The sequence below is a fragment of the Pseudomonas sp. PDM18 genome (genome assembly GCF_014852585.1).
In the GTDB taxonomy this organism is placed as follows: domain Bacteria; phylum Pseudomonadota; class Gammaproteobacteria; order Pseudomonadales; family Pseudomonadaceae; genus Pseudomonas.
The window spans coordinates 113666-170385 of sequence record NZ_JACVBX010000011.1 but is presented as its reverse complement, the minus strand read 5'-3'; the positions used below and the strand labels follow the sequence as shown (position 1 = coordinate 170385).

Here is a 56720-nt window from a genome sequence, read left to right as displayed (position 1 = left end):
CGGTCGGGCCGCCGATACCGGCCAGCGGATTGATGATCAGCCCTATGCGAATCCTGTCCATACTCAACCTCGAGGGAAACTTCTTCGAACCACCGGCGCAACGCCGGGTCGGACCAGGGAAGCGGCAACTCCACTGACTATAACGACAAGCAAACGACCGGGGACCTCGCGATTGGCACGCAATCTGCGAGCGATCGGGTCGTCTGTCTTCGGTGACGATTTTCAGGCGCTGCCCTTGGCCGCCTCTGTCACCGGGGTTTCATCTGATCTGCCTAGACTGCAATGCACTGATGTAGAGGAGATTGGCCATGAGCCTGCAAACCCACCGTGAATCCGCCCCCCGCCCCACTCCGCGCCAGCCGCAACAGCCGGTCGGCGGCTCGATCATCGATGCCCAGGGCCGTGAAGTGCCGATTACCGAAGACATGATCCAGCGCGCCTGCCAGGAACTGGACAAGACCTGCGAGCCGCCACGCCGCCAAGCGGAATAACAGCGCGGCAGCACGTACGCCCTACTCCCCGACCCGGTTGGCCCCCAGCGCGGTCAGCAGGCTTTCCAGGCGCGGCGAATCGCCCTGGATGTCTACCCACAGCCCGGTGATTTCCCGGCGCGGCGGGTAGTGCTTGCGCAGCGCGTCGAAAGCCGCCCGCCGGGTCTGGGTGTCTCCGATCAGACTGCGACGGAAATCGGCGTCATCGCTGCGCGGGTCGTACACCGCGCGGCAGAGCATCGCCAGCGCCCAGTCCGGGTCGCATTCCTCTTTCAGACTCAGTTCGGCCAGCCATTGCGCCGGCAGCAGGTCGTCGAGATCGACGGCCGGCTCGCAACGCTGCCAGGCGCAGAACGCCTCGTAGATCTGCGCCGTGCCGCGCAACTTGCCATCCAGGCTGTAGCCGGCGATGTGCGGGGTGGCGATACGGCAGTGATGGGCCAGTTGCACGTTCACTTCCGGCTCGCCTTCCCAGACGTCCAGCGCCACGTCGATATGCGCGCCGGACTCCAGGTGGATGCGCAGCGCCGTGTTGTCGACCACCCCGCCTCGGCTGGCATTGATCAGCCAGGTGCCGGGGCGCAGCGCCTTGAGGCGCTGCGCGTCGATCAGGTGGCGCGTCGGGTTGTCGCCGTCGCGGGTCAACGGTGTGTGCAGGCTGATCACGTCGCACTCGCGCAGCACTTCTTCCAGGCTGCGGAAATCACCCCCTTCGGCAGCGGCGCGCGGCGGGTCGCAGACGCGCACGTCCCAGCCCAATCCGCGCAGCACATCCACCAGGCGACCACCCACCTGCCCGGCACCGATCACGCCATAGCGGCGTTCGGAGAGCTTGGCGCCGTGTACGTCGGCCAGCGCCAGCAGGCTGCCCAGCACCCAGTCCACCACACCGCGGGCGTTGCAACCCGGCGCGCTGGACCAGGCGATGCCGGCCTCGGCGAAGTAGTCCAGGTCCAAGTGATCGGTGCCGATGGTGCAGGTGCCGACGAACTTCACCTGGCTGCCCTGGAGCAGCTCACGGCTGACGTCCGTCACCGAGCGCACCAGTAATACTTCGGCATCACCCAGGGCGGCGCGGTCGATCCCGCGTCCGGGCAGGCGACGGATGTCGCCATGGGCGCCGAAGAAGGCTTCGACCAGGGGAATATTTTCATCGGCAAGGATACGCATGGACTGACTCCAGAAATCGTCACCGGCTACTTTACCAGCGCCGTTGCGCGCGGTCCCGCGCCACACACGCCAGGCTTTGCTGCCCGGGCGGACAGCCCTTAAACTGGCCGGCTTCCCGTTCATTTCTTCTGCCAAGGAAAGCCGTGACCAGCCTCACCCAGCCCGTCTCCCGCGGACGGCGCACCGCCACCGAACTCAAGGAACTGCTGACCCTCGCAGCGCCCATCATGATCGCCCAGCTGGCAACCACCGCCATGGGCTTCGTCGATGCGGTGATGGCCGGCAGCGTGGGCCCGCGCGATCTGGCCGCGGTGGCACTGGGCAACTCGATCTGGATTCCGATCTTCCTGCTGATGACCGGCACCCTGCTCGCCACCACCGCCAAGGTGGCCCAGCGCTACGGCGCCGGCGACCAGGCCGGCACCGGCCCGCTGGTGCGCCAGGCGCTGTGGCTGGCGCTGCTGGTCGGCCCGCTGGCGGGGGCGACGCTGTGGCTGCTCTCCGAGCCGGTGCTGCGGGCGATGAAGGTCGAGGAAGCGCTGATCGAGCCGAGCTGCTTCTACCTGCGCGGCATCGCCTGCGGCCTGCCGGCGGTGGCGCTGTATCATGTGCTGCGCTGCTTCAGCGATGGCCTGGGGCGCACCCGGCCAAGCATGGTGCTGGGCATCTGCGGACTGATGCTGAACATCCCGATCAACTATGTGCTGATCTACGGCCACCTCGGCTTCCCGGCGCTGGGCGGCCCCGGCTGCGGCTGGGCCACCGGCTCGGTGATGTGGTTCATGCTGCTGGGCATGCTGGTCTGGGTGAACTGGGCGAAGGTCTACAAGCCGAGCCAGCTGTTCAGCCACTGGGAGCTGCCGAAGCCGCAGGTGATCGGCAGCCTCGTAGGGGTCGGCCTGCCCATCGGCATCGCGGTGTTCGCCGAGTCCAGCATCTTCTCGGTGATCGCCCTGCTGATCGGCGAACTCGGCGAGAAAGTGGTGGCGGGCCACCAGGTGGCGCTGAACTTCAGCGCACTGGTGTTCATGATCCCCTACTCGCTGGCCATGGCCGTGACCGTCCGCGTGGGGCAGTCGCTCGGTGCCGGTGCGCCGCGCGATGCTCGTTTCGCTGCCGGCGTGGGCATGGGCGCGGCACTGGCGTACGCCTGCGTTTCCGCCAGCGGCATGCTGCTGATGCGTGAGCATATCGCCGGGCTCTATACGCAGGACCCGGACGTGCTGGCGCTGGCCGCCACGCTGCTGGTGTTCTCGGCGCTGTTCCAGTTCTCCGACGCCGTACAGGTCACTGCCGCCGGCGCCCTGCGCGGCTACCAGGACACCCGCGCGACCATGATCATGACCCTGTTCGCCTACTGGGGCATCGGCCTGCCGGTGGGCTACAGCCTCGGCCTCACCCACTGGCTGCAGGAGCCCACCGGCCCGCGCGGCCTGTGGGAGGGCCTGATCGTCGGTCTGACCTGCGCCGCGGTGATGCTGTGCATCCGCCTGTCGCGCAGCGCCAGGCGGCAGATCGTGCTGAACGAGATGCGCACGGCGGGCTGATCGCCCACAACGCAGAAAGCCGCCCGAGGGCGGCTTTTTTATTTGGGAGTCGTGCAGGAAAAACACTGCGCTCCACCCATCCTACAAAAGCAAAAAGCCGCCCAAGGGCGGCTTCTTCGTAGCGCAGGGAGGATCAGTCGGTAACCAGCGCCGGCTTCGGCCGGCTGCTCAGCGTCGTGCCCACCGAGGCGACGATTATCGCGCCGATGGCGATCCACTGATGCGAAGTCAGCTGCTCGCCCAGGAACACCAGGCCGGACAGCGCGCCGAAGGCCGGCTCGATACTCATCAGGGTGCCGAAAGTCCGCGCCGGCAGGCGAGTCAGCGCCACCATTTCCAGGGTGTAGGGCAAGGCGCTGGAGAGGATCGCCACGCCCAGCAACGCCGGGAACAGGCTGATGTCGAACAGCGCCATGCCGCTGTGCGCAAGGCCGATGGGCGCCACGCAGATCGCCGCGATGCTGATACCCAGCGCAGCGCCCTGTGCGCCCAGGTCGTTACCGGCGCGCTGGCCGAAGATGATGTAGAGCCCCCAGCAGACGCCCGCCCCCAGCGCCAGCGCGGCGCCCTTGGGATCGATGCCGTGGCCGAAGTCGGCTATCGGCAGCAGCAGGCCCAGGCCGACCACCGCAATGGCGATCCACAGGAAGTCGATGGGCTTGCGCGAATAGAACAGCGCAACCGCCAACGGCCCGGTGAACTCCAGCGCCACGGCAACACCCAGCGGAATGGTCTGCAGCGCCATGTAGAAGGTCAGGTTCATCAGGCCCAGGGTTACGCCATAGATGAACAGCGGCCTGAGCGGCTTGCCACGCAGCGAGGTGCGCCACGGGCGGAGGATCGCCAGCAGGAGGATGGCCGCGAAGATCAGGCGCATGGAGGTCACGCCTTCGGCGCCGAGCACCGGGAACAGGCTCTTGGCGACCGATGCTCCGGTCTGGATCGAGGCCATGGACACGATCAGGATGAGAATGGGGAAGGCAGTGGACATAAATCGAGAGCGAGGCATGATGCGGACCTGAACAGGCGTTGCAACGGTTGGGATTTCTTGGTTGACTGTTATGCGCAACATAATGCGCAAAAAGGCCAGAATGAGCAATATACTGCCCACTCCTTCCGAACGCCCGAGCGTGCTGGTGCACGTCGCCGATAACGTGAAGACGCACCGCCGCAACGCCGGCTTCAGTCAGGACGCGCTGGCCAAGGCCTCGGGCGTCAGCCGGCGGATGCTGGTCGGCATCGAGAGCGGCGACACCAACGTCAGCCTCGCCACTCTCGACCGCATAGCCGCCGCCCTGAAAGTCACCTTCGCCGACCTGGTGCGCCCGCCGTCCACCGGCGGCCTGTCCCGCGTCGATGCCGTGGCCTGGGGCGGCCAGCAGGCCGACAGCCGCGGCACCCTCCTCGCCAGCACCCCTGCTTCGCGCCAGGCCGAGCTCTGGTACTGGACGCTCGCCCCCGGCGACACCTACAACGCCGAGCCCGACGGTGAGGGCTGGTACGACATGGCCTATGTCATCGAAGGCCGGCTGACCATCGTGTTGGCCGAGGAAACGGTGGAAGTCGACGCCGGGGGCTTCCATGTTTTCCAGAGCAACCAGCCGTTTTCCTATCAGAACCACGGGGATGTGCTGTTGCGGTTCGTACGGAACGTGGTGAACTGATTGGCTCTGACAGGTTGACCCCGCAGAACGGCGAACCCATCGCGGACAGAGTCTGCTCTTACGCAGGATGACAGTGCCAGGACTAGGCGTCCTCCTCGGTCCTACGAAGAGCACCTCCTTCGCGGCTGTAGCCTGGCTCTCGAGTTTTCCAGAGAAACATCCGCGCGCGCCGAATGCCCCGTTCAGGAGGCCTCGTTGAAGCGGAGTTTCAGGGGTTGAGCGACATGGATGTCGCGAGAGCCGCGATGGGCCAGGGATGGCCCTTCGTGGGGGGACGCCTAGTTCGGGCCCCTGAAACTTCGCTTCAACGAGGGAATTTTTCGCCTAAGCGAAAAACCGGATGTCCGGGGCAAGGTCTTTTGGTTCCTTTTGGGAGGGCGGCTATCCGACGTTTGCCAAAAGGGACTCGCCCGAGGGGGCGAAACCAGAAGCCCGCGCGTACGCCGAAGCGACGTAGACACACTCAACCCCAAGCAAGAGCACGAGCAAGAGCAGCTCCGCTCCTACCCCGAGCTTCTGCGCTCGGGTCTGCCCTCACCCTACCCCTCTCCCAGAGGGAGAGGGGACCGTTCGGCGCAGGATGAAACCACGGCATCAGCCGGCACGATCTGCTCCCTCTCCCTCAGGAACGGGGCACGCAGCCAGGGCTGGGGTGAGGGGAACGCGCAAACACAGCCCTATTCGGGGTAAGACATTTGCTCCTGCAGAGAGCCCACCTACCCCACCAACAACGAGAAAGGCCCGCACCAAGCGGGCCTTTCTTGTGAACATCCAGCGTCAGCTACCCTGCGGCATCTCCCCCCGCGCCAGGCGCGCATTGATATCGGCAATCACCGCCGGCAAATCGGCAATGGTGTCGATCAGGTAATGCGGCCGAGAGCCCTCGAACATCTGCCCAATGCGCCGACGCTCCTGCTCCAGCTTCTGGGCCGGCAGCGCCTTGTACTGCTCATAGGTCAGGCCGAGCGCGTTGCCCGAGCAGGTCAGCGCCACCGTCCACATGCCGGCGCTGCGACCTTCGAGGATACCCGGCCAGGTATCATCGACCTTCACGCAGGCCGCCACGTCGCTAATGCCCAGGGCAATCACGTTGGCCAGCGCCTGGGCCGGGTGCGGCCGGCCGTTGGGCACTTCATCGGTAGCGACAACATGGTCGGCGACGTAGCCGTTGGTCTTCGCCAGGGCCACGACCTTTTCCATCACCACCGCCGGGTAGCCGGAGCAGGAGCCGATCTTCAGGCCGTCTTTGCGCAGGGTGGCGATAGCTTCCAGCGCGCCGGGAATCAGCGCCGAGTGCTCGGCGATCTTCTCGATCTGCAGCGGCATGAAGCGTTCGTAGATGGCAGTGACGTCATCGTCGCTCGGCACGCGGCCGAACTTGGCCTTGTAGCGCTCGGCGATGGCCGGGATGTCGCACAGGGTGCGGATGTGGTCCCACTTGCCCATGCCCATCGGGCCACGGGCTTCTTCCAGGCTGACCTGCACGCCGAACTCGGCGAAGGCCTCGACGAAGATCTGGGTCGGAGCGAAGGAACCGAAGTCGACGACGGTGCCGGCCCAGTCGAGGATGACAGCTTGCAGTTGCTGGGGTTGCTGGTAATTCATGGCGTTCAATCCTGTGAGAATTCGGGCGGGCGTCAGATTTCGAAGACTTCCATTTCCTTCAGCGTCTCGGCGATGGCCGCGACGGCGTCGCGCATGCCGCTGGCGTCGACCTGGCCGATGCAACCAACACGGAAGGTTTCCACCTGGGTCAGCTTGCCGGGGTAGAGGATGAAACCCTTCTCGCGCACCCGGTTGTAGAACTCGGTGAAGGTGTAGCGGGCGTCACTGGGGGCATGGAAGGTGACGATGATCGGCGCCTGGATCTCGGCCGGCAGGAAGCTGCGGAACCCGAGTTCGGCCATCTCCGTGAGCAGAGTCTGGCAATTGTTTGCGTAACGCTGATGACGCGCCGCGAGACCGCCCTCTTCCTCGTACTGGCTCAGCGCTTCGTGCAGCGCGGCCACCACGTGGGTCGGCGGGGTGAAGCGCCACTGGCCGGTCTTGGCCATGTAGGCGTGCTGGTCCTGCAGGTCCATGGACAGCGAGTGGCAGTTGCCGGCGCTGGCATTCAGGGCGGTACTGCGGGCGAAGACGAAGCCCATGCCCGGTACACCTTCCAGGCATTTGCCGGAAGCGGCGATCAGCGCGTCGAAGGGAATCTGGCGAGCGTCGATGTCCAGCGCGCCGAAGGAGCTCATGGCATCGATGATCAGGCGCTTGCCATGGGATTCGATGACCTTTGCGATTTCGGCCAGCGGGTTGAGGATGCCGGTGCTGGTTTCGCAGTGGATCAGGGCAACGTGGGTGACGCTCGGGTCTTCAGTGAGCAGACGGTCGACGTCGGCGGCGGTAGTCGGTACATCTTCTTCGGTTTCAAAGGTGCTGAACCCGCGGCCGATCACCTGGCAGATCTTCGCCAGGCGCTTGCCGTAGGCGCCATTGATCAGCACCAGCACCTTGCCGTCACGCGGTACCAGGGTGCCGATAGCGGCTTCGACGGAGAAGGTGCCGCTGCCCTGCAGGGGCACGCAGGTGTGGGTCGCCTCGCCGTGGATGATCGCCAGCAGGCGCTTGCAGACGTCGGCGGTCAGGTCATTGAAGTCGCGGTCCCACGAACCCCAGTCGACCATCATGGCGCGACGGGTGCGGGGGGACGTGGTCAGCGGACCGGGAGTCAGCAGGATGGGGGCTCGCTCGGCAGTGCTCATGCTCGATTCCTCTTTCTTGGGAACGTCGTCAGGGCTGAATTCGGTTGGGCCGAGGCGGGATCGCGGCGGCCTGGGCATAACTTGCCGGCCGGGCAGATATCGTTCAAATTGTTTATCACGATGCACTGCATAAGCTGGACATATACCTTATGAACCTCTTCCAGCTCCGCGCCTTCGACGCCGTCGCCCGCGAACGCAGCTTCACCCGCGCCGCCGAGCGCTTGTTCATCAGCCAGCCGGCGGTGACCGGGCACGTGAAGGCGCTGGAGGAGCACTACCAGGTCAACCTGTTCCGCCGTACCGCGCGCGGGGTGGAACTGACAGAGGATGGCGTACGACTGTCCGCGATCAGTCGCACGCTGTTCGCCCTGGAGGAGGAAGCCGAGGCCATGCTCGACGCCAGCCGCGAGCTGGTGACCGGGCGTATCGAAGTGGCCGCCGACGGCCCGCACCTGGTGATGCCGATGCTCGCCCGGCTGCGCGCGCGCTACCCCGGCATCACCGTCAACCTGCGTCTGGGCAACGCACAGGAAGCGCTCGCCGCGCTGATGGACGAGCACGTCGATATCGCCGTGCTGACCGAGGTGGAGCCGCGCGCCGGGCTGTTCCTGCGCGAGCTGGTGGAGTCGCGCATTTGCGCCCTGGTGCCGGCCAGCCATGCCTGGAGCGAGCGTCTTGGCGAGCTGCCGCTGGGCGAGCTGGACGAGCAGATCATGGTGCTGCGCGAGCCCGACTCGATCACCCGGCGCACCTTCGATGCGGCCTGCTCGGCGGCCTCGGTCGAGCCCCGCGTGCTGCTGGAGCTGGACAGTCGAGAGGCCGTGACCGAAGCGGTGGCAGCGGAGCTGGGGATCGGCATCGTGTCGTCGCTGGAAGTCAGCCCGGACCCACGGGTGAAGGCGATTCCGCTGGGCGGCGATGGACTGCTCAACCGCCACGCCATCGGCTGCCTGGAGCGGCGTCGGGGGTTGCGGGTGGTGAGCGCGTTTCTGGAGTTGGCGCAGGGCTGAACTCTAGGAACGCGCCATTCGCGCGATCACGGGTATGGCCGTTCCTACAACAGCGCGCGCAGATATCCCCTGTAGGGCGCATAACACCTACGGCGTTATGCGACGTCCTGGCGAATAACCCGTTCTGGGTTTATTCGCCCTACGGGTGCTGACGGAACGTTCGGAAGGATGCGAACAACCGCCCTACTCCGCTGGCAAATCTTCCTTCACCAGATCGAGAAAAGTCGCCACGATCCGCCGGGTGCTTTGCTCACGCAGACACACCAGCGTCTCGCTCATACGCCAGTGGCAGTCGAGGATCGGCAGCGCATGCACACGCGCATCGGCCCCCAGTTCGGCAGCCGACACCACGCCGACGCCAATCCCCACCGCCACCGCTTCCAGCGATGCCTCACGGCCTTCCACTTCGATGGCTGGGCGGATGCGCAAGCCGGCACGGGCCATTTCCGCCTCGAGCATCTGCCGGGTCACCGAGCCCTGCTCGCGCAACACCAGCGGCGTGTCGTCGAGGTCGGCCAGTTCGATGGACTCGCGCCCGGCCCAGGGATGGCTGCGACCGACGAAGGCGACGATGGGGTCGCTGCGCAGGGTGAAGGTCAGCAGGCGCTCGTCCTGCACCTCGCGGCCGAGCAGCGCCAGGTCCGCCTGGTAGTCGAACAGGCGCTGCAAGGATTCGTCGGTATTGCCCGTTTCCAGCTTCACGCGGATGCCCGGATGACGCTGGCAGAAGCGCGCGATCTGCGGCAACACGTGCACCGGCGCGTCCACCGCCAGGGTCAGGCTGCCGGTCTGCAATGCGCTGGATTCCTGCAGCAGCTCCTGCGCCTCCGCCTCGATCACGAACAGCCGCTGGGTCACCGCCAGCAGACGTTCACCCAGCTCAGTCAGGCGCACCGAGCGCTTGTTGCGGTGGAACAGCAGCACGCCGTAGCGCTCCTCCAGCTTGCGCACCTGGTCGGAAACCGCCGGCTGGGTGAGGAAAAGGCGCTCGGCGGCGCGGGTGAAGCTGCCGTGCACGGCAACGGCATGGAAGGCCTTGAGCTGAGCGTGGGAAACGGACATGGTCGCGCCTCTGCGGGAAGGTTGTGACCCTCTTTTCGCCAGAAGACGAAAAGCGACTACAAGGTCATTCGCGCAGAACACTAGCGTCATGGCGCTCTGTCATACAAGCCCAGCTTATTTTTGAAATCTGATAAATCGATTTCAGTTATTTATTCGAAATTGTTTCCATCCCTCCACCGCCGCCGAACCTGATCGGTTCAGTAAGGCGGTACAGAACAGCTGCAGCGCTTCTGACCCGCACCGCGAAGACGGTGCGACGTGCTCCGAAAACAACAATAAAAAAGGCGTTACCCACTGACTGCCGGCACAGCACAACAACAAAGAGGTCAGACCATGCTCAACCCTCACGGCACCGCTTCGCCGCGCGCTTCGCTGGCGCGCTGGAAATGGCAGATATTCGCCATCACCTGGCTGGCCTACGCAGCCTTCTACTTCACCCGCAAAGCCTTTTCGGTGGCCAAGCTCGGCATCGCCGAAGACCCCAGCTTCCATCTCGACAAGATCGCGATGGCCAACCTCGACGCTATCTACCTCGCCGCCTACGCGGTGGGCCAGTTCACCTGGGGCGTCTTCGCCGACCGCTACGGCCCGCGGGTGGTGGTGTTCGGCGGCCTGCTGATCTCCGCTGTCGCCGCGCTGGTGATGGGCAGCTTCGCTACCCTGCCGATCTTCGCCACCTGCATGGTGGTCCAGGGGCTGGCGCAATCCACCGGCTGGTCCGGGCTGTGCAAGAACATCGGCAGCTTCTTCGTCACCCATGAGCGCGGCCGCGTGCTCGGGCTGTGGAGCACCTGCTACGCCTTCGGCGGGCTGGTCGCCTCGCCCTTCGCCGGCTGGTGGGCCTATGAAGTGTTCGGCACTTGGCATGCAGCGTTCTACTCCACCGCCGCGGTGGTCGGTGCGGTCGCTATCCTGTTCCTGCTGCTGCAACGCAACCGCCCGCAGGACGTCGGCCTGCCGCCGGTGGAAGCCGATGTGCAGCAACCCGAGGCGGTGAACTACGCCGGCTTCAAGCACGAGGGCGAGAACGGCAAGTCCCTGCGCATCCTCGGCAAGGTGCTGCGCAACCGCACCGTGCTGACCCTGGGGCTGGCGTACTTCCTGCTCAAGCCGGCGCGCTATGCGATTCTGCTGTGGGGCCCGGTGATCGTCTACGAACGCATGCCGGGGCTGGGTAAGGTCGGCGCGGCGATCCTGCCGTCGGCCTTCGAGGTTGCCGGGCTGCTCGGGCCGATCCTGATCGGCTATGCCTCGGACCGCATCTTCGGCGCGCGGCGCATGCCCGCCTGCGTGATCAGCCTGCTCGGCCTGACCGTCTGCCTGGCGCTGTTCGTCCCGGCCATGCAGACCGGCAGCAGCCTGCTGGTTCTGGCCCTGCTGTTCATGATGGGCCTGACCCTCTATGGACCGGACTCCATGATCAGCGGCTCCGCCGCCGTAGACTTCGGCACCGGCGAAGCGGCCGGCACCGCGGCGGGCTTCGTCAATGGCTGCGGCTCCGTCGGCGCGATCCTCGGTGGCCTGCTGCCAGGCTACTTCGACACCTACACCGTGTTCATCGGCTTCACCGTCACCGCGCTGATCGCCGCGGGCATCCTCATCCCGCACTGGAACAGCCGCCCGGAAGCCGCCAGCCAGGCGCAACCGGGCAACGACGCACCCCGCCTGAACGCACGCCCCGTGCGCTCCTGAGTCCCGCTTACCCCTCACCGGCCGGCTGAGGGAATGGGCGAGGCGCCCCGCGCGCCTCGCCCTTTTTTCGTTGGCGCCTACACATCCGGAACCACGGATGGGCTTGTGCCATCAGGCGCAGCTTAATAATATTTATTATCATTTGAAAATTATTCCTGCTGGACGCCCTTGTGAGCACTTCCAACCTCGACGCGGTCTTCCTGGCCCAGCGCCTACCTTTGTTGCGCACGCTCGTCCGGATGGTGAAGAACCCGAGCATCGCCGAAGACCTGGTGCAGGAAACCTACCTGCGCGTCGCCCGCACCCTACTGGAAAGGCGCATCGATCACCTGGAACCGTTCCTCTTCCAGACCGGCCGCAACCTCGCCCTGGACCACCTGCGCCACCTGCGCATGCAGTCACGGACCCTGCTCGAGGACGTGCCTTTCGATGTGGTGCAGGCGGTACCGGCGCCGGGCTCCAGCGCCGAGGACCAGTTGCACGCGGAAAAGCTGCTCGAACGCCTGGGCGCCGCCCTCAAAGAGCTCAGCGAGCGCCAGCAGCGCATCTTCATCCTCAGCCGCCTGCACGGCTGCGGCTACGCGGAGATCGCCGAGCAGCTCGACATCTCGCCCAGCACCGTGCAGAAGGAACTGAAACTGATCATGGCGATCTGTGTCGGACTGGTCAGCCGCCTTGAGGAATCGGTATGACGGACTACCGCTCGCCGGCCGATTCGACAACAATGCGCGGCTCACCACCCCAGCACCGCCCCGAGGATCGCCCCTTGCCCCACGCCGCGCCGCCCGACGACCAGCAGAAGGCCGAAGCCCTCGACTGGCTGATCCTCGAGGGCAACATGGACGCCGCCACCCGCGCGCGCTTCGATGCCTGGCTCGCCGTCAGCGAAGGCAACGCGCGCGCTTACCAGCGCGTGCGTGATGCTTGGCAGTCACCGTTGCTGCCGGTCGCCGCTGCGCGCCTGGAACACAAACGTGCACAGGAAAAAGTCCGGCCTCTGCGTCGCGCGCGGCGCTTCTGGAAACCCGTCGCCACAGCTGCAGCGCTGGTACTCGCCATCGGTGTCGTGGTGCAGGGCGACCTGCTGACGCGCCTGCGCGCAGACCATCTCACCGCGGTCGGCGAACGCCAGAAAGTCCAGCTGGCCGACGGCTCGAACGTGCTGCTCAACACCGACACCGCATTCTCCAGCAAGGTCGACGACCAGCAGCGCGTCGCCCGTCTCTACCGCGGCGAAGTCTTCTTCGACGTCGCCCATGACCGCAGCCGACCCTTCGAGGTGGAGGCCGGGCCGGTACAGGTCACGGTGCGCGGCACCGCGTTCGCCGTGCGCTACCTCGGCAATGAAGCGGAAGTCAGCGTGCAGCGTGGCCAAGTGGACCTGCGCACGCGGCTGGACGACGCGCGCGTCAGCCTCGGTGCCGGCGACAGCATCCGCGTCGGCCCGCAGGGCTTCGGCAAGCGCCAGCACGGCGCCGAGGCCGAATCCCAGCTGGCCTGGGTGAAAGGCCGCATGGTGTTCGAGAACTGCCCGCTCAGCCAGGTGCTGGCCGAATTGCGCCGCTACTACCCCGGCTGGATCGTGAATACCAACGAGCGCCTGGAGAACGTCAGCGTTACCGGCAACTGGCGACTGGACGACCCGCTGGGCGTGGCCCGCTCGCTGGCGCAGATCACCTCCGCCGAGCTGCACGAATACCCGAAACTGCTGATCCTCAACTGAGCCCCCGCTACACGGCAGAAAGTTTTTTTACGCGATCCGAAAGGCTCGTTCGTTTAGTCAGAAGCCAATGCAATAGATTCGCATTTACGAATGCGAACAAAGACTGACTAAGAGAGCCCTTCGATGACCATTGCTTCTTCGCGTGCCCCTCTGCGCCGGCTGTCCGCGCCGGCCAGCATCTCGCTGCTCGCCCTGTCCATCGGCATCGCCAGCCTGCCGGTCACTTCCGCTCTCGCGGCGGAAGCGAGCCAGACCCAGGCCGGCTACAGCTTCGACATCGCCCGCCAACCACTGCCCCAGGCACTCAACGCTTTCAGCGCGGTGACCGGTTGGCAGGTTGGCGTGGCCGGTGACCTGGCTGACGGCGTGGTCTCTCCGGGCGTCAGCGGCCGCCTGCCGGCGGAGCGCGCGCTGAAGACCCTGCTCGGCGGCACCGGCCTGAGCGTGCGCCAGCTCGGCCCGCGCAATGTGGTGCTGGAGCGCAATCTCTCCTCCGTCGCCGAGATGCAGCCGCTCACCGTCACCGCGACCCGCCAGGCGCAGAGCGTCACCTCGGTTCCGTCCACGGTGAACGTCGTCGGCCGCGAGGAACTGGACCGCAAGAACGTCAACAGCATCAAGGAGCTGGTGCGCGACATGCCCGGCGTCTCCGTCGGCGGCACCGGCAACCGTGCCGGCATCACCGGCTACAACATCCGCGGCATCGACGGCGACCGCGTGCTGACGCAGATCGACGGCGTCGAGATCCCCAACAGCTTCTTCAACGGCCCCTATGCGCAGACCGAGCGCAACTATGTCGACCCGGAAATCATCAAGCGCGTGGAAGTGCTGCGCGGCCCGGCCTCTGCCCTTTACGGCAGCAACGCGATCGGCGGCGCGGTGAGCTACTTCACCCTCGACCCGGACGACATCATCAAGGACGGTCAGGACGTCGGCGCGCGCCTGAAGACCGGCTACAGCTCCGCCGATGACAGCTGGCTGACCTCCGCCACCGTCGCCGGCCGCCACGACGACTTCGACGGCCTGCTGCACCTGAGCCAGCGCAACGGCCACGAGACCGAGTCCTACGGCAGCACCGGCGGCACCGGCCTGTCGCGCACCGAAGCCAACCCCGAAGACGTGCGCACCACCAACGTGCTGGCGAAACTGGGCTGGAACTATGCAGAAGGCAGCCGCTTCGGCCTGGTCTACGAGAAGTACAAGGACGACGTCGACACCGACCAGAAGAGCGCCTACGGCGGCCCGTACTTCAACGGCGCACCGACCATCCCCGACAGCATGCTGCCCGGCGGCATGTACCAGTGGCGCACCGGAAACGACACCATCACCCGCGAACGCTACGGCCTGGAACACCAGATGCTGCTGGACAGCGTGGTGGCCGACCACCTGAAGTGGACCTTCAATTACCAGATCGCCAAGACCGACCAGAGCACCGATGAGTTCTACTACCCGATCACCCGCCAGGTGCTGCGGACCCGCGAGACCCAGTACAAGGAGCGCCAGTGGGTGCTCGACCTGCAGATGGACAAGGCCTTCGCCCTGGGCGACACCGACCACCTGCTGACCTACGGCACCACCCTCAAGCGCCAGAAGGTCACCGGCTACCGCGAAGGCGACGCCACCTGCCTGGCCGTCAGCCGCACCTGCACCACCATCGGCGGCCCGAGCTCGGTGGCATCCGACCGCCTGGCCCGCAGCAGCGACTTCCCGGACCCGACCATCGACACCTACGCTCTCTTCGCCCAGGACGAGATCCGCTGGAACGACTGGACCTTCCTGCCCGGCCTGCGCTACGACCACACCCGCCTGAAACCGCACGTCACCGACGAGTTCCTGCGCACGGTCGACCAGAGCGGCGAAGGCGACGTCAGCAGCGAAAGCAAGAGCTGGCACCAGCTCTCGCCCAAGCTCGGCGTGACCTACGCGTTCAACGACAACTATCTGTGGTACGGCCAGTACGCCCAGGGCTTCCGCACCCCGACCGCCAAGGCGCTCTACGGCCGCTTCGACAACCCCACCACCGGCTACCGCGTGGAGCCCAACCCGGACCTCGACCCGGAACGCAGCCAGAGCTACGAGACCGGCCTGCGCGGCAACTTCGAGGAAGGCTCGTTCGACGTGGCGGTCTTCTATAACAAGTACCGCGACTTCATCAATGAAGACGCCATCACCCCCGGCTACGACGAGCCGACCTTCACCAGCAACAACATCAAGAACGCCATCATCAAGGGCGTGGAGCTGAAGGGCCGCCTGGAACTGGGCGCCTTCGGTGCGCCGCAGGGCCTCTACACCATGGGCTCGGTGGCCTATGCCTACGGCCGCAACAAGGACACCGGCGAGCCGATCAACAGCGTCAACCCGCTCACCGGCGTATTCGGCCTGGGCTACGACGAACAGGCCGGCCGCTACGGCGCCCTGCTCGACTGGACCCTGGTCAAGCGCAAGACCCGCGTCGACGACAGCCAGTTCAACGCCCCCGACGGCACCAGCAGCCAGTTCAAGACGCCGGGTTTCGGCATCCTCGATCTGACCGGCTACTACAAGCTGACCGACGACCTGACCCTCAACGCCGGCCTCTACAACCTCACCGACAAGAAGTACTGGCTGTGGGATGACGTGCGCGGCTACGACGGCGTCGGCGAGGCGGCGGTACTGGCCCCGGCCAACCTCGACCGCCTGACCCAGCCGGGCCGCAACTTCGCGATCAACCTGGTGTGGGATATCTGATGCTCACGCGCCCTCGCTGAGCGTAGGGCGCATGACCTGGAACAGGTTATCCGCCGCCTGGCGCGGCGGATAACACTGGCGCGTTATGCACCCTACAAAAGCGGGCCCGCACAGTGAACGCCGACAATCTTTACGCTTTCCCCGAACTCGTTCGTCTCGTCTGTAAAGACCTGTAATTTCAAGGAATTGGACATGACCACCCTGGAACTCCCCGCCCTGCGCTCGCAGCGCCTGAACGCGCTGACCCACGCCCCCCACGAGCGTCTCGACCACGCCGTGAAGGCCCGCGAGCCCTTCTCCAGCCGCGAGCGTTTCGCCCGCTTCGTGGTCGCCCAGTACCTGTTCCAGTCCGAGCTGCAGGCCCTGTACCAGGACGCCGAGCTGGGCAGGATCTTCCCCGACCTGCCGCAGCGCTGCCGCGCCGAACAGGCCCGCCTGGACCTGGCCGACCTCGACACCGAAGTGCCCGCCCCGGTTGCCGGCGCCATCAGCAACCCGAGCCAGGCCCACGCCCTGGGCTGGCTGTTCGTCTCCGAAGGCTCCAAGCTCGGCGCGGCCTTCCTGATCAAGCGCGTCGCCGCGCTGGGCCTGGACGAGAACACCGGCGCCCGTCACCTGGGCGAGCCCGAAGGCGGCCGTGCCGAAGGTTGGAAGCGCTTCACCCGCACCCTCGACGGCCTGGAACTGAGCGAAGCCGAGGAACGCGAGGCGGAAGCCGGCGCCGTGGCCGCCTTCGAGCGCTTTGCCCACCTGCTGCAACACAGCTACGACAGTGCCCCCGCCACCGTCTGAGGCCCTCGAGCGCGCGCCTGCCGATGCGGCGCGCGCCAAGCCGTTCGGCCCCGCCCGCTCGCGGCTGGCGCGCCTGGCCTTTGCAGTGCTGGCTTACACCAGCCTCGGCGTGGGCATGGTGGGGCTGGTGGTGCCGGGGTTGCCGACCACCGAGTTCGTCCTGCTCGCCGCCTGGGCCGCCTCGAAGAGTTCGCCGCGCCTGTCGGCCTGGCTGGAGAACCACCGGCTGTTCGGTCCCATCCTGGACAACTGGCGCAATGGCCGCGCCGTCGCGCGCCGCGCCAAGATCAGCGCCAGCCTCGCGATGCTCGTGGCGCTTGCGATCATGCTGATCACCCTGCCCCACGGGCTCTGGCTGTATGCGGTGATCCTGGGCATGGCGGTTGGCAATCTGTGGATCTGGTCGCGACCGGACACGCCCAGGCCATAGCCAGCGCGGGGCAGCGGACTTATGCTGGAAGTCCGATTCCACACTCTCTTCTGCGAGCCATGAACCAGCCCACCAGCAAAGTCAACGCCGTCCTCGCCGAGGCCCAGCGCCGCCGCGAAACCAGCTACCGCGAAAAAGCCCTGAAGATGTACCCCTGGATCTGCGGCCGCTGCGCCCGCGAGTTCAGCGGCGTGCGCCTGCGCGAGCTGACCGTCCACCACCGCGACCACAACCACGACAACAACCCCGAGGATGGCTCCAACTGGGAGCTGCTGTGCCTGTTCTGCCACGACAACGAGCACCAGCGGCAGGTGGACCTGCACTACCAGAACAGCAACGACGCGGGCGCGAAAGGGCCGAAGGTCACCCACAAGGGACTGGCCGGGTTGGCGGATCTGCTGAAGAAGAAGGACGACGGCGAGGCGTGAGGCCTCCCTTATTTGCTGCCGCGGGTTTCTGCCGATGCAGTGCGTAGGGCACATAACGCGTCAGCGTTATCTGTCGCGAGGCCATCGGCGGATAACCCGTTCCGGGTTATCCGCCCTACAGTCCACCCACGCCTAAACTTTGGCCTGAACCTGCAGGAGCGAGCTTGCTCGCGAACCAGGCCCCGCTGCAAAGCCATTCGCAAGCAAGGGCCAGACACGCCCTCAGTCCTGCGAAGAACCTCGATCAGCGCAGGCCGGTGACAATCTCCAGCGAGCGCAGGCGCAGTTCGTGGTCGTAGATGTCGCTGGTGAAGATGATCTCGTCCACGCCGGTCTGCTCCAGCAGGATTTCCAGGCGGCTGCGCACCTTCTCCGGGCCGCCGATTACCGCCAGGCCGAAGAAATTACCCACCGCTTCCTGCTCGTGGGGGAGCCACAACCCGGCCATGCTTTTCACCGGCGGTTTCTGCTTCAGGCTGTCGCCACGAATCAGCGCCAATACACGCTGGAAGGCAGTGGTCGCCAGGTATTCGGCTTCCTCGTCGGTCGGCGCGGCCACCAGCGGCACGCCGATCATGGCGTAGGGCTTGTCGAGCACCGCCGAGGGCTGGAAGTTCTCGCGATAGATGCGCAACGCGTCATGCAGGTAGCGCGGGGCGAAGTGTGAGGCGAAGGCGTAGGGCAGGCCTTTCTGCGCGGCCAGGTGGGCGCTGAACAGGCTGGAGCCCAGCAACCAGATCGGCACGTTGGTTCCCTCACCCGGAATTGCCAGCAGCGACTGCTGCGAACGGCGCGGGCCAAGGAGCATTTCCAGTTCGGCAACCTGCTCGGGGAAGTCCGCGCCATCGCCCAGGCGATCGCGGCGCAGCGCGCGCATGGTCGCCTGGTCGGCGCCGGGCGCGCGACCCAACCCCAGGTCGATGCGGCCGGGATAGAGGGTTTCCAGGGTGCCAAAGTTCTCCGCCACCACCAGCGGCGGATGGTTGGGCAGCATTACCCCGCCGGAGCCGACGCGGATGCGCTCGGTCTTGCCAGCTATGTGGCCGATCAGCACGGCGGTGGCCGAGCTGGCGATGCCGTCCATGTTGTGATGCTCCGCCAGCCAATAGCGGGTAAAGCCCAGGCGCTCGACGTGCCGGGCAACCTCAACGGCGTTGTTCAGCGCCTCGGCAGCGCTGCCCTGGTCGCGCACGGGCACCAGGTCGAGCATGGAGAAGGCGATTTCTGACAGGGACTTCATAGGCACTCCGGTTCGGGTCACGCAGACGCTTAAAAACAACGCCGCGGACATGACTTTGACCGTGACTCTATCGACGCACCCTGCGCCTGGCCACTTGTCGGGATTGATAGTGCTCATGCCGGCGAGTGATACAGCAGTGACAGCGCATTGCCATGGCGCGTTCACAAGATGGTCACCACTCTGTCATGCCGGGCAGCCAGAATGCCCTTGCGCTGAAGGACCAGCGCCCCATCTCTACGGGAATCCGCCGAAAATCCTCCCCAGGCAACGGCGAAATCCTGTGGCCTACGAAGCAAAAAGCCCGCATCCGTGCGGGCTTTTTGCTTTGTCATCGCCGGAAGCTTCAGTCGCGGTTCTTCACCATTTCGAAGAGCTTCAGGCGATCGCTGATTTCCTGCAGGGTGTGGCGGAACGGGTCGTGCTGTTCGCTGTGGGCCGGATCGGCGAAGTTCCACACGATCACTTCGCTGGAGGTCGGCAGTTCGTCGCCCTCGTCGGTGGACTTGTCGCACAGGTCGATCAGGTAATCGAAGTGCTGGCCGCGGAATTCGTCGATGGACTTGCTGCGCAGGCCTTCGGCGGAGATACCGGCGTGCTCCAGCACGTTGCGCGCGCGGGGGTCGATGGCGGTCGGGTGGATGCCCGCGCTGAACGCTTCGAAATGCTCGCCATCGGCGTGCCGCAGCAGTGCTTCGGCCATCGGCGAGCGGGCGTCGTTGGCGATGCAGACGAACAGGACTCGGCGTTTCTCGGTCATCTTTACCTCGGCACGGGGGGTCGGCTATGCGCCCCTTATACGTCAGGTTTTATGACAGGGCCGTGTCAGCGCCATGAAGGCTCACAGCACGATGTAGTCACTGCGCTGCACGATGCCACGGCTCTCGCCTTCCACCAGGTGCACGTAGCGCCCGCCGACCTGGTCGATAGCGATGCAGTCATCGACGTCGATCACCGCGTCGGTGTGCGCCTTGTCCCAGCTGCGCGGCATGCGCCGCTTGGCGCGAACCTTGGCATCGGCAGCGTCGCGCGCGGCGACCAGTACATACTGGTGGGCCTCGCCGAAGCTGCCCAGCTCGTAACCGCCCAGGTTAACGAAGAACAGCCGTTGCTCGCCCGGCGCCGGCATCGCCGCACTGAACTCGACGCGGTAGGCCTCGACGCCGTCCACCTCCAGCCAGGAGTCGATGTGCAGGCCGTCCGGTCTGCCGAACCAAGCTTCGCGCAACTGCGGATAGGTGGATTTCAGGTTGTCGCCAATGACGAAGGCCACGTCATGGACCTCGATCCGCGCGCGCGGATGGCGTCCCCCCAGCATGACTACGAACAGCATTTCAGACCCTTCCCAGGTTTCAGATTTGGTCTGACAGATGCGTCATACGACAGGTTCAATCTAGTGGCGGATAAATGGCTATCCGCCAGCGCGGCCGGCGGGCCAGCCCCCTTTGTAGCGCCCGGCGGCGCGTGCACTACGCTGAAAATGTCCGCACGACCTCGCGCCGTGCCTGTATTCGTCTGGGAGACGCCATGAAATCGCTACTGATCGCCGCATCGCTGATCGTCGTGCAGCCCGTCTTTGCCGCCATTCCCATGCTCAACTACGACTGCCCGAACGATATCCAGATCCACACCGACGAGAACGGGCCGGTCTACATCAACGGCCAGGAAGCCAAGGTCACGCAGAACACCGACAGCACCGTGGTCGCCAAGGGTGAAGGCGTGACCGTGCAGATCAGCACCAACGACGACGGCACCGTCAGCGTCTCCTACACCGGCCCGAACGGCGACAGCGGTGTCTGCGATCCCGCCGAGGGCGACTGATCAAGCACTACGGCGCTCGCCCAAGGCAGCGCTGATAGCGCTCGTCGACGCGCTGGGCGAACCAGGCAGTGGTGAGCTGGCGGGTGATCTTCGGGCTGTGCAGCGTGATGCCCGGCAGCATCGCCCGCGGCATCGACTTGCCAGCGGCGCGCTCGGCCAGCGCGAAGACCTTGGTGTAGAGCTCCGACTTCGTGAACTCCGGCTTGTCGCCCAGCTCCAGGTCACGGCGAATTTCCCGCTCGCTCATGCCCAGCTTCGGTCCCAGGGTACGCACCGCCTTCTCAGTGCTGCCGGCGTCGTAGCTGCCGTAGAGGATCACGTCGCCATCCAGGGCCAGGGGAATACCGGTGAGGTCCGCCACCACGCGCTGGAACGCCGCGTTGCGGCTGGCGTACCAGCCGGCGTTGAAGTCGGCGAAGCGGTAGAGCTGACGCGGGTAGTTCACCGGGTAGCCGAGCAGGTGGGCGATGCCGAAGTACATGCCGCCGCGACGGCTGAACACCTCACGGCGGATGCTGCCGTCCACCGGGTATGGATAGCCTTCGGCATGGGCCTGGGCGAACTCGATGCTGACTTGCATCGGCCCGCCGGTATGCACCGGGTTGAAACGGCCGAACAGTTGCTGGCCCAGCGGCACACCGCCGATGAAGTCATCGAAGATCGCGCTCAGTTCCCTCTCCGTTTTCGCACTCGCCAGCCGTTGGCTGTGAGTGCGGCCGTTCGGCGACTTCAGCGCCAGCGCGGTATCGATGAGGAAACCCGGCACGTGCACCTTGCTCGCGCGCCGGTCGATCTCGGCGCGAGCGATCTTGCCCAGCCCCGGCACGGGCGGGTCGGCCTTGAAGTTGGACTCCTGCTCGGTGATCGCCACTACCGAACAGAGGTTCTCGGTGGTGGCCGGAATGCGCTGGGTGGTAAAGGCGACCTGGATGTCCTTCGCCCAGCCCTGGCGGTCGGACGCACCAGCGGGGATCAGCTTGGCCAGCTTGCCGCGCACCTCTTCCGGAGTCGGCTCCGGCACGCTGGGCGCGCGGGTGCCGCAGCCGGTCAGGGCCAGCAGCGCGGCCAGGCCCAGCAGGTGAATGTATCGTGAAGAAGGCCTTTTCAGGCTGAGTGAATCTGCCGTCAGGGCAGCCGCAGTCATAGTCCGTTCCTTGCTTGATTTCTGCCGCCTACAGGACCTGCGCCCGGCGGCCCAGGTTCCCCGGCATTGTCAGGCAAGCACGGATTTCAGCGCCAGGCCAGGCGCCGCAGGTTCAGGCTCCAGCCGCGTTGCATGCCGGCGGCGGCCAGCAGGATGGCAACCACGCCCAGCCATTGCAACGGCGTCAGGCGGTGGCCGAAGGCGAACCAGTCGACGAAGATCGCGGCAATCGGATAGATGAACGACAGCGCGCCGGTCAGCGCCGTGGGCAGCTTCTGGATCGCGCCATAGAGCAGCACGTACATGATGCCGGTGTGCACGATACCCAGGGTTGCCAGGCTGGCCCAGGCGCTGGTTGCCTGCGGCAACGGAGAGAGGTTCGCCCAGGGCGCCAGCAGCAGGATGCCGGTCACCGCCTGGATCAGCGCAATCAGGTGCGGCGGCACGCCGGTCAGGCGCTTGATGATCAGCGCCGCCACTGCATACAGGCCCGCCGCGCCGAGGGCCAGGGCGATGCCACCCAGATAGTCGCTGCCCACCTGCCCCGCTTCACCGTGCGCGCTGACAATAGCCAGCATGCCGACGAAGGAAACGCCGAGCCAGGCGAGTTTCTGCGCGGTCACCTTCTCGCCGAGGAACAGCGCGCCCAGCAGCACCAGCAGGAACGGCTGCACGTTGTAGACCGCCGTGCCGATGGCGATGGACGCCCGCGAGTAGGAGCCGAACAGCAGCACCCAGTTGCCGACGATGGCTGCGCCGCTGAGCAGCGCCAGGCCGAAGGTGGCGCGGGTGAGAATACCGGGGCGCAGGAAGCCCATGGCCGCGCAGATCACCAGGAGCGTCGCAGCGCCGAATGCGCAGCGCCAGAACACAACGTCCAGCACCGGCTGACCGGATACCACCACCAGCCAGCCGATGGTGCCGCAGATCAGCATGGCGCTGATCATTTCCAGGGTGCCGCGTCTGATTGAATCGTTCATGGATCACCTCCGCTTGTTGGTGACCAGTATGAACAGGGGGATTCGGGCACTCCATCGCCTGACGCAGGCAAATCCCATCGATCACCTTTATTATCAAGGCAACTCTTCGACTTCACCTTTCGAGGCCACGATGACCGACGACATCGACCAATTGCTGATTTCCGCGCTGATGGAAGACTCGCGCCTTTCCCTCAAGGCCCTGGCCCAGGTCAGCGGCCTGAGCTCGCCCAGCGTCGCCGAGCGTTTGCGCAAGCTGGAGGAGCGTCAGGTGATCACCGGCTACACGGTGAACGTCGACCCGCGCGCCTTTGGCTACCAGTTGCAGGCCATCGTCCGGGTACGCCCGCTGCCGGGGAAATTGCAGGACGTGGAGAAGCAGATCCTGGCGATCCCCGAATTCACCGAGTGCGACAAGGTCACCGGCGAGGACTGCTTCTATGCGCGGATGTGCGTGCGCTCCATGGAGCAGCTGGACGAGATTCTCGATCACCTCAATGGTTTCGCCGAGACCAACACCGCCATCGTCAAGAAGAGCCCGGTGAAGCGGCGGTTGCCGCCGATGGCTTGAGGTCCTGCTCCTACAGGAGGGTCGGCGCTGGGCGGTTCGCGAGCAAGGACTAGGCGTCCCCCTCGGTCCTACGAAGAGCACCACCTCTCCGGCTACGGCTCCGACTCCGGCTCTAAAGGCTTCCATAGAAACATCCGCGCGCGCCGAATGCCCCGTTCAGGAGGCCTCGTTGAAGCGGAGTTTCAGGGGTTGAGCGACATGGATGTCGCGAGAGTCGCGATGGGCCAGGGATGGCCCTTCGCGACGTGCCCCTGAAACTTCGCTTCAACGAGGGTATTTTTCGCCCCAAGCGAAAAACCGGATGTCCGGGGCAAGCCTTCTTGGTTACTTCTTCGGCGTTTGGAAGAAGTGACTCGACCGAGGGGGCGAAACGAGAAGTCCGCGCACACGCCAAAGCGGCGCAGATACACCCAAGCCAACGCAGCAAACCTGCAACACCAGGGCCAAAGAAATTGCCGGCCCTGCAGGCTGATCGCGGGCATGGCCCGTTCCTGCACGAACCGCATCACTTGCAAAACAAAAAAGGCCCCTTGCGGGGCCTTCATCGTTCGCAGACTCAGCGCGATGCCTTACGGCGCAACGCCGACGGGCTGAAGTTGGCTTCATCCGGCGACGGCTGGCTGAAGTCGGCAGTACCCGGCTCCTCGTTATCCAGCCACTGGATGCTGTAGCGGTGCGCCTGGAGGTCATGGAAGGTATCCAGCGCAGTCCACACCATCGGCTGCTCGTAGAAGCTCTTCAGGTACGCCAGCGACACCCGCCACAGCTCACCGCGACCGTCGTACTGGTCCACCACGGCGGCGCCCCAGCTGTCCTCGTCGAGGTACAGGGTGCGGCGCGAGTAGATGTGCCGCGCGCCGGGCTTGAGCTTGCCGTCCACCACCCACACGCGGTGCAGCTCGTAGCGGGTGTACTTGGGATTGACGTGGCCGGGGGTGAGCAGGTCCTTGTACTTAACCTCCGGGCTGGTGATCTGATAGTTGTTGTAGGGGATGTAGATTTCCTTCTTGCCCACCAGGGTCCAGTCGTAACGGTCCGGCGCGCCGTTGTACATGTCGGTGTCGTCGGCGGTGCGCAGGCCATCGGAGTCTTCGATGGGCGTGTCGTAGGCCAGCGTCGGGGCGCGGCGCACGCGGCGCTGGCCGGGGTTGTAGCCCCAGGCCTGGCGCGGTTCCTTGACCTGGTCGAGGGTCTCCTGCACCAGCGCGCCGTTACCGGCCAGACGGGCCGGGGCGGTGGTGAAGGTCATGTAGTAGAACATGGTGTTGCCGAGCTTCTCGAAACTGCCCTTGGGGTCGTAGAAGCGGAACAGTGCCTCGTCCTGCGAGGTCACCAGCGCGTAAGCACCGTTGCGCTGCACACCGGCCTGGGAAGAACGCCGCACGATGTAGGTGCCGCGGTAGCGGGCGATGTGGTTCCACACCGCTTCCACGCCGCTCTGCGGGATCGGGAACGGCACGCCGCCGTAGGCATCGGAGAAGCCGTTACCGCCTTCCACCAGCTTGGCGCTGGTGGCGTTCTTGTAGATGTTGTCGTAGACCCACTGCGGCGCCGAGCCGGTGCGGTGAGTCTCGTAGACCGGCATCTGGTAGCTGTCCGGGTAGGCGTTGAACAGCGCGATCTGGCCCGGAGTGAGGTTGGCCTTGTACTGGTCGAGGTTGGCCTTGGTGATGACGAACTTGGGCTTCTCGCCGGGGAACGGGTCGACGTGGTGCGCACCCGGCCCCTTGTAGCCGGCGGGAGCCGACGTCAGTCCGCCGCTCCAGGCGGGAATGCTGCCGGCGGCGTTGCCGGCCTTTTCCGCGCCCATCGGCGTCAGGCTGCTCTTCAGCTGGGCGGCCTGGTCGGCCGAGACGGCAGCACGCGCATCGGTGACAGCCAGGGCCGTCAGCGTGGCAAGGACGATCAGGGAACTCTTCTTGTACATGGTTCTCTCCGGATCAGAACGAGTATTTCGCGGTGATCGAGACGTTGTCGCGGTCGCGCATGGAGTTGCTGGAACCGGCGCCGTAGTAGTTGGTGTACTGGGTGCCGACCTCGAAGGTGTTCAGGTAGCTGGCGTCGATACCGAGGGTATAGGCCTTGCGGCCTTCGATGAAGTTGCCGGTGCGGTCGGAGTTGCCGCTGAAGTCCTCCTGGTAGACGGCGTAGGGCGAAAGCTTCACCCCAGCGTAGACGTCGTTCCAGCTGCCGGTGAGCAGCAGGGTGTAGCCGTAGCTGTCGCGGCTGATCTGCACATCGTCGTCGTTACCGCCAACGTAGGCCTTGTCCTGGGCGCCGACGAACTTGCGTTCGCTGCCGTCCCAGGCGGTGTACTTCAGGCTGCTGCCGCGGATGTGTTCGGAAGCCAGCTCGGCCACGCCGGTCATGGAGTCGAAGGACAGGTGCGGGCCGAAGTTGTAGATGGTCGACAGCGAGATGTTGTAGGTCTCGGCGCGCTCGTAGTTCTCGAACAGCTCGCCGCGGCACAGCTGCTTGCCGGCCACCGGCGCGCAGGCCTGGCTTGCCGGTGTGTTGGCATCGAACAGGTTGGTCTGGCCAAGCACGCCCTGGGTCAGCAGGTCGCCGAGCAGGTCGTCGGTGGCGGAAATGCTGATCGGCATGTTCGGCCGGTAGGCGATCTCGCCGGACACCGAGGCATCGCCCAGGGTGGTGTTGAAGCTGAAGCCGTACATGCGGATGTCTTCGACGTAGTCGCGGCGCGCCTCGGCGTTGCTGGCCATGTCCAGCGTGGCCAGTCCCGGCACCGCCTCGCCCAGGCCCAGCGGGCCGAGCAGCGCGTTGAGCGCATCGACATCGACGCCCTGGTAGCCGCGCAGGTCGACAGCGATCTGCGGCTCCTTGGCGTGGTAGTTGACGAAGTAGAAGCCGAATTCGGTGGAGTTGAGCTCCTCGGCGATGTAGCGGAAGGCCACGCCGAACTGGCCGCTGTCGCGGGCGTCGATGTCCTTGCCGACGTTAGCCACCTTGAAGGTGCCGGTCTCCGGGTTCAGGTAGGCGTTCGGGCCGTGCGGGCCGTTGCCGACCAGACCGAGGGAGGACACCAGCGGGTAGCCGCCCAGCAGCTCCTTGATCAGCGGGTTGTCCTCGGTGGTGTAGGCGGTGTTGCCGCCGTCGCTGAACAGGTCGGTGTCGGAGAAGTAGGTGCCCACCGAGTCGAGGCGGGTCTCCTTCCACTTCCACTGGTAGAAGGTCTCCATGGACAGGTCGTCGGTCAGGCCGAAGTTCAGGCTCAGGGCTTCGGTCGGCACCAGCACTTCCTTGAGCTCGGAGCCTGGCAGGTGGAAGCGCGCGGCGTCCACCGGGTTGATGGTGTTGATGCCGCCCCGGTAGAACACACCCTCGCCCCAGTTCAGCACCTGGCGGCCGACGCGGCCGGTCAGCGGGCGCTCGGCGACGTCCCAGCTGCCGGACAGATAGGCGTCCAGCAGTTCGGCCTTGCGCCCGGCGATGTGGCGGGTGTCATCGGTGAAATGATCGTCCTGGGGGAACGACTGGCTGGGACGCTCCACGCCGTTGGTGGTGTCGTAGTAGTCGTTGCGCTTGTCCATGATCTGCGTGTCGTAGTAGGCGGTGCCACGCATGAACAGGCCGTAGTTCTGGTACTTGGCCGAGAGGTCGGAGGTGAGCTTGAAGACCTGGGAGACCAGGCCGGTATCGAAGTTGCGGTTACCGTCGTCGGCGTTGATGTCGCTGATGTTGCTCTTGTCGCGGCCCTGCACGCGCCACATGGCGCCGTAGGACAGCGTGCTGTCCAGCGAGCCGGTGATCTCGTTGTCGGCCAGCTTGAATTCCAGGGCCTGGGCCGACCCCGCCACCAGCAGCGGCAAGAGTCCCATCACCGCCCCCGCCCGCCGCGGCGCCCAGAAAATGGACGAGCGCGCACCCAATCGACTGTTCATAGACAGCATTACCTCCATGGCCAAGATTTATCGCCCCGGTCATTGCGGCCGGCGCTGTTCTTATTCGTTTCTCGGCTGCCGGTCGCCTCGTACAAAAAGCCGGGCCACCGTGCAGTAACACTCCTGCCAGAGCGCTTGCGGGCGCTTTGGCCCCCTCTCCTCTTCTGCTTGCACGCCGGGAGTTGGGACTATCGTGCAGGCAAAGTAACAAACTGTTTCTCCCCTGCCAATGGAAAGGATGTAATCCGTGTCTTTCAGCAGGCAAAGAAAAGCCCGGCATATGGCCGGGCTCTTTCATACAACGAGACTTATTCGACAGTGAAAGTCTTCTCCGCCAGCAGGCGGTCACCCTGGAACACCATGAAGCGCCACTGGCCCTGCACCACCTCGTGGTTCTCGGTGAACTGGTACGCCATCACATCGGTGGGCGCGCCCACGACCAGCTTCTGCACGACCTCGAGCTTGTCGTGGCGCTGGCCGTCCGGGGTCACCACGCCGGGGGTGAAGTACAGCAGGGTCAGCGGAGTGTCGCCTTCCTGCTTGCCGCTGAGCTGGTAGCGCATACCGAACTTGGTACCGAGCTTTGCCGGAACGCGGGTCGTGGACTCGAGCTGCTCCTTGCTGCTGCTCAGCACGCGCTCACCGGGCTGGTAATCCTTGTAGTTGCTGACGAAGACGCCGTACTCCACCGGGCCGTTGACGCGTACTTCGGCGAACGCCGAGGAAGCGAAGGCACAAGTCAGGGAGAGAGCCAGGACTGCTGGCAGGCGGGAAATGGACATGTCGCGCTCCTTGTTGGGGTCCGCGCGAGGCTATGACATCGCCGTGACAGCCTGATGACAGCTTGACGCCGTACGGGGCGGCGCGGCGCCAAGCGTCTATCATGCGTGGATCGGACCACTGGACACCATCATGAGCGACAGCCTGCTAGCCATCCGCCCGCGCGCCGAAGACGTCGAGGGCGTGCCCATCCTGCGCCCCCTGCCCTCGGCCCAGCGCCGCAGCGTCGGCCCCTTCGTGTTCTTCGACCACATGCTCGAAAGCAGCTTCGCGCCGGAGCACGGCATGGACATCCGCCAGCACCCGCACATCGGCCTGTCCACCCTTACCTACCTGTTCGAAGGCCAGGTACAGCACAAGGACAGCCTCGGCTCGGACCAGCTCGTGCTGCCCGGCGACGTCAGCTGGATGACAGCCGGGCGCGGCGTCGCCCACGTCGAGCGGACCCCGGCCGACCTGTTGCGCAGCGGCTCGCGCCTGCACGGCCTGCAAGTCTGGCTGGCCCTGCCGCGTGAACTGGAAGACTGCGAACCCAGCTACAGCCACCACGCCAGCGCCAGCCTGCCGGAGAGCGACAGCCTGGGCGTGCGCATCCGCATGATCGCCGGCGCCGGCTTCTGCCTGGAGTCGCCGGTGCCGGTTCGTTCGAAGACGCTTTACGCCGACCTGCAGCTCAGCGCGGGCGCAACCCTGGCGATCCCGAACGAACATCCCGAGCGCGCGCTATACCTGATCGAAGGCGAAGCGCTGCTGGACGACGAATCGCTACCGCTGCACCAGTTGGTGGTACTGCCCGAAGGTGTGGACTTCACTCTATCCGCCTGCGGCGACTGCCACGCGGTGATCATCGGCGGTGACCCGCTGGACGGGCCGCGGCGGATGAACTGGAACTTCGTCGCCAGCGACCCCCAACTGATCGACAGCGCCCGCGCCCGCTGGGCCGCCCGTGACTGGCCGACGGTGCCGGGCGAGCAAGGGCGCATCGAACTGCCGCGCTAGCCGTACAGAGACACCGATCAGAAATCGCCGCCCCGCTGTCGAAATCGGCGAATGACTGAGGATTCGCGCGGCGGCTTGCCGCAACATCGCGCGCCCCGAACCCTTGCCGATGGCAAGCCCGATACTTCTGGCCCAAGGAGTCCGCGATGGACCAGTCGACCACCAACCGCCACACCAGCGCCCTCACGGTGCTGACCCTGCTGTTCTTCATGTGGGGCCTGATCACCTCGCTCAACGACATTCTCGTGCCGCACCTCAAGGCGGTCTTCACCCTGTCCTACGTCGAGGCCTCGCTGGTGCAGTTCTGCTTCTTCGGCGCCTACTTCATCATGTCCTTCCCTTCCGGGCGGCTGGTGGAGAAGGTCGGTTACAAGAGCGGCATCATCGTTGGCCTGGCCACTGCCGGCGTCGGCTGCCTGCTCTTCTACCCCGCGGCCGGCGCGCAGTCCTACCCGTTCTTCCTCGCCGCACTGTTCATCCTCGCCTCCGGCATTACCCTGCTGCAGGTCGCGGCCAACCCCTACGTGAACGTGCTCGGGCCGGCGGCCACCGCTGCCAGCCGGCTGAACCTGACCCAGGCCTTCAACTCCCTGGGCACCACGGTCGGCCCACTGGTCGGCTCGGTGACCATCCTCGCCATCGGCGCCGGTGCCGCCTCGCAGATCGGCAGCTCCGCCGCCAGCGAAGCGGACTCGGTGAAGACGCCCTACCTGGTGCTGGCCGGCCTGCTGTTCGCCATTGCGGTGCTGATCGCCCTGTTCCGCCTGCCTAAGATCCACCACGGCGAGCCCACCGACGGCGTGGCTGGGCGTCAGTCGATCCTTGCCCACCGCCACCTGGTGTTCGGGGTCATCGCGATCTTCTGCTATGTCGGTGCCGAGGTGTCCATCGGCAGCTACCTGGTCAGCCTGATGGGCCAGCCGGACATCGCCGGGCTGCCCGCCGACCAAGCCGGCAAGTACCTGTCGTTCTACTGGGGCGGCGCCATGGTCGGCCGCTTCATCGGCAGTGCGCTGATGCGTTCCATTGCGCCGAACCGCCTGCTGGCCTTCAACGCCGTGGCGATCGCGGTGCTGATCGGCATCGCGCTGAGTGTCGGCGGGCATGTGGCGATGTGGGCGCTGATCCTGATCGGCCTGTTCAACTCGATCATGTTCCCGACCATCTTCTCCCTTGCCCTGGAAGGCCTGGGTAACCTCACCAGCAAAGGCTCCGGCCTGCTCTGCATGGCCATCGTCGGCGGCGCCGTGATGCCGCTGGTGCAGGCCTTCTTTGCCGACCGCATAGGCCTGCTGCCCTCCTTCGCCGTGCCGCTGGTGTGCTACCTGTACATCGTCTGGTTCGGCGCACGCGGATACCGCGCAGACCACCCCTCCACGGCTCCCGCTGGCAACGCCTGACGCCGTGTCTTGACGGGGCGCGGTACCTGCGCCCCTATCACCTGATTCCTACAGCACTTTCGGCCTGCTCGCCCTAGCTGGCGTCAGGCTGCTCCCGAAGACTTCCTTCCTTTTCCCTGCATCCGGCCATGGCCAGGGTGTCGGGCATCACTCTCCCAGGAAGGAGCCCACCCCATGGCTTATCCCCTCTCGCTGTTCGTCAACGGCCAGACCCGGCAGCTCACCGTGGCAGCCGATACGCCCTTGCTGTACGTCCTGCGCAATGACCTGCAACTCAACGGCCCCAAGTTCGGCTGCGGCCTGGGCGAGTGCGGCGCCTGCACTGTCCACCTCGATGGCATCGCCACCCGAGCCTGCATCACGCCGGTCTCCGCGGCCCAGGGGCGCCAGGTCACTACACTGGAAGGCCTCGGCACGCTGGATGCCCTGCACCCGGTGCAACAGGCCTTCATCGACGAGCAGGCCGCGCAGTGCGGGTACTGCACCAACGGCATGGTGATGACCAGCGCGGCCCTGCTCACCCGCAATCCCACCCCGAGCGATGACGAGATTCGCCGGGAGCTGGCCTACAACCTGTGCCGCTGCGGTGCGCATGTGCAGATCCTGGCTGCGGTGCGGCGGGCGGCCGGCAGGAGCGATCAGCGCGGCAACGGCGACCAGGAGACCCCGGCATGAGCCTGCTCGGCCGCCGCCACTTCCTCAAGGCCAGCGCCGCGCTGCTGGTCAGCGTGCAATTGCCGCGTCCGTTGATGGCGCTGGGCGCCGATAGCGCCCTGCACCTCGATCAGGTCGACAGCTTCATCGCCATCGCCGGCAACGGCACCATCACCGCCGCCTGTGGCCACGTCGACCTCGGCACCGGTATCCGCACCGCGCTGACGCAGATAGTCGCCGAGGAACTGAACGTCGACCTCAAGCAGATCACCCTGTTGCTCGGCGACACCCGCTTCACCCCCGACCAGGGCCCAACCATCGCCAGCTCCAGCATCCAGGTCAGCGCCATTCCGCTGCGCCGTGCCGCGGCCGAGGCGCGGGAGTTTCTGATGCGGCGCGCCGCGCAACATCTCCGCAGCAACATCCGTCAACTCGACTGCGCAGACGGGGAAATCTTCGTCAAAGGCAAGCCGGCCCGCCGCATCGGCTACGGCGAACTGCTGCGTGGCGAACGCTTCGAACTGAAGATCGATGCTGGCGCGCCGCTCAAACCGCACAGTGAGTACCGGGTGGTCGGCCACTCGGTGCCGCGCCTCGACATCCCGGCCAAGGTCACCGGCGGGCTGACCTACGTACACGACATGCGCCTGCCGGGAATGCTCCACGGCCGCGTGGTGCGTCCGCCCTACACCGGCGCCGACGTCAACGCGCCCCTGGGCCGGAGTCGGCTGGAAGTCGACGAATCATCGGTATCCCAGCTGCCCGGCTTTGTCCGTCTGGTGGTGATCGGTGATTTCATCGGCGTGGTGGCCGAACGCGAGGAGCAGGCGATCCGCATCGCTCGGGCGCTGAAGGTGCGCTGGAAGAGCTGGAGCGACCTGCCGCCGCTGGGCCTCGACGACCTGGAAGCAACCCTGCGCGCCCACCCCAAGCAACCGCGCATGCTGCAGGACGACCAGCAGATGGACGCCGTACTCCGGCAGATCGACCGTCCGCTGCAGCGCACCTACGTCTGGCCCTACCAGCAGCATGCTTCCATCGGCCCGTCCTGTGCGTTGGCGAACCTCGAGGACGGCGTGATGAAGGTCTGGTCCGGCAGCCAGAATCCCCACGACCTGCGCGCCGACCTGATAACGCTGCTGGGCATGCAACCCGAGCAGGTCGAAGTCATCAGGATGGAAGCCTCCGGCTGCTACGGGCGCAACTGCGCCGATGACGTGTCCGCCGACGCCGCCCTGCTCGCCCTGGCTGTCGGCCGCCCGGTGCGTGTGCAATTGATGCGCGAACAGGAACACGGCTGGGAACCCAAGGGCTCGGCGCAGCTGATCGAAGTCCGTGGCGGGCTGGACAAGGACGGCAACGTGGCCGCCTACGACTTCGCCACCTGCTACCCCTCCAACAACGGCATCAACCTCGCGCTGCTGCTCACCTCGAAGGTGGATGCCAAGCCCCAGGTGACGCGGATGGGCGACCGCACCGCCGTGCCGCAGTACGCCTACCCGCACATGCGCGTGGTCTGCAACGACGCCGCGCCCATTGTCCGGGCGTCGTGGATGCGCGGGGTGTCGGCATTGCCCAACGTCTTCGCTCACGAGTCCTACATCGACGAACTGGCGCAAATGGCCGGCGCCGACCCCATCGAGTTCCGCCTACGCTACCTGCACGACGAGCGCGCGGTTGCGCTGATCAACGCACTGGCCAGCTCCGCCCACTGGCAGCCACGTCCCGCCCCCAACCCTCAAGCTCGCCAGGGCAACCTGCTGGTCGGCCGCGGCTTCGCCTATGCGCGCTATTTCCATAGCGACTTCCCGGGGTTCGGTTCGGCCTGGGCCGCCTGGATAGTCGATGTCGAGGTCGAGCCGCACACCGGCGCCGTCCGTGTAACCGATGTCCACGTAGCGCAGGATTGCGGGCAGATGGTCAACCCCGACGGCGTGCGCCATCAGGTCCACGGCAACGTGATCCACGCCACCAGCCGAGCCCTGATGGAGTACTCGACCTTCGACCGCAGTGGTGTCACCAGTCTTGAATGGGGCGGATATCCGATCCTCGGGTTCCTGCAAGTGCCGAAAATCACCGCGCTGCTGCTCGACCGTCCCGGCACCCCGCCGCTGGGGGCCGGCGAGTCCACTTCGGTGCCCAGCGCCGCCGCTATCGCCAATGCCCTGTACGACGCCACCGGCGTGCGCCTCACTCGTCCACCGTTCACGCCCGAGCGGGTTCGCGCCGCGCTGCAGGAGAAGCGACCGTCATGAAAAAGACTTCACTGGTCGCCATCGGCGCGCTGGCTGCACTTGCCGTGGTGGGAATGATCGCCACCGGGCAATCGAGTATCGCGCCGATCGACCCGCCAGCCCCCGAAAGTTTCAGCGCCGAAGCCATCGCCCGTGGCCAGCAGCTGGCCGCGCTGGGCGACTGCGCGGTGTGCCACACCCGCGACGGCGGCGCACCCCTGACGGGTGGCCGCGCCATGGTCACGCCATTCGGCACACTCTACACCTCCAACCTCACACCCGACCGCGATACCGGCATCGGCGCCTGGTCTTTCGAAGCCTTCAAGCGGGCCATGCGCGCGGGTATCTCCCGAGAGGGCGACTACCTCTACCCGGCCTTCCCCTATACAGCGTTCACCCGCATCGCAGACGAAGACCTGCGCGACCTGTACGCCTACCTGATGAGCCGTCCGGCCGTGAAGGCAGATAGGCCGAACAATCGCCTACCCTTCCCCTTTAACCAGCGCCGGATCATGGCGGGCTGGAACTTCCTGTTCTTCGACAAGGGCATCTTCCAGCCGCAAGCGCAGCGCGATGCCGCGTGGAATCGTGGCGCCTATCTGGTGGAAGGGTTGGGTCATTGCAGCGCCTGTCACACGCCACGCAACGCGCTGGGCGCCGAGCGCACGGGTAAGGATCGCTTCGCCGGCGCCACGGTGGACGGCTGGCAGGCTCCTGCGCTCAACGCCAGCAACAAGCCACCCATCCCCTGGAACCAGGCGCTGCTGTACGACTATTTCCGCAACGGCTTCTCGCGCTACCACGGCGCCGCCGCCGGCCCGATGGCGCCGGTTTCGGCGGGGCTGACGCAGCAGTCGGATACGGACCTGCGGGCAATGGCGCGCTACCTCGCGACCTTCCTCCCGGAGCAAGCCGGCAACCTCTCGCCGGAGCAGCGGGCCGTCGAACTGGAGCAGCGGACCTACGGCACGCTGCAGCCCGTCAGTGGCCGCGGTGGACGGATATTCAATGGTGCCTGCATGGCCTGCCACCATGACGGCGACAGCCCGAAGCTCAATGGTGTGCGGCTATCGCTGGCGGTGAGCAACAACCTGCATGCGGCCACGCCGGACAACCTGCTGCAGGTGATCCTGCATGGCATCGGCGATCCCGCACGACCAGAGCTGGGCTACATGCCGGCCTTCGGCAACAGCCTGAGCGATGGGCAGGTAGTCGCACTGACGCGGTACCTGCGCGAGGACTTCGCCGGCCTGCCAGCCTGGCCGGACCTGGAGTTCAAGGTGGCCAAGCTGCGTTGAATCCGGCGCGGGGGAGCGGCGCGACGCCCTCCCCCGATCCGGTCAGGCGCCGAAGCGCTCGACCAACAGGTCGAACATCGCAGCGAAGGCGCGACGCGCGATCTTGGCGTCGTACTGCATCTTGCCCGGGATCTGCGCATGCGGATCGGTAAAGGAATGCGCAGCGCCGCCGTAGCTGGTCAGGGCCCAGTCGACCTGGGCATCGATCATTTCCTTGGCGAACGCGGTCAGTTGCTCACGCGGGACGAACGGGTCGATCGCGCCGTCGAGAACCAGCACCGCCCCCTTGATGTTCTTCGCATCGGCCGGGTTAGGCGTATCCAGGGTGCCGTGGAAGGACACGGCAGCCTCCAGCGGCGCACCGTCGCGGGCCAGCTCCAGCGCGCAGCAGCCGCCGAAGCAAAAGCCGAAGGTCGCCAGCCGGCTGGTATCCAGCGGCGCGTGGCCGGCCTGCTCCAACAGGGTGGCGAGGGAAAGCTGCATGCGCTTGCGCAGCAGCGCACGGTCATTCTTGAGCGGCATCATGGCGGCCGCCGCCTGTTCCGTACCATTTGGGCGGACGTCCTTGCCATAAAGGTCCGCCACCAGCACGACGTAGCCGCGCTCGGCGACCTTGCGGGCGATATCCACGGCGCCCTGGCTGACGCCCATCCAGTTCGGCGCCATCAGCAGGCCGGGACGCGGCGCGTTGCTGGCAGCATCGAATACCAACTGGCCCTCGAAGGACACGCCATCCTGGCTGTAGGCGACTGGTTGCACGCGGATCTGGCTCATTGGGTAATCCCCTTTTCGCTTGTCGGTTGGGTGGAGCGGATAAAGAAAGCACAAAGCCCGCCGAAGCGGGCTTTGTTTTTCAGGCGGCGACTCAGGCAGACAGCTCCACCAGCAGCTTGTTCAGGCGGCGCACGTAGGCGGCCGGGTCCTTCAGGCTGTCCCCCGCGGCCAGGGCGGCCTGGTCGAAGAGGATGTGGGTCAGCTCGCCGAAGCGGTCCTCGTCGGCTTCCGCGTCGAGTTTCTCGATCAGCGGGTGGGACGGGTTGAACTCGAAGATCGGCTTGGCTTCCGGCACCTTCTGCCCGCTGGCCTCGAGGATCTGGCGCATCTGCAGGCCCAGGTCCTGCTCGCCGATGGCGAGGATCGCCGGCGAGTCGGTCAGGCGGTGGGACACGCGCACCTCGGCGACTTCATCGCCCAGCGCGGCTTTCAGGCGCTCGGCCAGGCCTTCCTTCGCCTTGGCGATCTCTTCCTGGGCCTTCTTGTCCTCTTCGGAGTCCAGGCTGCCCAGGTCCAGGTCGCCACGGGCAACGTCGACCAGCTGCTTGCCGTCGAACTCCGGCAGATAGCTCATCAGCCACTCGTCGATGCGGTCGGTGAGCAGCAGCACTTCGATACCTTTCTTGCGGAAGACTTCCAGGTGCGGGCTGTTCTTCACCTGGGCGAAGCTTTCGCCGGTGAGGTAGTAGATCTTGTCCTGGCCTTCCTTCAGGCGACCGATGTAGTCGGCCAGGGACACGCTCTGCTCGCCGCTCTCGTCGCTGGTGGAGGAGAAGCGCAGCAGGCCGGCGATCTTGTCCTTGTTGGCGAAGTCCTCGGCCGGGCCTTCCTTCAGCACCTGGCCGAAGTTCTTCCAGAAGCCCTTGTAGGCCTCGGCGTCGTTGCTCGCCAGCTTCTCCAGCATGTCCAGGGAACGCTTGGTCAGCGCAGACTTCATCGAGTCGACGATGGGGCCGGACTGGAGGATCTCGCGGGAGACGTTCAGCGACAGGTCGTTGGAGTCCACCACGCCCTTGATGAAGCGCAGGTACAGCGGCAGGAACTGGTCGGCCTGGTCCATGATGAACACGCGCTGCACGTACAGTTTCAGGCCGCGCGGAGCCTCGCGGTGGTACAGGTCGAACGGCGCGCGGGCCGGGACGTAGAGCAGCGAGGTGTACTCGAGCTTGCCCTCGACCTTGTTGTGGCTCCAGGTCAGCGGGTTCTCGAAGTCATGGGCGATGTGCTTGTAGAACTCCTGGTATTCCTCGTCCTTCACCTCGGTGCGCGGACGGGTCCAGAGGGCGCTGGCACGGTTGACCACTTCCCACTCGGTCTCGGCCGGGGCTTCTTCGCCGGTCGATTCCTTCGGCAGCTCAATGGGCAGCGCGATATGGTCGGAGTATTTCTTGACGATGTTGCGCAGGCGCCAGCCGTCGGCGAACTCTTCTTCGCCGTCTTTCAGGTGCAGGACGATACGGGTGCCGCGTTCAGCCTTGTCGATGCTCGCCACATCGAACTCGCCCTCGCCTTTCGACGACCAGTGCACGCCCTCGCTGACCGGAGCGCCGGCGCGACGGGTGAATACGTCCACTTTATCGGCGACGATGAAGGCGCTGTAGAAGCCCACGCCGAACTGGCCGATCAGGTGGGAGTCCTTCTTCTGGTCACCCGAGAGATTCTTCAGGAAGTCGGCGGTGCCGGACTTGGCGATGGTGCCCAGGTGCGCGATCACTTCCTCGCGGCTCATACCGATGCCGTTGTCTTCGAGGGTGACGGTCTTGGCGTCCTTGTCGAAGCTCACACGGATTTTCAGCTCGGCGCCGCCTTCGAGCAGCTCCGGCTTGGCCAGGGCCTCGAACCGCAGCTTGTCGGCGGCGTCGGAGGCGTTGGAAATCAGTTCGCGAAGGAAGATTTCCTTGTTCGAATACAGGGAATGAATCATCAGGTGAAGCAGCTGCTTCACTTCGGTCTGGAAGCCCAGTGTTTCTTTTTGAGTCTCCGCGCTCATTGTTTCTCGCTCCGAGGATGACAAATGCCGCGTCATGCGGCCACTGTCAGCGAGATGGGGGCTTCCCGAACCAATTCAAGGGGTTGGCGAAAAATCACCGCCACATCGTCGGCCAAGGCGGTGGCAGAGCGCCGGCGGGTGGTCAGTGCGCCGGCAGCTCGATATCGGTGATTTCGCTGGGGCGCAGCGTGTAGCTGGCCTCGCCCGGACCCTCGATGACCCGACGAATGACGACACGACCATCGGCATTCAGTCCGACGAAGACACCCTCGGCCGTACGCCCGCGCTCGGTGGTCACGCGCATGCTGCGGTTGACGTAGCGCTGGGGAGCGGCCAGCAGGCGCTCCACGGACAGGCGGCCGCTTTCCGTCGCCGCCGGTGCCGAGGTGCTGACCGTGGCAGCAGCAGGAGCCTGTACTGGGGCGGTGGAGACGCTTGCCGCCTTCAATCGCGGATAGTGGTCGCCGCTCACACCCCAGCCGCGCGTCGGGTTCTTCTCCAGCTTAACCTGCAGGTCCTGCGTCTCGCCGTCCGTCTCTACGGTCAACTGGACCTCCTGCGACGCCCGCTGGGTATCCAGGGTCGGCAGGCGGGTAATGGCGACGTCACGTCGAGAGAAGCGGCGCTGCAGGTAGTCCTGCAGCACAAAACGCAGGGTGTCGCGGGAGTCGAAGTGGGTATCCACCTCGCCCTCGCGGTAACGCAGTCGGTCGGTGAAGACTTCGATACTGCCCGACAACGTGGTCTGCATCTCCGCTGGCAGCACCAGGTGGAAAACGCCTTCCATGCGGTTGGGAGCCTTGGGCGTCAGGTCCAGGTGCAGGCTGTAGCCACGCTGCAGGCGCACCGCCTCGGGCAGGTCCTGGCCTGGCGCGAGCCAACTGACTTCGATTTCCGGCAGGCGGCCCTTGTCGTCGGGCAACACGTCGAGCCGGACCGGGCCGTTGACCGGCGCGACCAGGCGCACCTGGACCTCTCGATGCGCATAGAAATCCTGCCCTTCACGCAGGCTGAGCACGCCATCGATGAACTCGGCCTGCTCGGGCACGAACGGCTTGCCGTTCAGTTCGCCACGCAGGTCGATGGCCAGTTCAGGCTGTACGACCGGTTCGGGCTTGAGCCATTCGAAGCGAAGAATGGCTTCCAGACGCGCGCTGTCCTGGCTGGCCAGCAGGGTCAGGCCGACCACCAGCGGAATGCAGCCCAGCCCACCGAGGGAGACGGCATTGCGCGCGTGGCGCCAGTGAATCAGGACGAACAGCAGCGCCAGCGGCGGCAGCAGGCTGGCGACGCCCCAGAACAGACTGCGCTCGAAGGCGCGGGCGATGAGCCAGACGTACCCGGCGAGGATCAGCAGCAGGCCGAGCAGGATCAGCAGGGTGCCCATTCAGGCGCCGTCGACCTTGAAGTGCGCGCGCGCAGTGGCGATGGGCTCGGTGCGGGTGGTCTGCCAGGCGGTGATGGCGACGTTGGCCACGCGCCGGCCCTGGCGCCAGACCTGGCATTGCGCGTAGGTGTCGCGGAAATGCCCGGCGCGCAAGTAGTCGATGGAAAAGTCGATGATCTTGGGCATGTGCGGGATGCCCATGAACATCAGCAGGTGCAGCAGGGCCGATTGTTCCATGAAGCCGGCGATCACGCCGCCATGCAGGGCCGGCAGCGTCGGGTTGCCGATGTTGTCCGGGTTGGCCGGCAGGTGGAAGATCGCGTCGTCGCCCAGGCGCAGGCAGCGGATGCCCAGCAGCCGGGCGTAGGGAATCATGTCCAGCAGCGGGTCGTAGTTCTTGCTCTCGTGCGCCGCGCGCACCATCGCCTCGATATTCACCGTGCTCATCCCTGGCCTCCCTCGACATCACGCTTCACGGCGCCGGCGGAAACCGACTTGCCCATGCGCATGAAGGTGCCGACCACGTGGGCGATGGGCTCGGAAGGGTCGTCCTGGTAGGCGTAGCCCCGAGTGAAGATGATATTCGGGGTGACCCGGTAGCACTCGGCAAATCCGTAGACGTCCTTGTGCGGCTGCGCGGGGTGCATGTAGTCGATGCGCAGGTCCAGGGTCGGGCATATCTCGAACTGCGGCAGCACGCAGACGGTGGAGATGCCGCAGGTGGTGTCCATCAGCGTGGTGATGGCGCCGCCGTGGATCACGCCGGTTTCCGGGTTGCCGACGATGGCCTCGCTGTAGGGAAGCCGCAGGGTCAGGCCGGAAGCATCTGCCGCGTGTGCGCTGATGCCCAGCAACTGGCAGTGGCGCAGCGCCGACAGGAAGCGCTGGGCGCGCTCAAGAAGTGGGTTTTCGGACATGGGAGGGGTGACCGATTGACTGCACGGGGCCGCATGATACCCCGTGCGTTGGCACTCCTGCAGTGATGGATTACAGGGCCTTCGGAATATTCGTTGAACTAATTCACACAACCCCTGCTCAAAGGGCTAACACCAGGAAAGCCGCACATGGAGGCTCCGCATGAAAAAAACCCTTCCCTTCGCTCTGCTGATCGTTGCCGGTCTCGGCCTTGCCGCCTGCGACAAGAAAGAAGAGCCGAAAGCGCCTGCCGCGCCCGCCGCCACCGAGCAGCCGGCCACTCCGGCGCCGACCACCCCGCCGGCACCCGAAGCCGCCCCGGCTACTCCGGCTGCCCCGGCCACCGCGCCGCAGGAACCCGCTGGCGAGCAGAAGCAGCAGTAACAGCGCCTCTACCGCACAGAACAAGGCCCGCATATTGCGGGCCTTGTCGTTTCTGTCGTTTGCCGGTCAACCGCTGGGGGGAATGTCGTTGTCCCGCGGCGCGTCGCCCTGCAGCGTCGGCGTATAGACCATCACGTGGAGCACGCTGGAGTGGAATTCGCGCTGGTACAGCACGCCCACCACCCCAGCCGTCACCAGCATGAATATCCACGGGTTGATGAACCAGGCGAGCATGGCCAGGGCGAAATAATAGGTCCGCAGGCCCTGGTTGAACTGGTGAGCCGCTAGCGACACCACGCGCGCTGCGCGCTCGGCAAAGGACTTGCGCTCCAGCTCGCCGACGTTGCGTTCCCCCACCATGGGCGCGGAGCCGATCAGCACCGCCGCGAAGTTGTATTGGCGCATGCACCAGCTGAAGGTGAAGAAGGCATAGACGAAGACCACCGCCAGGCACAGCAGCTTGAGCTCCGACAGCCCACGGGTCGGCGCCGTGACGAAAGGCAGGTCGGCCAGCACGGAGATCGTGCGCTCGGCGGAGCCCAGCAGGGTGAGGATGCCGGCCAGGATGATCAGGGTGCTGGATGCGAAGAACGAGGCGTTGCGCTCCAGGTTGCCGATCACGCTGGCGTCCGCCACGCGGTTGTCACGCAGCAATACGCGGCGCATCCAGTCCTGGCGGTAGAGGTGCAGCACACTGGCCAGGCACGCGGTGTCGCGGGCCTTGGTCTTGGCGTAGCGGGTATAGCCAATCCAGCAGAAGAGGAACCAGAGCATGGCAATCAGGTTCCAGAAATACTGGATGTCGAACAGGTCGACGACGTCGGTCATGGATTTCCTTGCGATTCGAGACGGGATGAAGTCAGTACGCAGCCGATAGACGCCAGATCCTACCCTCAAGACACGATTTCCGCTTCCCAGGGCAACGCCCTCCTCCGCTGCGCCCCGCCATCGACATTGCCTGCCCAGGGACCCGATCAGATCGGAAGAATTTCTGAATAAAAAGCCAATATTGACGTACCCGTCATTTTTGTTAGATTCCGCCTCACCCGGATCAGCAAGAATCCGGGCCCACTTCTGGCTGCGGATCTCCCAATGCATAACAACAATGAGCTCCTCCCCGAATCGGTCGACGTTCTGGTGATCGGCAATGGTCCGGTCGGCGCGACGCTGGCTGCTTTGCTCGGCCGCTATGGCGTAGACGCCTTGGTGATCGACAAGGACCACGACATCCTTCCCATGCCGCGCGCCATCGCCCTGGACAACGAAGCGCTGCGTATCCTCCAGCTCGCCGGGCTGGAGGAAGACGCGTTCGAAACCGTGGTCATCCCCCAGGTGAAGATGCACTGCCCCATTGTCGGCCAGTTCGGCCAGGCCAACACCAGCGGCCGCATCGATGGCCATCACAAGCTGGTGACCTTCTATCAACCGGACCTGGAGCAGGCGATGCGGCGGCAGGCGCAGCACTACGGGAACCTGCGCTGTCGGGGAGGCCTGGAGCTGCAGGAGTTCGCCCAGGACGGCACCGGTGTCAGCGCCACTCTGGTCGACGAAGCCGGCGTGCAGCATCACGTACGTTGCCGCTATCTGGTCGGCGCGGACGGTGCTAGTTCGAGGGTGCGCGGGCTGATCGGCCAGGAGTTCAACGGCCAGAGCTATTCCGAGGACTGGCTGATCGTCGACGCCGGAGCGCGTCAGGGAAAGGCCATCGACCACGTCGAGTTCCTCTGCGACCATCGCCGCCCGACACCGCACATGCCCGCCCCCGGCGGCCGCGAGCGCTGGGAATTCATGCTGCGACCCGGTGAAACCCGCGACGAGATGGAAGACCAGGAGCGCATCCGCGCCCTGCTGGCGCCCTGGATCGCGCCGCAGCAACTGAACATCGAGCGCAAGGCGGTCTACCGCTTCCACGCCCGCTGCTGCGAGCGCTTCCAGCAGGGCCGGGTATTCCTCGTCGGCGACGCCGCGCACATCACTCCGCCCTTCGTCGGACAAGGCCTGGTGGCCGGTTTGCGCGACGTGGCCAACCTCGCTTGGAAGCTCTCCTGGGTACTACAGGAACGCGCGACGCCGCGAATACTCGACAGCTACGACCAGGAGCGCCAGCCCCACGCACGGGAGATGATCGACCTGGCCAAGCTCATGGGCCGCCTGGTGATGCCCGGCAACGCCCTGGCGGCTGCGCTGATCCATGGTCTGATGAAGACGCTGCGACTGATCCCGGCGGCGCGGCGGCATTTCGAGGAGCTGGACATCAAGCCCAAGCACCGTTTCCGCCGCGGCCTGTTCGTGCGCAGCCCGCGGCGTGCCCGGCTGGTCAGCGGCGGGCTGTTCCCCCAGGCCTGGGTGCGCAGCGCCGGGCGCATCTGTCTGAGCGACCAGTTACTGGGCGACCGCCTGCAACTGGTCGGCCTGGGCACCGACCCGCGCCACTGGCTCGACACTGCGCAACAGCAGCAATGGCTGGAGCTGGGCGGCAGCTTCCTGCAGATCGGCCATGCCCGCGACGACAGCCGCGCGGACCTCGCCGAAACCCTCGACGGCTCATTGCTCGCGCCCTGGCCCGACCCGGCGTTGGCCGTGGTGCGCCCGGACCGCATCATCATGCACCAGGGCCGACCCGAGCAGGCCGCCGACCTGCTGCGCCACTGCCAGGCACTACTGCGGGCATGAGCGGGTACCGGTCGGCCCTGGGCATCCCGTATCATCGTCGTAGCCCCGCAGACGAATGACCGCCATGACCGACCGCCAGCCAAGCGAAGAAGAAAGCGAACCGCTCACCCGCGGCCACAAGAAGCGCGCCCGCACCCGCCAGGGCCTGCTCGATGCGGCGCTGCGGGTGTTCGCCCGGCAGGACATCGCGGCCACGGTGTTCCAGGACCTGGCCGCCGAGGCGCAGGTGTCCACCGGCACCATCTACAACTACTTCAAGACGCGGGAGGAGCTGGCCGAAGCCGTGGGTATCTCGCTGGCCAGCGACTTCTCCGAGACCATCACCCAGCTCAGCGCCGGCATTTCCAGCGGCGCCCGGCGACTGGCCATCGGCGTGCGCATGTTCGTCCTGCACGCACAGTCCGACTCGCAATGGGCCAGTGCACTGTTGCGGGTGATCCATTACGACCAGGCCATGCATTCGACGCTGGCCGGGCATGTCCGCGACGACCTGCGCGCCGGCCTGGTCGAAGGCGTCTTCAACTACGCCAACGAAGACCTCGCCCTGGACCTGGTGATCGCCGGCGTCACCGGCGCCATCCGCGCCAGCCTCGAAGGCCGGGCGCCGCAAGGCCAGGACATCCTGCTCGCCGAGATGCTCCTGCGCGCGCTGGGCGCTACACCCGCGAAGGCCGCGAAGATAGCCGCCCTGGCCTTGCCCCAGGGCGGCTGAAAGCGCTTCAGGCCTGCGCGACCCAGCGCCGGTAGCGGCGCGAGAGCTTGCGCAACTTCAGCTGGTTGCCGATCAGCGCCAGCAGCGGGGACGTACGCGGGTTGGTCGGGCGTCCCTGGCTGAGCAGCGTCAGTTGCTTCTTCACCACCGACTGGGTCGCCACGGCGGCGAAGGCCTTGTTCTTCCAGGTCACGACTATGGGCTCGACCTTCGCCCCCTCGCCTGCCTGCCAGCGCCGGGGCAGCGTTGGCTCGACCGCCAGGGCAGTGGCCATGCCGACCATCGCCACCGGTCCCTGCAGAACACGCTCGGCGACCTCGCGCCGGCGGATGCCGCCGGTCACCATCAGCGGCATGCGCGCCGTCGCGGCGATACGTTCGGCGAACTCGAGGAAGTAGGCCTCCCGCGCCAGGGTGCTGCCGTCGCGGGTCTGCCCCTGCATCGCCGGGCTTTCGTAGCTGCCGCCGGACAGCTCGACCAGGTCCACGCCGCTCTCGTTGAGCAGGCGCACCACGGCCTCGGCGTCGCGCGCCTCGAAACCGCCGCGCTGGAAATCGGCGGAATTGAGCTTCACCGCCACACAGAACTGCGGCGCCACCCGCGCGCGGATCGCTTCCACCGTGCGCAACAGAATGCGCGCGCGGTTCTCCAGGCTGCCGCCCCAGTCATCTTCGCGCCGGTTGCTCAGCGGCGAGAGGAACTGGCTGAACAGGTAGCCATGCGCGGCATGTACCTGCACGCCAGTGAACCCGGCGCGCTCGGCCAGCAGCGCGGCGTTCAGATAGCGCAGGATCAGCCCATCGATTTCCGCGCCGGACAGCGCACGCGGCTGTGCAAAGACACCTTTCAGGCCGGGAATGTCCACGGCAATGGCCGAAGGCCCCAGCGCCGGCTGGCCGAGATCAGCCATCAGTTGGCGGCCCGGATGATTGATCTGCATCCAGGCCTGCGCCCCATGGCTGCGGCAGACCTCGGCCCAGCGGCGGAAGCGCGGCAGCAGGCGGTCATCCTCCAGCACCACGCCGGCCGGACCGGTCAGCGCACGGCGGTCGACCATCACGTTGCCGGTGATGATCAGCCCGGCACCGCCCTCGGCCCAGCGCTGGTAGAGACTCAGCAGCGTATCGCCGGGCGCGTGGTCGGCATCGGCGAGGTTTTCTTCCATCGCCGCCTTGGCGATGCGGTTGCGGATCACCTGCCCGTTGGGCAGGCGCAAGGGTTCGAACAGGGTGCTCATGGATTCGCGTCTCCGGGAATGGTCCTGACTCAGCGGCTGCGTACGCGCTCGACGTAGGCGCCCAGCGGACGGGTAAGGCTGCGCTTCAGCCGGCTGGCGAACGACTCACCACTATGGATCGGCGCGGCCACCACCTGCTCGTGGGCATCGCGATACTGCGGGAACAGGCTCAGCGCGTGCCCACGATTGATCCCATAGCGCTGTGCATCGGTCCACAAGGTGTTCTGCTCCAGAGTCTGGCAGGTCAGGGTGGTGACCGGCGCCGGCGCGAAGGGGAAGTCGCTGCCGAAGAGGATCTGCGAGGGCTCCACCAACTCCTTGAGCGCCGCCATGGAGTAGCGCGAAGGCGACAGCGCCGTGTCGAAGTAGAAACGCTTGAGGTAGGTCATCACTCCCTGCGGGGCCTTGTCCTGGAACTGCGGCAAGGCGTTGGCCAGGGACACGCGCCAGGCCACGTAGGGCAGGAAGCCTCCGCCGTGGGCGAGAATCCAGCGGATGCGCGGGTACTTCTCCAGGGTGCCGGTGAGGATCAGGTTCACTGCCGCACGGGTGGTGTCGCAGAGGAATTCGACCAGGAAGCCCGGCGCGGCGATGCCGAGTTTCTCGCTGCTTTCGTGCATGTTCGGGTGGACGAAGACGATGGCGGCGCGGCGGTTCAGCTCGGCCATCAGCTCGTCGAAACGCTCGTCGCCAAGGAACACCCCGTCGGTGCTGCCCAGCAGCACCACGCCCTCGGCCTTCAGCTCGTCCAGCGCGCGGATCGCTTCGCGGCAGGCAGCCTCGGTGAAGGGCGTGGGCAGCACGGCGAAGTTGCCGAAGCGCCCCGGATAATCGCCCCGCATCTGCGCGGCGAAGTCGTTGCAGCGCATCGCCAGCTCGCGGGCCTGCCCTACTCCCCCGCCGAAATGCACGCCCGGCGCCGACAGAGAGGTGATGGCGGTCTGGATGCCGTTGAGGTCCATCACCTCGATGGACTTCTGCGGCGACCATTTCGGCAGCGGCGCGCCGGCGACCATGTCCAGGCCTTTTTTCGCCATGACCTCGACGAAGGCCGGCGGGATGATGTGATGGTGCACGTCGACTCGACCTTGTAGGATCGTCATTCTTGTTGTCCTTGTGATCCGTGAGGGGCTAGGCAGCCCGGGCGATCTTCATGGCTTCGTTGAACCACAGGGCCACCGCGAAGCGTCCCTGCAGCTGGCACTGCCCGCCTTCGACGGCGCGCAGCATGTCGGTTTCGTCGCGGCTGAGCATCACCCGCAGCGCATCTGCGCTGCGTTGCCAGTGCTGGATGAAGTCTGGCCGGCGGTGCTCGCCACGGTGCAGGCTGAACACGCCGCCGCGCAGCTGGTAATAGCCGCCGACACCATCGCCGGTGCGGATCTGCAGCACGAAGGAGTCCTCGTGAAGCAGTTCGCGCAGGCGCGCCGAGCGGCGTTCCGCCCGGCGCAGCAGCGGGATGGACGCCAGCAGGAGCAGGCGCAGTTTCAGCGAATCGATGAACAGGCTCATGGTCAGCGGGCTCCGCGCAGACGGTTGAACAGCGAATAGCAATCGACCGGCAGGCTGTCGCCGCGCCAGCACACATGCTGGTCCGGGCGCACCAGCACGAAGCGCCGCTCGTACAGGTTGGCCAGGTACTTCTCATGGATCGGCAGAACGCTCAGCGGCACGCGGCATTCCTCGGCGGCCTCCTGCAGCGGTGCGTAACTCTTGGTGTCCATATCGAAGGCCAGCAGGGTATAGCCGCCCAGCGCCAACTGGTCGAAGACCGCCGTGCCATCCTCGCGGAACGCGCTGGGCAGACGCGCACCGGCCCAGGTGGTGGGCGTGTAGCGAATCTCCTCGTAAGCCGGCTCGCTGGCGGTGTCCGTCTCGATGGCCGGCGAGCCGTGGTAGCGGTAGCCGATCTCCACGCCAAGCGACTCGTAGAGCCGCGAGACCTTGCGCTCGAACTCACGCCCGGCTGCCTCGCGCGCCGCATCGCCGCCCGCCCCCTGGGCGAGCAGCGCCTCGTCACGCCGCATCTGCGCCTCAAAGGTCGCCGCCGCACATTTCTTCACGTGGTCGCGGTTGCGCCGGGCAACGGGTAGGCGCTCCGCCTCGTAGCTCTCCAGCAGGCGCGGGCCGCCCCAGCCGGCCAGGCAGGCCGCCAGCTTCCAGGCCAGGTTATGCGCCTCGGCCACGCCGGTGTTCATCCCCAGGCCGCCAGTGGGCATGAACTGGTGGGTAGCGTCGCCGGCAATGAATGCCCGCTGCCGGCCGAACGAGCGAGCCACCAAGAACTGTGGACGCCAGGGACCGGACTGGACGATTTCATAGCGCAGCTTGCAGCCCAGAGCGGCGTCCACCACGCTCTCCAGCGACTCGCCGGGGCGCGGCGCGAAGGGCCGGTGCAGCACGTAGTCGTTGCGGCTGGCGTCGGGCGAGACCAGCAGGCCGGCGAATCCCGGCCGTGTCAGCCAGGTGTGCCAATAGGGCTGGTTGTTCGGGAACAGCCCGGCGATCTCGTCGGAGCGCAGGTGGATGATGAACAGCTCGCCGACCAGGTCGCGGGTGCCGTCGTAATCGATATTGAGGAAATTGCGCACGCGGCTGTTGGGACCGTCGCAGCCGACCAGGTATTGGGCGAAGAACTGCTGCGCTTCGCCGCTATCCACTTCGTGGGCCATCGCCACCACGCCGGTGGAGCTCTGTTCGAAGCCATACAGGCGCCAGCCCATGCGCAACTCGATGTTCGGGTCGGCCTCCACTTCGGCCATCAACACCGGTTCCAGATGCATCTGCGCGATGCGCTGCATCGACTCCAGGGGCAGGCTGCCGTCGCGGCAGGCACGGATGGCCTGCGCGGCCTGGTTGACCGGCTGGTAGATCAGGTGGCGGTCGGACATCACGCTGTAGAACGGCCCGCTGGCACTTGCCGCCATTGCCGAGTACTGGTTGGCATCGGTCGGGTTGCCGGCGGTACGGATGCGCTCGGCCAGGCCCAGCTGGCGGAAGATTTCCATCGAGCGGCAGTTCACTACGTCCAGCTTGGGGTGCGTGGTGGTCTGCCGACGGTCGTTGAGCAGCACCGAGCGAATGCCCAGGCGGCTGAGGTTCAGCGCCAGGGTTAGGCCTACCGGGCCGGCGCCGCTGATGAGAACGGGGGTGTCGATCATGCCGCCACTCCTTGGGGTTGATGGCTCTGGCTTACCAGCGACAGGCCGGCGAGGAAGCGCTCGGCGACGCGGCCCAGCTGGTCAGCGCGGCCAGCGTCGAAGACGTAGCGATCAGGACGGATCAGCACGAAGTCCATGTCGGCTTCGTCGAACCAGTCCTGCAGCGCGCCGGTGGGGTCGCCCAGCACCGGGCCGGCCGGATCTTCGGCGAACTCCAGCACGCGCAGGTCCACCTGTTGCGCCAGTCGCTCCAATTGCGCGCGCTGGCTATCGAGGCAACCGCGCCGGGCGAGCAAGGCAAAGCCGTGGCCCAAGGCTTCGTCGAGCAGCACGCGCTCGCTCTCCTCCTCGCGCAGCACTTTCGGCTGCAGGGCCAGGTGACCGGACAGCCGGTGCCCCCAGCCGCAGAAACCGGCAGCCAACGGTTTCTTGCGGTTGGCCTTGTCGGCGAACGCCTTGTTGGCGAAAGGCAGCATCCCGGCGATACGGAACAGCAGCCAGTCGCGCAGGAAGGCCACGCCGCGGTGGCGAGTCTGGATAACGTTGCCGAGGAACATCGCGCCATTGATGATTTCGCGCACATGGGCCGAGCGTTCGGCCTCATAGTCGTCGAACAGTTTCTCCCGCGCGGCGCCGCGCAGCACCATGTCCAGCCGCCAGCACAGGCTGTTGGCATCGCGCACGCCCGAGCACATGCCCTGGCCGAGGAACGGCGGCATCTGGTGCGCCGAGTCGCCAGCGAGAATGATCCGGCCATTGCGCCAGTCATTGGCCCACAGGCCATGGAACTTGTAGTAGGCGATGCGGGTGATCTCGATCTTGTCGAGGTCGACGAAGTCGCGCAGTTGCTGGCGCACCAGGTAGGGATCGGTGGCCTCGCGCTCGGACTTGCCGCCGGTGACCATGAACTGCCATTCGTAGTACGGGCCGGCCATCGGCACGTAAGTCACTGGCTGCGCCGGGTTGCACACCTGCGAGTGGTTGGCCGGCAGCAGCGCATCCTTCTCACCGGAGCGGGTCTTGGTATCGACCACCACCCAGGCCTCGTCGAAATCCGCTGACTCCAGGCGCAGCCCAGCCTCGCGGCGGACGAAACTCTTGCCGCCATCACAGCCGATCAGGTAGCGCCCCTGGAACACCCGTTCGCTGCCGTCCCGCTGCACGGCGGTGGCGCGCACGCCTTCGGCATCCTGCTCGACGCCGGTGACACGGCAGCCGTACACCGGGGTGATATTGGGGTAGCGCTTGAGGCCGTCGTGGAAATGCCGCTCCAGGGTCGGCTGATGGAACCACCAGGCGCCAGGATGGCCGTAGCGCCGGTCCTGGCTGCCGATGCGCGAGCGGGTCACCGGCTTGCGTCCGGGACGCAGAATGATCTCCATGTCGGTGAAGGATTCGCTGGTGCGGCCGATGTCGTCGGCCAGGCCGGCGAACTGGAAGATGCGCATGATCTCGTCGTCGAAATGCACGGCACGCGGGGCATAGTAAAGGTCCTCGTCGCGCTCCAGGCCGACCACCGACCAGCCATAGCGGCCCAGCAGGTTGGCCAGCACCGCCCCGGTGGGGCCGAGTCCGACGATGATCACGTCACAAGTTGTCGTTGTTGTTGTGGACTGTTGCATTGCTTGCTCCAGGGGAAGACATCGCCGAAATATTTTGAACACCAGTGTTCAATTCAGTCAACTGGAGATCAATTTTGCTTCGATTTTCCTAGCCAAAGCCGCCAGCCAGAGCCTTTCCGAAGAACCGTCCAAGGGCCGGGAGGGCACGAAAGACGGGAGAAGCCGGGAAGAAATTTGAGAAAATAACGATCAATAGACCCTGTTGACTTATTTTGAACGCACGTGTTCAATCGCTTCAAGCTTGACCTTGGAGCCATTTCTTCATGGAAACCCTCAACCCCGTACAACGCCGTATCCACCAGGCCGCCCTGCGCCTGTTCGCCGAGAAGGGCGCCAGCCAGGTGAATATCAGCGACCTGGCGCAGGAGGCCGGTGTGGCCCGGGGCACCATCTACAACAACCTGCAGTCCATCGACGACCTCTTCCAGCATGTGGCCAGCCACCTGTCGGCGGAGATGCACCAGCGCGTGGTGAAGAGCTTCGGCGAGACGTCGGACCCGGCCCTGCGCCTGGCCAACGGCATCCGCTTCTTCATACGCCGGGCCCACGAGGAACCGCACTGGGGCGCCTTCATCAGCCGCTTCTCGATGAGCGAGGAATCGCTGCGCGGCATGTGGTTCGGCCCGCCCACTGCCGACCTGCTCAGCGGGCTCGCGGGTGGCCGCTACAGCTTCCGCCAGGAGCAGCTGCCGTCGGTGATCTCGATGATCGCCGGCTCCGTGCTCAGCTCCATCTTCCTGGTCCTGGAGGGCCACCGGACCTGGCGCCAGGCCGGCAGCGACGCCGCGGAGTTGACCCTGCGCGCGCTCGGCGTGGCGTCGGAAGAAGCGCGCAGCCTGTCCACCGGTGAGTTGCCACCGCTGCCACCCGCGGACTGATCCAACCGAACCTGCCAACGCTCCTACTCAGGGGCGATGGCGAAGCCTTGCCTGACGAAAGCCGCGGAGAACAACAAACATGAGCCGTCAGCACTCCTCTATTTCCCTGGCAACGCCGCAACCGGCTCGCCATCCGCAGCCGACGGTCAAGGCTCGGGCCCTGGCCCACCTGATCTTCGAACGCCCGGACCTGGAGCAAGCCGAACGCTTTCTCGGTGACTTCGGCCTGACCCTGGCGCGTCGCGATGCCGACTGCCTGTACCTGCGCGGCACTGGCCCTGCGCCCTACTGCTATCGGGTGCAGCAGGCGGCGCAGGCGCGCTTCGTCGGCCTTGGCCTGGCCGTGGAATCACGCGAGGACCTGCAAAAACTGGCGCGCCTGCCGGGGGCCTCGCCAATCCACAAACTCAGCACTCCCGGCGGCGGCGAAAGCGTGAGCCTGCGCGACCCTTCCGGCTTCGTCGTCGAGGCGATCCATGGCCAGCAGCCGGCCAGCGAACGGGCACATCGTCCGGCGCTGCCGCTGAACCAGGTCGACGAGGCACCCCGGATCAACGCCACCCAGCGCCCGCCCGTGGCACCGCCGGACATCATCAAGCTCGGCCACTTGGTGCTCGAAGTGGCCGACTACCAGGCCACCTGCGCCTGGTACACCGAGCATTTCGGTCTCATTCCCAGCGACGTGCAGGTGCTGCCCGACGGTTCCCCGGCAGTGACCTTCCTGCGCCTGGACCTGGGCGACACGCCGGCCGACCACCACACCCTCGCACTCGCCCAGGGCTTCATGGCCGCCTACAGCCACAGCGCCTACGAAGTGGTGGATGCCGACGCCGTCGGCATGGGCCAGCGGGTGCTGCGCGAGCGCGGCTGGAAGCATGCCTGGGGCATGGGCCGGCACATCCTCGGCAGCCAGATCTTCGACTACTGGCAGGACCCGTGGGGCGACAAGCACGAGCACTACTGCGACGGCGACCTGTTCACCGCCGAACGCCCCACCGGGGTACACGAAGTCAGCCCCGAAGTCATGTCGCAATGGGGCCAGCGCATGCCCAAGAGCTTCACCAAGCCGGCGATGAACCTGCAGAAGCTGCGCATCCTGCTGCACAACCTGCGGCACAGCCCGGACCTGACGCTGCGCAAGCTGATCACGCTGGCGCGGATGTTCGGCTAGGCCCGCCGCAGCACCACAGAAAGCACAACAACGATCGCCGCCCGACGCGGCCCACCGCAGTACCAGGAGTCGCTCCCATGCCCGTGCACCTTGTCCACTTCGAACACCAGAACGAATCCCGCTGGGGCGTGCTGCGCCAGGGGCGCATCAGCCCCCTGCCCGGCCGCTACGCCAGCACCGGCGAGCTGATCCGCCAGGTTCCGGTCGAGGAACTGGCGCAAGTGCAGGGCGAAGAACTGGCACTGGATTCGGTCAGGCTGCTCTCGCCGATCACCCGCGACCAGCAGTTCGTCTGCCAGGGCGCCAACTACCGCCAGCACATGATCGAGTCGGGCGTGGACCCGGACGCCAAGCACTTCAACATGATATTCACCAAAGCGCAGAGCTGCATCGTCGCCGCCGACAGCGACCTGATCAAACCGCGCCAGGTGCGCTTCCTCGACTACGAGATCGAGCTGGGCCTGGTGCTGCGCCGCGAGATCACCGGCAAGGTCGCGGTGACCGACGCCAATCTGCACGAGTTCATCGCCGGCGTGGTGATCGTCAACGACTACTCGGCGCGGGATATCCAGATTCCGCAGATGCAGTTCTACAAGGGCAAGAGCTTCCGCACCTTCGGCCCGGTCGGCCCGTACCTATGCCTGTTGCAGAAGAGCGACATGCGCTACCTGAAGGAGCTGCAGCTGCGCCTGACGGTCAACGGCGAAGTGCGCCAGAGCGACAGCACCGCCAACCTGGTACACGGCCCGGCAGAGACCCTGAGCGAGCTGTCCGGCGTGCAGGACTTCGCCGCCGGCGACCTGATCGCCACCGGCACGCCGGCCGGCTGCGCGCTGTCGATTCCCTCCCCGGCCAAGCAGCGCATCGCCGCGCTGCTGCCGGAGCGAGTCAAGTGGCAGGCCTTCATGAAGACCCAGGAAGGTCGCAGCCAGTACCTGAAGGCGGGTGACGTGGTGGAAGCCAGCATCCGCAGCGCCGACGGCGTGATCGACCTGGGCGTGCAGCGCAACCGCGTGGTGGAGCAAGCCTGATGGCCGTGAAGACCCTCGCCGACATCCAGGCGCTGGAGGGCGTCCCGCTGGCCCGCCGCGAACTGCCCGCCAGCACCTACGAGGCGCTGCGGCGCTGCGCCCTGCAACACGGCCAGGCAACGGCGCTGAGCTTCTTTCTCGAAGCGAATGACTTCCGCCGCACCCACGACTGGACCTACGCCGAGCTGTTCGCCGACATCACCCGCGCCGCCAACGCCTTCCACCGGCTCGGCATCGGGTCGAAGGACGTGGTCGCCTTCCTGCTGCCGAACCTGCCGGAGACTCACTTCGTGATCTGGGGTGGCGAGGCCGCGGGCATCGTCCTGGCGATCAACCCGCTGCTGGAGGCCGCGCAGATCGGCGACCTGTTGCGCGCCGCCAACGCGCGGCTGGTGGTGACCCTGGCGCCGACACCCGGCAGCGACCTGTGGCCCAAGCTGGCCAGCCAGCTCGACAGCCTGCCCGGCGTGCGCGATGTGCTGTGGGTGAGCATGGCGCCCTACGTCGGCAGCGTGGCGTCCCTGGCGCTGCGCTGGATGGCCCGGCGCGAACGCACTCGCCACCCGCGCCTGCGCATCCACGACCTGCGCCGCCTGATGCGCCGCGAGAACGGCAAGCAGCTCAGCAGCGGTCGGTTGATCCGCGCGGAGGAGCCCTCTTCCTATTTCTGCACCGGCGGCACCACCGGTCTGCCGAAGATCGCCAAGCGCAGCCACGGCTCGGAAGTCTTCAACGCCTGGGCCATGGCAGCCAACCTGCAGCCGCGCCAGAGCGGCCAAGTGATCTTCTGCGGGCTGCCGCTGTTCCACGTCAACGGCCAGCTGGTCACCGGGCTTATGCCCTGGACCCACGGCGACCGGGTGATCATCGGCACGCCCCAGGGTTATCGCGGCGAGGGGGTGATTGCGTCCTTCTGGGCGATGGTCCAGCACTTTGGCATCAACTTCTTTTCCGGCGTGCCGACCGTCTATTCGGCGCTACTGCAGCAACCCACTGCCGGGCATGACCTGTCCAGCCTGCAGTACGCGCTGTGCGGCGCCGCGCCTATGCCGGTGGAGCTGTTCCGCGAGTTCGAGCGCGTGGTAGGCGTGCGCATCCTCGAAGGCTACGGCCTCACCGAAGGCGCCTGCGTCTCATCGAGCAACCCGCCCGCCGGCGAACGCCCGATCGGCTCCATCGGGCTGCGCCTGGCCTACCAGGGCATGCGTGCGGTGATCCTCGATGACCACGGCGACTATCTGCGCGACGCCGAAGCCGACGAAGTCGGGGTGATCGCCATCCACGGCCCGAACGTGTTCCTCGGCTACCTCGACCACAGCCACAACAAGGGCCTGTGGATCGACATCGGCGGACAGCGCTGGCTGAACACTGGCGACCTCGGGCGACAGGACGCCCAGGGCTACTTCTGGCTCACCGGGCGTAAGAAGGAACTGATCATCCGCGGTGGCCACAACATCGACCCGAAGCAGATCGAGGAGGCACTGCAGGCGCACCCGGCAGTTGCTCTGGTAGCCGCGGTGGGCAGCCCCGACCCGCATGCCGGCGAGATTCCCGTGGCCTACGTGCAGCTCGCCGCCGGCCAGCGTGCCGACAGCGCCGCGCTGCTGGACTTCGCCAACCAGCGAATCAGCGAACGCGCCGCGGTGCCCAAGCGCATCGAGATTCTCGACGCCCTACCGGTCACGCCGGTGGGCAAGATCTTCAAGCCCGCGCTGCAGCAACGCGAAATCGCCCGGGTAATCCATCAGGAAGCGGACAACCAGGGTCTGGCCGGCATCGCCGTGGAGGTGGTGCAGGATGCCCGCCGCGGGCTGGTGGCGCAGGTTCGCGCCGGCACCGGACGCGATGAACTTGCCCGCGCGCTGGGCCGCTACAGCTTCGCGGTGGACTGGCACGGCTAAGACCAATCGCACCACCGCCTCGCGCGCACCCGAAACAACAATAAAACGAAGGAAGTGCCATGCGCCCCCGACTGCCCCGAGCCCTTGCCCTGCTGCTCGTCCTCGCCCTGCCCGGCTGCGAACGTATCCAGCACGCGGCTCTGGATACGATGGTCAAGGACCACACCGACCATTCCCTGATCCACGGCGGCAACGCCATCCGCGTCATCCTCTGCGGCACCGGCACACCGCAGGCCAACGCCACCCGCGGCCAGGCCTGCACCCTGGTGGCTGCCGGCGGCCGGCTGTTCCTCTTCGATGCCGGCGAGAACGCCATGCGCAACCTGGAGACCAACCACGTGCCAGTGCAGGCGCTGAACCAGGTGTTCATCACCCACTGGCATTCCGATCATTTCAATGGGCTCGGCGCGCTGATCAACCACAGCTGGATCTACGGCCGGCAGACGCCTTTTCTGGTTTACGGCCCGCCCGGCGTCGAGCAGGTCGTCGAGGGTCTGGCCATGGCCTACGCCCAGGACGCCGGCTACCGCAGCGCCCACGCCCTGCCGCCCACCGACAAGCAGCTGGCGTTCGCCGAGCCGCGCCGGGTGGATATCACCGAGGGGCAGGAGTCGGTGCGCGTCTATGACCAGGGCGGCGTGACCATCGACGCCTACCGTGTCGATCACCACCCGGTGGAACCCGCCTATGGCTATGTGCTGCGTTACCAGGGCAAGAAGCTGTTCATCAGCGGCGACACCCGCGTCAGCGAGCGCTACCTCGAAGCCATGCGCGATGCCGACCTGGTAGTACACGAGGCGATCAACGCCCATCTGGTACGCGAAGGCGCCGCCGCGCTGGAACGCACCGGGCAGCCAGATCGCGGCGCGCAGGCCGTGCGCGTGCTCGACTACCACGCCGACACCCTGGAGCTGGCGCGCATGGCCCAGCGCGCGGGCGTCCGCCACCTGCTGCTGACCCACCTGATCCCCGCCCCGGATAACTTCGTCGCGCGGCGAATATTCGTCAGCGGCATGGCCGATGAGTATTCGGGCGAGATCACGCTCGGGGAGGATGCCCTCGACCTGAACCTCTAGCGCCTCCACCTCCCCACCTTCATCAACTGACCCGCAGATCGCGGGCCAGAGAGGAACCGCTGCGCCCGAAAAAGGGCCGGCAAACGACAGAACAACAACAAGAGGTCGTTTCAGATGAACCGCAGATCACCCGCCTTGCACCTGCTCGCGCTACCTACCGCCATCGGCCTGGCCCTCTACGGCAATGGCGCGCAGGCCTTCACCTTCTCCCTTGGCGAAATCGAAGGGCAGTTCGACTCCAGCCTGTCAGTCGGCGCCAGCTGGGCCATGCGCAACGCCGACGCCGCACTGTTGCACAGCCACAGCTCGGATGACGGCAAGCGCAACTTCCGCGAGGGCGACACCTTCTCCAAGGTGTTCAAGGGCATCCACGACCTGGAACTCAAGTACGGCGACTCCGGCGCCTTCGTCCGCGGCAAGTACTGGTACGACTTCAAGCTCAAGGACGACGACCTGCACTTCAAGAACATCGACGACCACGGCCGCGAGGAAGGCGCCAAGGCGTCGGGCGCCGAGTTCCTCGATGCCTTCCTCTACCACAACTACAGCATCGGCGACCTGCCCGGCACCGTGCGTCTGGGCAAACAGGTGGTGAGCTGGGGCGAGAGCACCTTCATCCAGGGCGGCATCAACGCCATCAACCCGATCGACGTCGCCGCCTTCCGCCGGCCTGGCTCGGAGATCAAGGAAGGCCTGATCCCGGTGAACATGTTCTACGTCTCGCAGAACTTCAGCGAGCACCTGTCCGCCGAGGCCTTCTACCAGTTGCAGTGGCAGAAGACGGTGATCGACAACTGCGGCACCTTCTTCTCCACCACCGACGTGATGGCCGACGGCTGCAACGGTCTCGCCGCCGGCCCGGTAATCAACCAGAACCCGCTGGCGGTACAGGCCCTGGCGCCGGCCGGAATCAACCTGACCGACGAAGGCATCGTCATCCCTCGCGGCAAGGACAACGAAGCGCGCGACAACGGCCAGTGGGGCGCGGCGCTGCGCTGGTTCGCCCCGGAACTGGACAGCGAATTCGCCGGCTACTTCATCAACTACCACAGCCGCCAGCCCTACCTCAGCGTGCGCAGCGGCCCGCACGCGGCCGACCTGGGCTTCGCCCCGCAGCTGTGCGGCAACCTCGGCATCCCCAATACGCTCTGCAGCGCAGTGATCGGCAGCAGCGCTGGCCAGCAGCTCACCCAGGCCTACCGCCTAGGCAGCGCGCAATACTTCGCCGACTACCCCGAGGACATCCAGCTCTACGGGCTGAGCTTCAGCACCAGCCTGCCCACCGGCACCACCCTGGCCGGC

The 56720-nt window shown here is 66.0% G+C and carries 53 protein-coding genes (2 of these 53 running past the window's edge); 27 read left to right on the top strand and 26 right to left on the bottom strand.

The window, feature by feature from the left end; all coding sequences use genetic code 11:
- A protein-coding gene (locus tag IB274_RS21655) for an ATP-NAD kinase family protein (protein ID WP_192211237.1) crosses the window boundary here: on the bottom strand, nt 1-61 show its 5' portion. It extends 1079 nt beyond the left edge of the window; the window shows 61 of its 1140 coding nt (coding positions 1-61); it begins with the start codon at nt 59-61; the stop codon falls past the left edge of the window.
- A 247-nt stretch (nt 62-308) separates the two neighbouring features.
- Between IB274_RS21655 and IB274_RS21650 the strand changes: the two genes are divergently transcribed.
- A complete protein-coding gene (locus IB274_RS21650; RefSeq protein ID WP_045207896.1) occupies nt 309-491 on the top strand; it encodes a PA1571 family protein in 183 nt (60 codons plus the stop codon).
- Between the two features lie 21 nt (nt 492-512).
- On the opposite strand, the gene pdxB is transcribed toward IB274_RS21650, so the two are convergent.
- Nucleotides 513-1661 carry a 4-phosphoerythronate dehydrogenase PdxB gene (pdxB, locus tag IB274_RS21645; RefSeq protein ID WP_192434644.1) on the bottom strand — a complete coding sequence of 383 codons (1149 nt, stop codon included), beginning with the start codon at nt 1659-1661 and terminating at the stop codon, nt 513-515.
- A 143-nt stretch (nt 1662-1804) separates the two neighbouring features.
- Here pdxB and IB274_RS21640 point away from each other — a divergent pair, with 143 nt between their 5' ends.
- Nucleotides 1805-3208 (top strand): MATE family efflux transporter, encoded by a 1404-nt coding sequence (locus IB274_RS21640; protein ID WP_081516751.1) that lies wholly within the window; start codon nt 1805-1807, stop codon nt 3206-3208.
- A 133-nt stretch (nt 3209-3341) separates the two neighbouring features.
- Here IB274_RS21640 and rhtA read toward each other — a convergent pair whose 3' ends face one another.
- Nucleotides 3342-4217 carry a threonine/homoserine exporter RhtA gene (rhtA, locus tag IB274_RS21635; RefSeq protein ID WP_192434642.1) on the bottom strand — a complete coding sequence of 292 codons (876 nt, stop codon included), beginning with the start codon at nt 4215-4217 and terminating at the stop codon, nt 3342-3344.
- Between the two features lie 52 nt (nt 4218-4269).
- Here rhtA and IB274_RS21630 point away from each other — a divergent pair, with 52 nt between their 5' ends.
- Nucleotides 4270-4872, top strand: coding sequence for a helix-turn-helix domain-containing protein (locus IB274_RS21630; protein ID WP_192434640.1), 603 nt, complete (start codon nt 4270-4272; stop codon nt 4870-4872).
- Between the two features lie 777 nt (nt 4873-5649).
- Here the strand turns inward: IB274_RS21630 and phnX are convergent.
- Nucleotides 5650-6477: a phosphonoacetaldehyde hydrolase gene (gene phnX / locus IB274_RS21625; protein WP_192434638.1), complete on the bottom strand. Its 828-nt coding sequence runs from the start codon at nt 6475-6477 to the stop codon at nt 5650-5652.
- Between the two features lie 32 nt (nt 6478-6509).
- The gene (locus IB274_RS21620) at nt 6510-7625 is read right to left on the bottom strand and encodes a 2-aminoethylphosphonate--pyruvate transaminase (protein WP_192434636.1); all 1116 of its coding nucleotides are present in this window, start codon (nt 7623-7625) and stop codon (nt 6510-6512) included.
- A 149-nt stretch (nt 7626-7774) separates the two neighbouring features.
- Here IB274_RS21620 and IB274_RS21615 point away from each other — a divergent pair, with 149 nt between their 5' ends.
- Nucleotides 7775-8635 carry a LysR substrate-binding domain-containing protein gene (locus tag IB274_RS21615; RefSeq protein WP_192434634.1) on the top strand — a complete coding sequence of 287 codons (861 nt, stop codon included), beginning with the start codon at nt 7775-7777 and terminating at the stop codon, nt 8633-8635.
- A gap of 183 nt (nt 8636-8818) precedes the next feature.
- On the opposite strand, the gene IB274_RS21610 is transcribed toward IB274_RS21615, so the two are convergent.
- Entirely contained in the window at nt 8819-9697 is an 879-nt protein-coding gene (locus IB274_RS21610; RefSeq protein ID WP_192434632.1) for a LysR substrate-binding domain-containing protein, read from the bottom strand.
- Nucleotides 9698-10030: 333 nt separating this feature from the next.
- Here IB274_RS21610 and IB274_RS21605 point away from each other — a divergent pair, with 333 nt between their 5' ends.
- From IB274_RS21605 to IB274_RS21575, 7 genes are all read left to right on the top strand, one after another.
- Nucleotides 10031-11389 carry an MFS transporter gene (locus IB274_RS21605; RefSeq protein WP_192434630.1) on the top strand — a complete coding sequence of 453 codons (1359 nt, stop codon included), beginning with the start codon at nt 10031-10033 and terminating at the stop codon, nt 11387-11389.
- Nucleotides 11390-11559: 170 nt separating this feature from the next.
- Nucleotides 11560-12081 carry an RNA polymerase sigma factor gene (locus IB274_RS21600; protein WP_192434629.1) on the top strand — a complete coding sequence of 174 codons (522 nt, stop codon included), beginning with the start codon at nt 11560-11562 and terminating at the stop codon, nt 12079-12081.
- A 32-nt stretch (nt 12082-12113) separates the two neighbouring features.
- Nucleotides 12114-13112 carry a FecR domain-containing protein gene (locus IB274_RS21595; RefSeq protein ID WP_192434803.1) on the top strand — a complete coding sequence of 333 codons (999 nt, stop codon included), beginning with the start codon at nt 12114-12116 and terminating at the stop codon, nt 13110-13112.
- 123 nt (nt 13113-13235) lie between these two features.
- Complete coding sequence (locus IB274_RS21590) at nt 13236-15839, top strand: TonB-dependent receptor (RefSeq protein WP_192434627.1); 2604 nt, start codon at nt 13236-13238, stop codon at nt 15837-15839.
- 192 nt (nt 15840-16031) lie between these two features.
- Entirely contained in the window at nt 16032-16631 is a 600-nt protein-coding gene (locus IB274_RS21585; protein ID WP_192434625.1) for a biliverdin-producing heme oxygenase, read from the top strand.
- Nucleotides 16612-17061, top strand: a complete 450-nt coding sequence (locus IB274_RS21580) for a YbaN family protein (protein ID WP_318652910.1) — start codon at nt 16612-16614, stop codon at nt 17059-17061. Before IB274_RS21585 ends, IB274_RS21580 begins: the two co-directional genes overlap by 20 nt.
- Before the next feature lie 59 nt (nt 17062-17120).
- Entirely contained in the window at nt 17121-17489 is a 369-nt protein-coding gene (locus IB274_RS21575) for a YajD family HNH nuclease (protein WP_192434623.1), read from the top strand.
- A gap of 244 nt (nt 17490-17733) precedes the next feature.
- On the opposite strand, the gene IB274_RS21570 is transcribed toward IB274_RS21575, so the two are convergent.
- From IB274_RS21570 to IB274_RS21560, 3 genes are all read right to left on the bottom strand, one after another.
- Nucleotides 17734-18729 carry an LLM class flavin-dependent oxidoreductase gene (locus IB274_RS21570; protein WP_192434621.1) on the bottom strand — a complete coding sequence of 332 codons (996 nt, stop codon included), beginning with the start codon at nt 18727-18729 and terminating at the stop codon, nt 17734-17736.
- 343 nt (nt 18730-19072) lie between these two features.
- The gene (locus IB274_RS21565) at nt 19073-19486 is read right to left on the bottom strand and encodes an arsenate reductase ArsC (RefSeq protein ID WP_081516738.1); all 414 of its coding nucleotides are present in this window, start codon (nt 19484-19486) and stop codon (nt 19073-19075) included.
- A gap of 81 nt (nt 19487-19567) precedes the next feature.
- Nucleotides 19568-20059: a DUF1543 domain-containing protein gene (locus IB274_RS21560; RefSeq protein WP_192434619.1), complete on the bottom strand. Its 492-nt coding sequence runs from the start codon at nt 20057-20059 to the stop codon at nt 19568-19570.
- Nucleotides 20060-20253: 194 nt separating this feature from the next.
- Here IB274_RS21560 and IB274_RS21555 point away from each other — a divergent pair, with 194 nt between their 5' ends.
- The gene (locus IB274_RS21555; protein ID WP_192434617.1) at nt 20254-20547 is read left to right on the top strand and encodes a hypothetical protein; all 294 of its coding nucleotides are present in this window, start codon (nt 20254-20256) and stop codon (nt 20545-20547) included.
- Nucleotides 20548-20554: 7 nt separating this feature from the next.
- Here IB274_RS21555 and IB274_RS21550 read toward each other — a convergent pair whose 3' ends face one another.
- Both IB274_RS21550 and IB274_RS21545 read right to left on the bottom strand, forming a co-directional pair.
- Nucleotides 20555-21691, bottom strand: coding sequence for a DUF1615 domain-containing protein (locus IB274_RS21550; RefSeq protein ID WP_412548443.1), 1137 nt, complete (start codon nt 21689-21691; stop codon nt 20555-20557).
- Between the two features lie 86 nt (nt 21692-21777).
- Complete coding sequence (locus IB274_RS21545) at nt 21778-22671, bottom strand: DMT family transporter (RefSeq protein ID WP_192434615.1); 894 nt, start codon at nt 22669-22671, stop codon at nt 21778-21780.
- Between the two features lie 130 nt (nt 22672-22801).
- Here IB274_RS21545 and IB274_RS21540 point away from each other — a divergent pair, with 130 nt between their 5' ends.
- Nucleotides 22802-23239 carry an Lrp/AsnC family transcriptional regulator gene (locus IB274_RS21540; RefSeq protein WP_138216592.1) on the top strand — a complete coding sequence of 146 codons (438 nt, stop codon included), beginning with the start codon at nt 22802-22804 and terminating at the stop codon, nt 23237-23239.
- A gap of 182 nt (nt 23240-23421) precedes the next feature.
- On the opposite strand, the gene IB274_RS21535 is transcribed toward IB274_RS21540, so the two are convergent.
- The 4 genes from IB274_RS21535 to IB274_RS21520 form a co-directional block, all read right to left on the bottom strand.
- The gene (locus IB274_RS21535; protein WP_192434613.1) at nt 23422-23721 is read right to left on the bottom strand and encodes a hypothetical protein; all 300 of its coding nucleotides are present in this window, start codon (nt 23719-23721) and stop codon (nt 23422-23424) included.
- 74 nt (nt 23722-23795) lie between these two features.
- Nucleotides 23796-25166, bottom strand: a complete 1371-nt coding sequence (locus IB274_RS21530) for a DUF1329 domain-containing protein (RefSeq protein ID WP_192434611.1) — start codon at nt 25164-25166, stop codon at nt 23796-23798.
- Between the two features lie 13 nt (nt 25167-25179).
- Complete coding sequence (locus IB274_RS21525; RefSeq protein WP_192434609.1) at nt 25180-27141, bottom strand: DUF1302 domain-containing protein; 1962 nt, start codon at nt 27139-27141, stop codon at nt 25180-25182.
- 308 nt (nt 27142-27449) lie between these two features.
- On the bottom strand, nt 27450-27923 hold the full coding sequence (locus IB274_RS21520; RefSeq protein WP_192434607.1) for a DUF3859 domain-containing protein: 474 nt from the start codon (nt 27921-27923) through the stop codon (nt 27450-27452).
- Nucleotides 27924-28053: 130 nt separating this feature from the next.
- On the opposite strand from IB274_RS21520, the gene IB274_RS21515 reads away from it, so the two are divergent.
- The 5 genes from IB274_RS21515 to IB274_RS21495 all read left to right on the top strand — a co-directional run bounded on the left by IB274_RS21515 (nt 28054) and on the right by IB274_RS21495 (nt 34506).
- Nucleotides 28054-28920, top strand: a complete 867-nt coding sequence (locus IB274_RS21515; protein ID WP_192434605.1) for a pirin family protein — start codon at nt 28054-28056, stop codon at nt 28918-28920.
- 146 nt (nt 28921-29066) lie between these two features.
- Nucleotides 29067-30320 (top strand): sugar MFS transporter, encoded by a 1254-nt coding sequence (locus IB274_RS21510; RefSeq protein ID WP_192434603.1) that lies wholly within the window; start codon nt 29067-29069, stop codon nt 30318-30320.
- 174 nt (nt 30321-30494) lie between these two features.
- Nucleotides 30495-30995 (top strand): (2Fe-2S)-binding protein, encoded by a 501-nt coding sequence (locus IB274_RS21505; protein ID WP_192434601.1) that lies wholly within the window; start codon nt 30495-30497, stop codon nt 30993-30995.
- A complete protein-coding gene (locus tag IB274_RS21500; protein ID WP_192434599.1) occupies nt 30992-33229 on the top strand; it encodes a xanthine dehydrogenase family protein molybdopterin-binding subunit in 2238 nt (745 codons plus the stop codon). The genes IB274_RS21505 and IB274_RS21500 overlap by 4 nt, the downstream gene beginning before the upstream one ends.
- Complete coding sequence (locus IB274_RS21495) at nt 33226-34506, top strand: cytochrome c (protein WP_192434597.1); 1281 nt, start codon at nt 33226-33228, stop codon at nt 34504-34506. The genes IB274_RS21500 and IB274_RS21495 overlap by 4 nt, the downstream gene beginning before the upstream one ends.
- Before the next feature lie 42 nt (nt 34507-34548).
- Here IB274_RS21495 and IB274_RS21490 read toward each other — a convergent pair whose 3' ends face one another.
- The 5 genes from IB274_RS21490 to IB274_RS21470 form a co-directional block, all read right to left on the bottom strand.
- A complete protein-coding gene (locus tag IB274_RS21490) occupies nt 34549-35280 on the bottom strand; it encodes a dienelactone hydrolase family protein (protein WP_192434595.1) in 732 nt (243 codons plus the stop codon).
- 91 nt (nt 35281-35371) lie between these two features.
- A complete protein-coding gene (htpG, locus tag IB274_RS21485) occupies nt 35372-37270 on the bottom strand; it encodes a molecular chaperone HtpG (RefSeq protein WP_192434593.1) in 1899 nt (632 codons plus the stop codon).
- A gap of 142 nt (nt 37271-37412) precedes the next feature.
- A complete protein-coding gene (locus tag IB274_RS21480; RefSeq protein ID WP_192434591.1) occupies nt 37413-38657 on the bottom strand; it encodes an MFS transporter in 1245 nt (414 codons plus the stop codon).
- On the bottom strand, nt 38658-39104 hold the full coding sequence (locus IB274_RS21475) for a PaaI family thioesterase (protein WP_138216605.1): 447 nt from the start codon (nt 39102-39104) through the stop codon (nt 38658-38660).
- Complete coding sequence (locus IB274_RS21470; protein WP_192434589.1) at nt 39101-39574, bottom strand: PaaI family thioesterase; 474 nt, start codon at nt 39572-39574, stop codon at nt 39101-39103. The genes IB274_RS21475 and IB274_RS21470 overlap by 4 nt, the downstream gene beginning before the upstream one ends.
- Nucleotides 39575-39734: 160 nt before the next feature.
- Between IB274_RS21470 and IB274_RS21465 the strand changes: the two genes are divergently transcribed.
- Nucleotides 39735-39956, top strand: a complete 222-nt coding sequence (locus IB274_RS21465; RefSeq protein WP_045207983.1) for a hypothetical protein — start codon at nt 39735-39737, stop codon at nt 39954-39956.
- Between the two features lie 66 nt (nt 39957-40022).
- On the opposite strand, the gene IB274_RS21460 is transcribed toward IB274_RS21465, so the two are convergent.
- Entirely contained in the window at nt 40023-40784 is a 762-nt protein-coding gene (locus IB274_RS21460) for a DUF599 domain-containing protein (protein ID WP_192434587.1), read from the bottom strand.
- A gap of 264 nt (nt 40785-41048) precedes the next feature.
- On the opposite strand from IB274_RS21460, the gene IB274_RS21455 reads away from it, so the two are divergent.
- Nucleotides 41049-42629 (top strand): bifunctional 3-(3-hydroxy-phenyl)propionate/3-hydroxycinnamic acid hydroxylase, encoded by a 1581-nt coding sequence (locus IB274_RS21455; RefSeq protein ID WP_192434585.1) that lies wholly within the window; start codon nt 41049-41051, stop codon nt 42627-42629.
- A gap of 64 nt (nt 42630-42693) precedes the next feature.
- Nucleotides 42694-43341: a TetR/AcrR family transcriptional regulator gene (locus tag IB274_RS21450; RefSeq protein WP_192434583.1), complete on the top strand. Its 648-nt coding sequence runs from the start codon at nt 42694-42696 to the stop codon at nt 43339-43341.
- Between the two features lie 7 nt (nt 43342-43348).
- Here the strand turns inward: IB274_RS21450 and IB274_RS21445 are convergent, their stop codons facing one another.
- From IB274_RS21445 to IB274_RS21425, 5 genes are read right to left on the bottom strand one after another with little or no spacing between them, the layout of a single operon-like run.
- On the bottom strand, nt 43349-44578 hold the full coding sequence (locus IB274_RS21445) for an NADH:flavin oxidoreductase/NADH oxidase family protein (protein ID WP_192434581.1): 1230 nt from the start codon (nt 44576-44578) through the stop codon (nt 43349-43351).
- A 29-nt stretch (nt 44579-44607) separates the two neighbouring features.
- Entirely contained in the window at nt 44608-45681 is a 1074-nt protein-coding gene (locus tag IB274_RS21440) for an amidohydrolase family protein (RefSeq protein WP_192434579.1), read from the bottom strand.
- 28 nt (nt 45682-45709) lie between these two features.
- Nucleotides 45710-46090, bottom strand: a complete 381-nt coding sequence (locus tag IB274_RS21435) for a hypothetical protein (protein ID WP_192434577.1) — start codon at nt 46088-46090, stop codon at nt 45710-45712.
- A 2-nt stretch (nt 46091-46092) separates the two neighbouring features.
- A complete protein-coding gene (locus IB274_RS21430) occupies nt 46093-47739 on the bottom strand; it encodes an FAD-dependent monooxygenase (protein ID WP_192434575.1) in 1647 nt (548 codons plus the stop codon).
- Nucleotides 47736-49361, bottom strand: a complete 1626-nt coding sequence (locus IB274_RS21425; RefSeq protein WP_192434573.1) for a bifunctional 3-(3-hydroxy-phenyl)propionate/3-hydroxycinnamic acid hydroxylase — start codon at nt 49359-49361, stop codon at nt 47736-47738. The genes IB274_RS21430 and IB274_RS21425 overlap by 4 nt, the downstream gene beginning before the upstream one ends.
- A gap of 263 nt (nt 49362-49624) precedes the next feature.
- Here IB274_RS21425 and IB274_RS21420 point away from each other — a divergent pair, with 263 nt between their 5' ends.
- The 6 genes from IB274_RS21420 to IB274_RS21395 form a co-directional block, all read left to right on the top strand.
- A complete protein-coding gene (locus IB274_RS21420; protein WP_192434571.1) occupies nt 49625-50239 on the top strand; it encodes a TetR/AcrR family transcriptional regulator in 615 nt (204 codons plus the stop codon).
- 79 nt (nt 50240-50318) lie between these two features.
- Complete coding sequence (locus IB274_RS21415) at nt 50319-51410, top strand: VOC family protein (protein WP_192434569.1); 1092 nt, start codon at nt 50319-50321, stop codon at nt 51408-51410.
- Nucleotides 51411-51487: 77 nt separating this feature from the next.
- Nucleotides 51488-52441: a fumarylacetoacetate hydrolase family protein gene (locus tag IB274_RS21410; protein ID WP_192434566.1), complete on the top strand. Its 954-nt coding sequence runs from the start codon at nt 51488-51490 to the stop codon at nt 52439-52441.
- Nucleotides 52441-54342 (top strand): acyl-CoA synthetase, encoded by a 1902-nt coding sequence (locus IB274_RS21405; protein ID WP_192434564.1) that lies wholly within the window; start codon nt 52441-52443, stop codon nt 54340-54342. Before IB274_RS21410 ends, IB274_RS21405 begins: the two co-directional genes overlap by 1 nt.
- A gap of 59 nt (nt 54343-54401) precedes the next feature.
- Nucleotides 54402-55418, top strand: a complete 1017-nt coding sequence (locus tag IB274_RS21400) for an MBL fold metallo-hydrolase (RefSeq protein ID WP_192434562.1) — start codon at nt 54402-54404, stop codon at nt 55416-55418.
- 114 nt (nt 55419-55532) lie between these two features.
- A protein-coding gene (locus tag IB274_RS21395) for a DUF1302 domain-containing protein (RefSeq protein WP_192434561.1) crosses the window boundary here: on the top strand, nt 55533-56720 show its 5' portion. The gene runs 663 nt beyond the window's last position; 1188 of the gene's 1851 nt are visible here — the first part of the coding sequence; its start codon is at nt 55533-55535; its stop codon lies beyond the right edge, outside the window.

Coding starts and splice junctions, on each gene's coding strand:
- IB274_RS21545 (WP_192434615.1), bottom strand. CDS start 22,671: ATGAACGATTCAATCAGACGCGGCACCCTGGAAATGATCAGCGCCATG.
- IB274_RS21520 (WP_192434607.1), bottom strand. CDS start 27,923: ATGTCCATTTCCCGCCTGCCAGCAGTCCTGGCTCTCTCCCTGACTTGT.
- IB274_RS21495 (WP_192434597.1), top strand. CDS start 33,226: ATGAAAAAGACTTCACTGGTCGCCATCGGCGCGCTGGCTGCACTTGCC.
- IB274_RS21585 (WP_192434625.1), top strand. CDS start 16,032: ATGACCACCCTGGAACTCCCCGCCCTGCGCTCGCAGCGCCTGAACGCG.
- IB274_RS21420 (WP_192434571.1), top strand. CDS start 49,625: ATGGAAACCCTCAACCCCGTACAACGCCGTATCCACCAGGCCGCCCTG.
- htpG (WP_192434593.1), bottom strand. CDS start 37,270: ATGAGCGCGGAGACTCAAAAAGAAACACTGGGCTTCCAGACCGAAGTG.
- IB274_RS21475 (WP_138216605.1), bottom strand. CDS start 39,104: ATGAGCACGGTGAATATCGAGGCGATGGTGCGCGCGGCGCACGAGAGC.
- IB274_RS21465 (WP_045207983.1), top strand. CDS start 39,735: ATGAAAAAAACCCTTCCCTTCGCTCTGCTGATCGTTGCCGGTCTCGGC.
- IB274_RS21460 (WP_192434587.1), bottom strand. CDS start 40,784: ATGACCGACGTCGTCGACCTGTTCGACATCCAGTATTTCTGGAACCTG.
- IB274_RS21620 (WP_192434636.1), bottom strand. CDS start 7,625: ATGAGCACTGCCGAGCGAGCCCCCATCCTGCTGACTCCCGGTCCGCTG.
- IB274_RS21590 (WP_192434627.1), top strand. CDS start 13,236: ATGACCATTGCTTCTTCGCGTGCCCCTCTGCGCCGGCTGTCCGCGCCG.
- IB274_RS21430 (WP_192434575.1), bottom strand. CDS start 47,739: ATGATCGACACCCCCGTTCTCATCAGCGGCGCCGGCCCGGTAGGCCTA.
- rhtA (WP_192434642.1), bottom strand. CDS start 4,217: ATGCCTCGCTCTCGATTTATGTCCACTGCCTTCCCCATTCTCATCCTG.
- IB274_RS21480 (WP_192434591.1), bottom strand. CDS start 38,657: ATGGGCACCCTGCTGATCCTGCTCGGCCTGCTGCTGATCCTCGCCGGG.
- IB274_RS21550 (WP_412548443.1), bottom strand. CDS start 21,691: ATGACTGCGGCTGCCCTGACGGCAGATTCACTCAGCCTGAAAAGGCCT.
- IB274_RS21560 (WP_192434619.1), bottom strand. CDS start 20,059: ATGCTGTTCGTAGTCATGCTGGGGGGACGCCATCCGCGCGCGCGGATC.
- IB274_RS21425 (WP_192434573.1), bottom strand. CDS start 49,361: ATGCAACAGTCCACAACAACAACGACAACTTGTGACGTGATCATCGTC.
- IB274_RS21455 (WP_192434585.1), top strand. CDS start 41,049: ATGCATAACAACAATGAGCTCCTCCCCGAATCGGTCGACGTTCTGGTG.
- IB274_RS21515 (WP_192434605.1), top strand. CDS start 28,054: ATGAGCGACAGCCTGCTAGCCATCCGCCCGCGCGCCGAAGACGTCGAG.
- IB274_RS21510 (WP_192434603.1), top strand. CDS start 29,067: ATGGACCAGTCGACCACCAACCGCCACACCAGCGCCCTCACGGTGCTG.
- IB274_RS21540 (WP_138216592.1), top strand. CDS start 22,802: ATGACCGACGACATCGACCAATTGCTGATTTCCGCGCTGATGGAAGAC.
- IB274_RS21610 (WP_192434632.1), bottom strand. CDS start 9,697: ATGTCCGTTTCCCACGCTCAGCTCAAGGCCTTCCATGCCGTTGCCGTG.
- IB274_RS21440 (WP_192434579.1), bottom strand. CDS start 45,681: ATGACGATCCTACAAGGTCGAGTCGACGTGCACCATCACATCATCCCG.
- IB274_RS21525 (WP_192434609.1), bottom strand. CDS start 27,141: ATGAACAGTCGATTGGGTGCGCGCTCGTCCATTTTCTGGGCGCCGCGG.
- IB274_RS21435 (WP_192434577.1), bottom strand. CDS start 46,090: ATGAGCCTGTTCATCGATTCGCTGAAACTGCGCCTGCTCCTGCTGGCG.
- IB274_RS21615 (WP_192434634.1), top strand. CDS start 7,775: ATGAACCTCTTCCAGCTCCGCGCCTTCGACGCCGTCGCCCGCGAACGC.
- IB274_RS21450 (WP_192434583.1), top strand. CDS start 42,694: ATGACCGACCGCCAGCCAAGCGAAGAAGAAAGCGAACCGCTCACCCGC.
- IB274_RS21500 (WP_192434599.1), top strand. CDS start 30,992: ATGAGCCTGCTCGGCCGCCGCCACTTCCTCAAGGCCAGCGCCGCGCTG.
- phnX (WP_192434638.1), bottom strand. CDS start 6,477: ATGAATTACCAGCAACCCCAGCAACTGCAAGCTGTCATCCTCGACTGG.
- IB274_RS21400 (WP_192434562.1), top strand. CDS start 54,402: ATGCGCCCCCGACTGCCCCGAGCCCTTGCCCTGCTGCTCGTCCTCGCC.
- pdxB (WP_192434644.1), bottom strand. CDS start 1,661: ATGCGTATCCTTGCCGATGAAAATATTCCCCTGGTCGAAGCCTTCTTC.
- IB274_RS21505 (WP_192434601.1), top strand. CDS start 30,495: ATGGCTTATCCCCTCTCGCTGTTCGTCAACGGCCAGACCCGGCAGCTC.
- IB274_RS21415 (WP_192434569.1), top strand. CDS start 50,319: ATGAGCCGTCAGCACTCCTCTATTTCCCTGGCAACGCCGCAACCGGCT.
- IB274_RS21490 (WP_192434595.1), bottom strand. CDS start 35,280: ATGAGCCAGATCCGCGTGCAACCAGTCGCCTACAGCCAGGATGGCGTG.
- IB274_RS21405 (WP_192434564.1), top strand. CDS start 52,441: ATGGCCGTGAAGACCCTCGCCGACATCCAGGCGCTGGAGGGCGTCCCG.
- IB274_RS21535 (WP_192434613.1), bottom strand. CDS start 23,721: ATGCCCGCGATCAGCCTGCAGGGCCGGCAATTTCTTTGGCCCTGGTGT.
- IB274_RS21555 (WP_192434617.1), top strand. CDS start 20,254: ATGAAATCGCTACTGATCGCCGCATCGCTGATCGTCGTGCAGCCCGTC.
- IB274_RS21445 (WP_192434581.1), bottom strand. CDS start 44,578: ATGAGCACCCTGTTCGAACCCTTGCGCCTGCCCAACGGGCAGGTGATC.
- IB274_RS21575 (WP_192434623.1), top strand. CDS start 17,121: ATGAACCAGCCCACCAGCAAAGTCAACGCCGTCCTCGCCGAGGCCCAG.
- IB274_RS21570 (WP_192434621.1), bottom strand. CDS start 18,729: ATGAAGTCCCTGTCAGAAATCGCCTTCTCCATGCTCGACCTGGTGCCC.
- IB274_RS21470 (WP_192434589.1), bottom strand. CDS start 39,574: ATGTCCGAAAACCCACTTCTTGAGCGCGCCCAGCGCTTCCTGTCGGCG.
- IB274_RS21650 (WP_045207896.1), top strand. CDS start 309: ATGAGCCTGCAAACCCACCGTGAATCCGCCCCCCGCCCCACTCCGCGC.
- IB274_RS21595 (WP_192434803.1), top strand. CDS start 12,114: ATGCGCGGCTCACCACCCCAGCACCGCCCCGAGGATCGCCCCTTGCCC.
- IB274_RS21630 (WP_192434640.1), top strand. CDS start 4,270: ATGCGCAACATAATGCGCAAAAAGGCCAGAATGAGCAATATACTGCCC.
- IB274_RS21530 (WP_192434611.1), bottom strand. CDS start 25,166: ATGTACAAGAAGAGTTCCCTGATCGTCCTTGCCACGCTGACGGCCCTG.
- IB274_RS21605 (WP_192434630.1), top strand. CDS start 10,031: ATGCTCAACCCTCACGGCACCGCTTCGCCGCGCGCTTCGCTGGCGCGC.
- IB274_RS21410 (WP_192434566.1), top strand. CDS start 51,488: ATGCCCGTGCACCTTGTCCACTTCGAACACCAGAACGAATCCCGCTGG.
- IB274_RS21565 (WP_081516738.1), bottom strand. CDS start 19,486: ATGACCGAGAAACGCCGAGTCCTGTTCGTCTGCATCGCCAACGACGCC.